We start from the raw sequence: 56,493 nt of genomic DNA, 5'->3' as shown, positions 1-56,493 counted from the left end.
TCCCACGCGACCATATCAACGCCGCGCTCACCGAGCAGTGACCACAAGGCCATTTCCACCGCACCCGTGTCGGATGCAGGCACGATGCCAATGCGGTAATCAGCCGGAACGCCGAGAATTTCGCGGGTAAGGTCGATGGCTTCTTTCAGCTTGGTCTTGCCGATTTTCGCACGGTGCGAACGGCCAAGCGGCGCATCGGCAAGCGCTTGAAGCGACCAGCCGGGGCGTTTAGCACAGGGACCTGAAGAAAAATTAGGGTTAGCCGGGCGAACTGCCGGCTTCGCAATCGTCGTCATTTTGTTTCCTATCCTCTCAGATAGCACGCGCCTCGTTGGGGAGGCGTGGCCCGCTGATGAAAATATCGGAAAGCAAAAATTTCACAAGGCGGCGCGAAAGATTATTTGTCGCAGCAAAAAGGCCCGGAAATCCGGGCCTTTGAATTCAATGATCTGCGTTTTCAGCCGCCAAACATGTAACGAAGACCCACACGGACATCGTGGATGTTCATGCCCTTGTCGTAGCCGTCGCCAACGCCATAGTTTCCGTTGAACATCTTGCCGCCGTTGATATGGCGGAAACGATAACCAGCATCAAGCTTGAGATTGTGTGTCAGATCAACTGACGCACCAGCCATAAGCGCGTAGGTGAAGCGCCAGTCAGCATCACCTTCGAGAACACCACCATTGGTGGTGTCGACGAGGTCGTTCCACTTGACGCGAGTGCCACCGATACCGGCGCCAACGTAAGGCGTAACGCCGCCGAAATTGCCGAGATCGACATAGGCGTTAGCCAGAAGCGACAAAGCAGACATCTTGCTTTCATCGCGATCGCTCGTGAATTTAGCGCGCGTCATATAGTCGAGCGTCAGGTCGGTGCGGAAATAATCAGTGACCTGATAACCAACACCACCGCCCAGCAAGAATGAGCCCTTCAGCTTGCCGCCATGAATTTCGGGGTCGCCTTCACCACAGGTGTTGCAACCACCGCCACCCGGCAAGCTGTAGGTTGCGCCACGGAATTTCGCTGCAGAATAACCGATATCGCCTCGCAAATACCAACCACCAACGGCTGGCGGAGCGACAACGACTTCCGGCACTGGCTCGATATAATCTGCAGCGAAAGCCGCAGGAGCCATTGCCGTCAGGGCAGCCGATACAGCAAGGCTTGCGCAAAAGGTTTTAATAAGACTGTTCATTCATCTGCCCCATCAATCTGTCACGCCACAACCGCGTCGGAACCGAGTTTTCAAAGGCAGAATATTCAGGAAAAGTTAAATACAACTTAACCTTGTTTTTTAACTACGTTTATTAACAGTTGCTAAACTACAACCTCTGCTGCACCGGACAAAAAAATAGCGCGGACAAGCCGCGCCATTTCTATTGAGATCGGTGTTTTATCAGGCCGCAGCACTTTCCGAAGAAATCACGTTGATGATGTCATTGACGACCTTCTCAACGAGTGCGCGGTCATCGCCTTCCGCCATGACCCGGATGAGCGGTTCTGTTCCGGATGGACGAATAACCAGACGTCCCTGCGAACCCAGACGATCAGTCGCTTCGTTGATAGCGCTCTTGACCTTCTTGTTCTCAAGCGGCTTTCCGCCAGCAGTACGAACATTCTTGAGGAGCTGCGGCACTGGCTCGAACTTGCGACACAATTCGCTTAGCGGCTTGTTCTCTTCCTGGGCAACAGCAAGAATCTGTAGCGCAGACACCAGACCGTCGCCAGTCGTTGCAAAATCCGACAAAACAATATGACCGGACTGTTCGCCACCTACATTGAAGCCATGCTCGCGCATATGTTCAACCACGTAGCGGTCGCCAACCTTGGTACGGGCCAGCGTCATATTGTGATCATGCAGGAAGCGCTCAAGGCCGAGATTGGACATGATCGTCGCGACAATACCGCCGCCCTGCAGACGGTCCGATTTAGCCCATGATTCGGCAATAACTGCCAGAAGCTGATCGCCATCGATCACGGTGCCGTTTTCATCGACAAGCAGAACGCGGTCCGCATCGCCATCCAGTGCAATACCGACATCGGCGCGCACTTCATGCACCTTCTTCATAAGGCCAATCGGATGGGTCGAGCCGCAATCCTCATTGATATTGATGCCGTTCGGCTCATCATTGATGGTGATGACTTCCGCGCCGAGTTCCCAAAGCGCTGCAGGTGCAACCTTGTAACCCGCACCATTGGCGCAATCGACCACAACGCGCAAACCATTAAGCGATATATTGCGTGGCAACGTACGCTTGGCAAATTCGATATAGCGATAGATATCACCGTCGACGCGCTTGGCCTTGCCCACTTCACCGTGGGTTGCAAGATGCGCGGACAGATCGCTGTCGATCAGGCTTTCAATCTTAAGCTCGATCTCATCGGACAGCTTGAAACCATCAGGGCCAAACAGCTTGATGCCATTATCATAGAAAGGATTATGCGAAGCCGAGATCATCACGCCGATATCCGCACGCAAGGAACGGCAGAGCATGGCGACCGCAGGCGTTGGAATTGGACCGAGCAGAAACACATCCATACCGGCGGCAGTGAAACCTGCAACCAGTGCGTTTTCCAGCATATAGCCGGAACGGCGCGTATCCTTGCCGATCACGACGCGCGAGGCCTGGCCTTTGCGGCGGAAAATATGCCCGACAGCCATACCAACTTTCATGGCAATATCAGGCGTCATCGGAAAGCTGTTGGCCTTTCCGCGAATGCCGTCGGTTCCAAAATATTTACGTGTCATATTCTTAGCCTTGCGTTGCGCCATAGAGCTGTCTCGAACCAATCAAATACAGTCGCTGTTAATCCGTGAGACGGCAATGGCATCCGGGATCGTTAGCCCGGTAATCGATTGTCTGCGTTATTACCGCAAAACCACCTGTCATTGCAATTTCGCCTTTCGGAGAAACAAACTACTTTAAAGCGTGAAACTCCAAATCTTTCCTATGATGCGCCGAAATCATTAACCGAGCCTTTCTCATCTGGTCTGCCAAAAAAGCAGAAAAGCCGGGCAGACTGCCCGGCTTTTCGTAAGTTTTGCAGATGGTTATTGCGGCTGCGGGTTTGGTTCGATGCCAGGTTCACCACCTGGTTCCTCACCCTTACGCTTGCGCGGGCTACCGGCTTTCGGCACGCCCGAACCGCGTGACGGCGTATCATTGCCCTGATCGCGCGATGGCTTGTTGCCAGCAATCAGTTCCTTGATTTCATCACCGCTCAGCGTTTCGTATTCGAGCAGACCTTCGGCCAGAGCAATCCAGTCCTCACGCTTTTCAGTCAGGATGCGGGTTGCTTCGGCATAGGCTTCATCAACCAGACGACGCACTTCACCATCAATGATCTGCGCGGTTGCTTCCGAGATATTCTGCGTGCGCGAAACCGAATGGCCCAGGAACACTTCTTCCTGATTGTCGCCATAGGCAACGCGACCGAGCTTGTCGGAATAACCCCACTGCGTGACCATCGAGCGCGCAAGCTTGGTTGCCTGCTGAATATCAGAGGATGCGCCCGACGTGATGTTTTCCTTGCCGAATTTCAGCTCTTCCGCAACGCGGCCACCCATCAGGATCGCAAGGCGCGATACCATCCAGGTATAGGTTGCCGAATAACGGTCGCCTTCAGGAAGCTGCATCACCATACCCAGCGCACGACCGCGCGGAATGATTGTCGCCTTATGAACAGGATCGGTGCTCGGTACGTTGATCGCAACGATGGCGTGACCTGCCTCATGATAAGCCGTATTGGCCTTTTCCTGCGGCGTCATGGCGGAACGGCGTTCCGCACCCATCATGATCTTGTCCTTGGCGTCTTCGAATTCCTGCATGGTCACGAGACGCTTGTTGCGACGCGCAGCCATAAGAGCAGATTCATTAACGAGGTTTGCAAGATCGGCACCGGAGAAGCCCGGCGTACCGCGTGCGACAACCTTGAGATCAACATTGGGTGCAAGCGGCACATTGCGCACATGCACTTTGAGGATCTGCTCACGACCAACAATATCCGGGTTCGGAACCACGACCTGACGGTCGAAACGGCCCGGACGCAAGAGCGCTGGATCAAGAACGTCAGGACGGTTGGTTGCAGCAATCAGAATGATTGATTCGTTTGCTTCAAAGCCATCCATCTCGACGAGGAGCTGGTTGAGGGTCTGTTCGCGTTCGTCGTTACCGCCGCCAAGACCGGCACCACGATGACGACCGACAGCATCGATTTCGTCGATGAAGATAATGCAAGGCGCATTCTTCTTGGCTTGTTCGAACATGTCGCGGACGCGGCTTGCACCAACACCGACAAACATTTCAACGAAGTCAGAACCAGAGATCGTGAAGAACGGAACATTGGCTTCGCCTGCAACAGAGCGCGCGAGCAAAGTCTTACCGGTTCCGGGAGGGCCTACGAGCAGAACGCCGCGTGGGATCTTACCGCCCAGACGCTGGAACTTCTGCGGATCACGCAGGAATTCGACGATTTCTTCGAGATCCTGCTTGGCTTCTTCAACGCCTGCAACGTCCTGGAACGTCACACGACCATGCGCTTCGGTCAGAAGCTTGGCCTTCGACTTGCCAAAGCCCATCGCACCGCGCGAGCCACCCTGCATCTGACGCATGAAGAAAATCCACACGCCGAGAATAAGGATCATCGGCAACCATGAAAGCAGAATGCCAAGGAGCGAGCTGGAGCCGTCGCTTTCAGGACGAGCGGTGATTGCAACGCCCTTCTCTTCAAGACGAGAAACCAGTCCGGTATCACCCGGCGAATAGGTCTGGAAGGTCGATCCATTATCGGCAAACGTACCGCTGATCCGTTCACCAGTGATGGTGACCGCTTTCACGCGTCCGTTTGAAACGTCATCGATAAATTGGGAGTAAGAAACTTCACGGGAATTCGTGCGCTGGCCAGGACTCTGGAACAGGTTGAACAGCGCTATCAAAAGTAGAGCAATGATCGCCCAGAGGGCGAAGTTGCGATAGTTCGGATTCATATCGGGTCCAATCGATACCACGGCCACCCGAGAAAAGGGCGGTACGATGTTTCGGCTTAACATAGGATCGAAGGAAGGCCTTGCCAAGGCGCGAGAGCCCCCTCACCTTCGATTCTTGTCAATCTGGTTTATAAAAATTAGGACATTCACGGCCAAACCGCTTTTCAACGGCATTTGCCAGCCCAAAATCATAGCCCGGAAGCACATGATCGAAGATTGCGAAGTGTTTCTCGACAGTGATTCCTGCAGGCAGCTGCTGCCCGTTAACTGCTGGAAGTTGCAATAGTTTGCCGTTTTCATAGATAGCAGGCAAAACCAGCAAAGCGTCTCTTTGAACGGAATCGACGTCGAGTTCCGACAGCTCTATGAAATCTGCCAGCTCTTGGCGATCCGGGCTCCGTATCTCCAGCGTGCGGTTGCCCTCATTTGTGAAACGAAACCGCCCGTCCCAGATAATCCTCTGACCCGTCTCAATCGGCATAATCGGCAGGTTGCGCCTCTCACGACGAAACCGGTGCGGCAATCCTTTTCGCCCGAGTTCAACAAGCGCTCCAAAAACCGTCATACGATCAGTTTTTTCATTCCCGGACAAAACTCTCTCTATGCGTGATCGCTCGGCATCGCCGGGGAGAAAACGTCGTCCGCCTGCAATAGATGCAAGCAGGCCTGAAAACAGACGTCGAACATTTTCTGGCAATGCTGCATAAATTTCCGTGTCGACCGAGATCGTGCCGAGAGGGCTCATCTTCACACAGTCTGGATCAGCCAGCGCTGACATCAGCGCCGCGTTGTCGCGTTTACGTGCAGCACCTGCCAAAGCGATCTGTGCGAGGATCGTTTCCGGATCTGCTTCTGCAGCGGAAGTGAGCCTTACACGCGGACGCTCATAGCTGGTATTGACGTTGCTTGGATCATCGATCCAGCTGATACCCTTCTTCGTCAGTTCATCACGCAACGTCATGCGCGACTGATCAAGCAAGGGGCGGATCAACTCAACAGAACTCTCCAGCCATGAACGGGAAGCCATGGCGGCAAGTCCACGCGCTTCCGAATGAGAGCTTCGCTCCTGACGCATCAGAAATGTCTCTATCTGATCGTCGCGCGTATGACCTGTCGCGATAAAATCAGCGCCCACTTCTTGTGCGGCCTGAACCAGCAAGCGGTAGCGCGCCGATCGCGCTGCTGCCGCAATGCCGGTCTTGGGTTTGGCTTCTTCCCAGGCAAAAACACGATGGGCAATGCCGTGGGCATGGCACAGTTTGCCGACATTTTCTGCTTCATCGGCGGATTCAGCGCGCAGGCGATGGTCGATGGTAACAGCTGTCAGTGGCGGCGGATTTTCCAATGTCGCCAGATGATCTTTGAGGAGGAAAAGGAGCGCAAGAGAATCGCTGCCACCTGAAACAGCAGCAACAATTCCTTTTGCACGCTCAAGTCCGAAGGGTTCAAAAATTTTGATCGGGGAAAGCCCCACTCATAGTCTCCAAAATCAGCATTTAATGCGCGTGCGCTCGTCCGTGACCCGCTTCAAAACTGCCGGCGCTGCATTCGGATAGCGGTCCGGAATCTGCTTGAACGTCGCGCATGCAACATCGTGATTATCCATTTTCTCAAGCGTCATGCCGAGCTTGAACATATTCTCCGGCGCGCGTTTTGAATCCGGATAATCGCGCTGCGTATCGATGAATACCGTCGCAGCTTCCGGGAAACGTGATTGACCGTAAAGCGATTCACCCAGCCAATAACGCGCCTCAGCTGTCGTGGGGTCCGCAGGGTAGCGTTTGATATGCTCACGGAAACCAGTCTCGGCGGCCTTGTAATCGCCCGACATCAGATACTGATAGGCAGCCTGATAGAGCGAGTTCGGATTATCGTCGGTCGGCAGAGAAGCGACAGCCTGTCCTGCAGGAAGTGCTGCGCCATGTTCAATCGGGCGCGGCTGAGCATTGATCGTTTCGCCGATTACATTGCCATTGTTATCGAAACGAATGGAGCCGAGAGACTGTGGAGGCTCCCCACGCTGCGGGCCGCCCTGAGGAGCTGCGCCAGAACCAATAGCAGTGGAATCGGCGCCCGATGGATTGTTCGCCGCCGTTTGAGAAGAAGAACCAAAATTACCATCTGGCGAAGCACCGCCTGAAACCCCGTTATCGGGGTTTCCAGCCGGAGCTGCATCAGCCAGCGATGTACCGTTGTTGCCATCTGTCGGCGCACCAACGGCATCCGCACGACCACCATTTTCCAGCGCCTGGAAACGGCGTTCATTTTCTTCCTGCATCTTCTGCATCTGGTCCTGCAATTCGAGAACCTGGAAGTTCATGGCTTCAGCGCGAGCGCCAAGCGTATCGGCAATAGCTGTGGGATTTGGCATACCCTGTGCACAAAGATCGCTGCCCGGCGGCGGCGTAACGGGAGCATCCTGACCGGCGCTTGCCTGTGCAGGTGCCGAACCGCCCTTTTTCTTTTCAAGCTCTTCAAAGCGGAACTGGTTGTCGTCCTGCGTCTTCTGCAGCTGTTCGTTGGTGAACGAAATCTGAGCATCCACATCCTCTACCTTACCGGTGAGATTGCGGATCACTTCCTGCTGCAAGCCGGGACTTTGCTGATAGCCACCCTGACCGCCAGCACCATTATCGCGCATCGCGTCGTCAAGAATAGCCGTTGAGCCGATGCTCACATGATTCTGTGCGCCGCCTCGGCCCTTTTCGAGTGCCTGAAAGCGGGTTTCATTGTCGCGCTGAATTTTAAGCATCTTGTCGCGCAACTGCAGAATGCGTGCATAAGACTGCGCATTCTGGTGCGCAAGATTACATACCTGCTGCGCGAACTGGTCACCGCCGGGATTACCCGCCTGCGCCAGCTGGATTTGCCCCTGCTGCGAAGAAACAGATGCCGCCAGACCCGGAGCACTTGCCAAAAGCGGCAACATGGCAAAAGCCAGTGTCACTTTCCTCATTGGTTTCCTCATTCCCTTTTGCCCCTATCGCTCATTTCCGAAAAATGATGGTGCCCTGAAATTATGGCCGCGATAAATATCGTCATGTTCCCGATGTTCAGGTATCGCGCCTGAATATTATCTGAACACCCGATTTCTCACGGCTCTTCTCAGCTTTTAGAGAAAATCCATAAAAAGCAAAGATGCTTTCCCTATGACACAGGCGACTTCGGCCAAAATTTGTCGAAGCGGCTAATATGCGCCTGCCAAAACGAAAAAAGCGGCCAAAAGGCCGCCTTTTCCGTATGAGTGTTGCGATATCGCATATCCAGTGAAGGTGCGAACGCAATCAAACGAGATGAGGTGTTCGACACCTCATTCTGTTTATTAGCTGCCAGCACCGTTAAGAACGGTAACGGCACGACGGTTCTGAGACCAGCACGAGTCGCTATCGCAAACAGCGATTGGACGTTCATTACCGTAGGAAACGGTACGCATACGGCTGGTTGGAACGCCACGAGCTGCAAGGAAGTCACGGGTTGCAGCTGCACGACGCTGGCCGAGTGCCAGGTTGTATTCGCGTGTACCGCGTTCGTCGGCATGGCCTTCAACAGTGATCGAGTACTGTGGGTAGCGCTGCAGCCACTGAGCCTGCTTCGACAAGGTCTGCTGTGCATCGGCACGGATCAGCGAAGAATCGAGATCGAACAGAATGCGGTCGCCAACATTCACAGTGAAATCCTGCGACGAGCCGGGCGTAGCAGCGCCACCAGCAAGGCCAAGATCACCGGCATTGTTTGGAAGGTTCTTCTTGGACGCACAACCAGCAACGGCGAGCGTCATGAAAAGGGCAATAGCGATAGGGCTACGTGCAATCGACTGGAAACGGCGCATGGGCCGGAGCTCCTTAAGATTTGATGTTCCTGCGTAACCAACCAATAATCATATTTAGGTTAAGGCAGGCTCAAGAAGTATGGTTAACGATTTCTTTCGGCCAAATGCAAACCGGTTTTTCCGGCAGCAATTCTGTTTCTAGCCCTTGATGGCTAAATGCGGCAGAAACACGGCCCAAAGGCTAAGATTGTGGCAATTTGAGCATAATCAGCCAATCTAGAGCTCTGTTCGCTCCTAATTCGCCTGTAGCTCTGTATTGGTCGTGCAAAATAAAAGGCGCGAAACAGAAGTTTCGCGCCTTGTTAAATATCAATGCAGCTTACCGCACTATTCGAGCAGTGGCGACCAGGCCGGATCGGAACCGAAGTTCGGCGTCTGGATCTGGCGCTCGTTACGACCCGTCAGATCAATCGTGAACAGCTTTGGTCCACCAGCGCCTGCAGCTTTACGGAAGAACATCAGGACGCGACCGTTTGGAGCCCAGGTCGGACCTTCATTGTGGAAGCCAGAAGTCAGCAGACGTTCACCTGTACCATCGGTCTTCATGACACCGATCGAGAACTGGCCCTGCGACTGCTTGGTGAAGGCGATCAGATCACCGCGTGGCGACCAGACAGGGGTCGAGTAGCTGCCATCACCCGCCGAGATACGGCGTGGATTGGAGCCATCGGCGCCCATGACATAAAGCTGCGGACGGCCACCACGGTCGGACGAGAAGACGATCTGCGAACCATCAGGCGAATAAGACGCACTCGTGTCGATTGCCTGACTGCTGGTGAGACGGGTTGTCGAGCGATTACGCAGGTCCATCGTGTAGACGTTCGCACTGCCATCGTCCTGCAGCAGGCTCATTACAACTTTCTGACCATCTGGCGAGAAGCGTGGCGCAATCGACATGCCGGGGAAGTTGCCGACAAGTTCGCGCTGACCGGTTTCAAGCTGCAGCAGATAAACGCGCGGCTGACCACCAGCGAACGACATATAAGTGACTTCCTGGCGGTTCGGCGAGAAGCGTGGCGTCAGAGCAATGTCACGGCCATCGGAAAGATAGCGCACATTCGCGCCGTCCTGATCCATGATCGCAAGGCGCTTGACGCGCTTCTGTGCCGGGCCGGATTCATCGACAAACACGATACGTGTATCGAAATAGCCCTTTTCACCGGTCAGGCGCTCATAAATCGCATCGGCGATGATGTGCGCAACACGACGCCAGTTATCCGGCGTGGTGAAAAACTGCTGGCCGATCATCTGCTGACCGCCAAACGTATCCCACAGGCGGAACTCAGCCTTCAAACGGCCATCTGGCTGCTTGGTAATGCGGCCCGTCACCAGTGCCTGCGCGTTGATAACTTTCCAGTCTTCAAAACGCGGCGATGCATCGGGATTGGAAATCTTTTCGATGAACGCGCCTTTGTTGATTGGCGCAAAAAGGCCAGAGCGCTCAAGATCCGCAGCAATGACAGAAGTGATGTTCGGTCCAAGCTGATCTGCCGACAGGAAATCGGTGATAGCAATTGGCAGTGGCTCGACCACACCCTTGTTGATGTTGATTTCCACCACCGCGCGAGCAGGCATGGTGGAAACAAGACTTGCAGCGATCACACAGGCGAAAGCCGACAAGGCTGCGCGGATCTTTGTTTTCATGATGCCTATTTTCATATCTTCTGGGACCTCTTTTGTCCTTGGCATTCAACTTGTTTGCGACCGGAAATCCGGTCAGAACATTTCGCTCGGGTCGAAGTTGACGATCACTTCCGACCATGAATCATATTTGTCTGCTGGCAGATTGTATGGTGCGCAACGAGCCACAGCGCGCTTGGCGCTTTCAGCTGCCGCACGGCCCACACCGTCACCACCGCCACCAGATGTTACCTCAGGAGAACCCTGGATAGAGCCGTCCTGATTAAGACGCATCTTCACCGTCACGACCAGACCTGGAGCGTCTGCCACACCGGCAGGCACATTCCAGCACTTGGAAATCGCACCACGAAGGGCATCCATTTCATTCTGGCTCAGCTTCGAGCCACCTGTATTCTTCTTGCCGCCCAACGATGCCTGATCGGTGGAACGCTTTGCGCCGCCGCCCGATGCCTTCTGCTTGTTGAGGAGTGCTGCCACTTCATCAGCAATGGCGTCATTCTTCGACTGCGAGGTCTGCGAGGCGGACTGCGTAGGCTTCTTTTCTTCCGTCGGCTTGCGATCAGGCGTCTTTGCCGTCTGCGCCTGCGGAGGTTTAGGCTTTGCCTGTGGTGCCGGAACATTATCCGGCAATTTGGGAGCCGTCTGATCAGGTGCTTCCGCCTGCTTCTCGATTGCTTCCGCAACCGGGTCCGGCTTCACTTCCTGCTTTTCTTCAGGCTTGGTCTGAACTTCGGTCGCAGGCACCGGTGTCGGCTGTTCCTGCGGCTTGGGTTCAGGTTTTGGATCTGGCTTCGGTTCCGGCTTTTTCACCGGCTCCGGCTGTGCTTTTGGTTCCTCAGCCGCTTCAATGGGCTTCGCCTTGTTATCAGGCTTTGGAGGCGTCTGAAGATCGACGTCGTTGTCGCCGACGTTTTGAGCATCGGGAACGACATTCGGCTTTTTCGTCGGAACAGGTGCCGACTTTTCCTTCATCGGCGCAGTCTTATCGCCCTGCTGGATCTGGGTGATCGATTCGATCGGCACGATGTCGACCGGAAACGACTCCGAATCCTGCACGTCGAAAGCCTTCGGCGAGGAGAAGGAGAAAAGCCCCAACGCGATAACGACGGTATGGAGGGCTACAGAAGATGTCAGGCCAGCCTTCATGATGGCGTCAGCTATCCTGCTCCTGGAGTGTCACAAGGCCGATATTCTTGAAACCGGCGGCGGAAATGCGAGCCATGACCTTCATGACGGTGCCGTAATCGGCAGCCTTGTCACCGCGCACGAAAATGCGCTCTTCGTAACCGGTCTTGGCAATCGCCTGAAGTTTGGCAACAACTTCATCAAGCGGAATTTCAGTTTCCTGCAGATAGATCTTGCCGTCATTGCTGACCGATACAGTGATCGGCTGCGTGTCGGCATTCATGGCTTTCGCCTGCGTATCCGGCAGATCGATAGGCACGCCAACCGTCAGAAGCGGAGCAGAGACCATGAAGATGATAAGCAGCACCAGCATCACGTCCACGAATGGCGTAACGTTGATTTCGCTCATCAATGCCTTCTTGCGGCCACGCCTGCGGCGTCCGCCCGATTGCATTCCCTGATTTCCAACTGACATGCCCATTTCAATATTCCCGAAGGCTCGATTTAGCTTTGATGCCGGAACGCTCTATTTTGTTTTCACGCTTGTCGTTATCGGAAAACCGGTTCCCACTTTTCCGCGACATGCATTAGCTGCGCGGCGTCAGCTTCTCATCAATTTGGCGCGACAGTATGGCAGAGAACTCATCCGCAAAGCCTTCGAGCTTGCCATTGACCTTACCCGCGTCACTCGACAGCTTGTTGTAGGCAATAACTGCAGGGATAGCGGCCAGAAGACCGATAGCAGTTGCAAGCAGCGCTTCCGCGATACCCGGCGCCACGACGGCGAGATTGGTGTTTTTGGATGCCGCAATTGCCTGGAACGAGGTCATAATACCGACAACCGTACCGAACAGACCGATAAAGGGTGCCGCTGAACCAATCGTTGCAAGGAAGCCGAGCCGCGATTCCAGCTTTTCGCTTTCACGCGCGAGTGCCACATCCATCGCCTTGTCGATACGCATCTGAAGTGCAATCGGAGACCGCGCACCCTTCTCAAATGACTTTTTCCACTCACGCATGGCAGCCATGAAGATGGAGGCCATACCCGTTGTGCGACGATCATTGAGATTGCGGTAGAGCTCTTCCAGCGATTGACCGGACCAGAAAGCCTGCTCGAAGCGATCAATTGCGCGGCGTGCGCGACCGTAAGCGACAATCTTGTCTACGATGATCGCCCAGGTCCAAACCGATGCAACGATCAGACCAAGCATAACAAGCTTAACGACCCAGCCTGCCTGCATGAACAGGCCCCAGAGGGTAATATCGGCGGCAGGGGCCGCAAGCGCAACATTTTCCATCGATCTACCGTCCTCGAATCCAAACGCCCGGCGTCATAACCGGGCGGCATCGCAAATTCTTCTAGAAACGTCCGTTTCCGAACGCCCCAACCTGCGCAGCTTTATCTAACGAGCTTTTTGCACACCCTGACGGATATGCTGACGCTCTGCGCCACAACCGCCATATCGGATTTCAACTTTAAATCCTCACAGCGCTTGTTACGGTTAATTTTGGTGAAAGGAAGGCGCTGCACTTCAACCCAGCCTCTCAACCGATTCCGTCAGCATGATTAATGGAATATTATGGTTAAGGATGCGTTATCATTTAAAGAGAAGCGCCATGTACCCGTTAATTATTGCGGGCGTTTCTGAAACTATTAGAGCGCCATGCATCCTCTTGGGCACACAAAGGTCGCTTTAACACTCTATCTTTACAGAATAATTTTACCTTAAACTGATCCAAGTTTAAGGAGTTACGCTGTAGTCAGCTTTCGTGAAAGCTTCACGCCATTCATCGGGAATACGGCGGGGATGACCTTCCTTGGTGATCATCACCGCCTCGACCTTGGCTTCTGACAGCAATCGTCCATCACAGGTGATCTTCTGCGCCATAATGACCCGTGCCCCGCGAATTTCGCTGACACGGGTTTCGATCAGGATGAGGTCGTCCATCTTTGCAGGCGATTTATAGTCGATCTCCATGCGGCGAACGACCCAGACCATTTCCTCACCAAGCGAACCTTCAGCAAGCTCGATATGGTGAACATCCTGAAGACGCAGGAAATCGGTGCGGCCGCGCTCGTAAAATTCGAGATAGCGACCGTGATAAACGAAGCCCGAGAAATCCGTATCGGCATAATAGATGCGGGCATAGAGATGATGGGTCCCGTCTTTCAGTTCGCCCGCAACCTGTGCATGATCCATAACTATTCGTCTTCCATGAAAAGGCCGAACTGCGACTGTTGTGTCACCTCAGCAGGCGCGGCCAGTCCCATATGTTGCCAGGCAAGTGCCGTCAAAACACGTCCTCGTGGGGTACGCTGCAAAAAGCCTTGCTGGATCATATAGGGTTCGATGATGTCTTCGATTGCGTCTCGCGGTTCAGACAATCCCGCTGCAATTGTTTCGATACCGACCGGACCACCGCCAAAATTGCGTGCGATCATATCGAGATAACGCCGGTCTAGCTGATCAAACCCGCGATTATCGACTTCGAGGCGCGACAACGCCTCATCGGCGATCTTGCGATCGATCACATCGGCACCTGCGACCAGCGCGAAATCGCGCACCCGGCGCAACAAACGGCCTGCAATACGTGGTGTGCCGCGAGAACGACGTGCGACTTCCAGCGCACCATCTGGCGAAATGCCCATCTGCATGATGCGCGCACCACGGCGCACGATATATTCAAGCTCTTCGACCGTATAGAAATTGAGCCTGACCGGAATACCGAAACGATCCCGCAAGGGCGTGGTCAGCAGCCCAAGACGGGTGGTCGCTGCAACCAGCGTAAATTTCGCAAGATCAATCTTCACCGAACGCGCCGCCGGACCTTCACCAATGATGAGATCGAGCTGAAAATCTTCCATCGCCGGATAGAGAATTTCTTCGACGGCCGGGCTCAAGCGATGAATTTCATCGATGAACAGAACATCGCGATCTTCGAGATTGGTCAGAAGTGCTGCGAGATCACCAGCCTTGGCAATCACCGGACCAGAGGTCGAGCGGAAATTAACGCCGAGCTCTTTGGCCATGATCTGCGCAAGCGTGGTTTTTCCCAGTCCCGGAGGCCCGACAAACAGCACATGGTCCAGTGCTTCGCCGCGCACTTTGGCGGCTTCAATAAAGACTTTTAGATTAGCGCGCGCAGCCGCCTGCCCCACAAAATCATTAAGCGTTTGCGGGCGTAGGGTGCTATCGGCATCTTCAGCGCTGATATCAGCATCAATAAGAGGGTTGCGGTCGCTCATGCCAGTCCTCTCGCATGAACATTAACCTGAGACAAGTATCTCACCGCGACAGCTCCTTCAAACCAAGGCGAATGAGCTTGGCCGAATCTGCATCTTCTCCGGCTTCTCTAAGTGCTGCGGCCACCGCATTGGCCGCCTGATCGCGTGAATAGCCCAGATTGGATAGCGCTGAAACCGCATCACTCACTGGTGCAGAAGCCGCACCCGCGCCGATTTCCTGCTTAAGCCCGATCGTGCCGCTGGCTTCCCCCGCAAAGGCCGGTGCCTTGTTCTTCAACTCGGTAACTATACGTTCGGCCACCTTCTTGCCAACGCCCGGCGCACGCGACACCATATTGATATCGCGCAAAGCAATCGCATTGGCGAGTTCCGGCACCGTCAATGTACCCAGAACTGCAAGCGCGACCTTGGCACCAACGCCCTGCACATTCTGCAACAGGCGGAACCATTCGCGCTCAAGCTGCGATGCGAAACCATAAAGGCGGATCATGTCCTCGCGCACATAGGTCTCGATAAACAGAACAGCCGCTTCCCCTGCCCCGCCCAGATTACCAAGCGTACGTGCCGAACAAAAAGCAACATAGCCAACGCCATGCACGTCGATGACGGCATGATCCTCAGCGATTTCATCGATCACGCCCTTGAGCTTGCCGATCATTTGATACCTATCCTGCTAAAAGCGCATCCCGAAAAATGTGTAACGGTTTTCGGAACAAGATACGCGTTAACTTAGAAGCGCCTGCAATCTGCGTGCGCTGACAATGCTCTGACGGTGATGTGCATGGCAGATGGCAATGGCGAGCGCGTCGGCAGCATCGCTCGTATCGAACGTTGCGCGCGGCATCAGAACCTTCACCATCATATGAATTTGCTGCTTTTCACCATGGCCCACGCCAATCACCGCCTTCTTGACGGCGTTGGGCGCATATTCCGCAACAGGAAGCCCGGCCTGAGCAGGCGCCAGAAGTGCAATACCGCGCGCCTGACCGAGCTTGAGCGTAGCAGTTGCATCCTTGTTGACGAATGTATGTTCGACGGCGGCTTCATGCGGCATGAATTCATGCAGGACCTTTGCGAGCCCCTCATGCAGCTGGCAAAGCCGTGAAGCGAGATCCATCTCGGCATTCGACGTCACCGTGCCGGAGCCGATAAAATGCAGGGAATTTCCAAGCGATTCGACAATGCCCCAGCCGGTACGGCGGAGCCCCGGATCAATACCAATGATGCGAATCGTTTCTTTCATAAGTGAACCCTATCCTCAGACAGGTTCACTTGACAGCATAAATGTGAACAAAAGAGAAACATGCGCGCCGGGAAGCGCACATCAAAGAAATATCAGGAAGCGCCGAAAGCGGTTTTGAGCAGCACAATCTGATCCGACACCGGATTGCCGCGCGGTGTGGTCTGCAGCGAAACGACTTCGCCATAGACATTGCGATCCATGCGGCGCACGCGGGCCTGAAGGCGGATCGAACGCTCTATAAGTTCAACGAAGGCAAAAGGAAGTTCATTCCAGCCTGCCGCTACATCGCCTGCCGATGGCGTATCAAGACGAACCTTGGCCTTTTCGGATTCAACCTGCTGACGGGACATTTCGCCATTGCGGGCAGCGCGCTGCAGCAGAAGCCATGAAGCAACCTGCATCAGGCGGGTGGTCAGGCGCATCGATTCGGCAGCATAAAGGGTTGCGGCAACTCGCGAGAGAGTGCGCGCTTCTTCACGGCCTTCACCATCGAGGTAGCTGGCCGCTTCCTCAACCATATCCATGCCTTCACTGTAAATCGGCTTAAAGGAATCCGAGAAAACCATGCGCTCAGCGAGGCTGATCATATTGCCCGGCATCTGTCCCTGTTCGCTAATCACTGCTCTGCCACCTTACATGAACGCATCAGCGTCCATTTTGTTGCTCGCATACCTCAAATGCATGCGAATGAATTTCTTGAACCGCTGTTCGATCATGGGGAGAGCGAAGACGGAACAGCCGCTTTTAATGAGTCCACGACAAACTGCACCTTCATGCACTGTCGCGCAAGAATATGTTTAATGAAGAGTTAATATTTTTGGGAGGATTTTCAATGATGGTAAACGACTAAAGCCAGTCGCGGAAAGACCGGAGCTGGCTTTCCGATAACGATATGCGCGAAAACAAAGAGATAAGCGTGCAGCGGGCGCAATCAAACGCATGACGCTCTGAAAACTCTGCCCGCAAGAAGAGCATAAAAAAAGAGCCGCAAAGGCGGCTCTCAGGAGTTTAACAGGGAGGCGTCAAACAGAGTGGCTAAACCACTCGGTAAGAATCCAGCCGAACTGGATGTAAACCATTTAACGCCGTTAAGATTAATGAAGCGTTAATTTTGGGCTCAAGCTGTGGAAGTTTCCGCGCCCTGTCAGCAAGCCCCAAAAAAGCCGCCCGAAGGCGGCTTTTAAAAATCACTCGATCATACCCGTTGCAAAGCAGGTTTCGGGTTTGAAGTGGTCGGAACCTTGGTGCCTTCAGCCGTTGCAGGCTTTGCCGCTGGCTTCTTGCCCCAACCGATCGTTGGCAGCCACTCAAGATAATAAGCCAGTGCGAATTGCATCACCACACCCGTTGCAATCAACAGCGTATCATATGGCAGACCACCCGGATTAACGAGCTTCATCACCTGCGCGACCATTGCCAGCAACGTACCCGCAATGAAGACCGGGAGCGAATGCTTACCCAGAATGGCAAGCGGATTATCAGAAGACGTGCGCGCAATACTGTTCAACGTCGGCACAACCGCGATCAGATACGCCATCGCCAGCACATGCAGTAGACGCGGAGCCGAAAGGAAGGTCTTGTCAAAGCCCGTCAGGACCGCAGGCATTCCCATCGAGGCATCAATGCCCCAGAGCGGAATACGAACCCATGCCAGCGACAGAACCAGATAACCGACAGCAGCTGCAATCAGCGCAGGATGTGCCGGGATTTTATCACCGCGACGCACATACATGACACCGGCAATACCGATCGCAAACAGGAACTGCCAGGACAGTGGGTTCAGGAACCAGACGCCGCCAGTCGGGTAGTTGATCGGTGCAACACCATAAAGACCCGACAGAAGCCAGACTGTACCCGACACAGCAACCATCAGCGAAAGGCTGATGCGTGCAAGCAGCAGCAGCAATGGCGTCATCAGAAGCATGACGGCATACATCGACAAAATATTGTTGTAGCCGAGCTGATGTCCAAGCGTGACGAGACCAAGCAGAGCCTCAACCGGCTGCTTGACCAGCGGGCCGATATTGATCTGCGTGAGCAGCTCACGATGCTTGAGGAAAATGGCGGCAGCGGCAAAAATACCGATCGTCGCAAGCGTCGTCATGATGTGCGCAGTATAAAGTACACAGGCGCGACGCCACATTTTCAAGGTCAGCACGAGACGATTACCCGGCGCAAACTTACCGCCATAGGCCAAAGCCACCGCCATGCCTGAAATCAGAACAAAAGCTTCAGCGGAATCAGAGAAGCCGAGATTCTTGTGCGTGAAGTGCTCGAAAATCGTTCCGGGTACATGATTGATGAAAATCGTAAGCAGTGCCAGCGCGCGGAACACGTCGATACGTGTGTCGCGAACCTTTGGCACTATTTTCGCCGTTTCACTCGTCATTTCACCTGCCTGCCGTTTGTTTTTCCGTCTGCAATAGCGCAGCACTCATTGCCGCCTATATAGCTGGTAATTCGGGCGGAACCCGGTTGGTTCCAATCAACTTTCGTTCCAGTGGATAACATAATGCCAGAACACGACCTTCCGGCCCTTCAACAAAGGCGTGCTAATGCAAAAGGACTGTTCAACGAAGTCCTCTTACTTTATGCCCGAATTCCATCAACATCTTTCGCTAGGTTTGGTTTATGAACACGCCCAATACTTCACAGGAAAATGAACGCTGCCGCCTGTTGCTGGTTGCACCACCGCTTGCCGATGGTGATGCGCTGGCAAAGCTTTTGTCTGCAGCGCTTTCAGGTGGCGATGTTGCAAGCGTGATTCTCGACGGTGGCGATCTGGATGAAGCTGCTTTTCAGGCATCAGCCCAGAAAGCCGTTTCCGTCATTCAGGAAAATGGTGCGGCGGCTATCATTCTCAATGATACCCGCATTGCAGGTCGCGTCGGTGCCGACGGCATACATATCGAAGGCAAAGCCAGTGAACTTGCTGAAGCCATCGAAAAGCACACGCCAAAATTTATCGTTGGCACGGGCAATCTTCGTGATCGTCACGGCGCGATGGAGATCGGCGAACTGCAGCCTGATTATGTTTTCTTTGGCAAAATTGGCGCAGACAATAAGCCCGATGCTCATCCTCGCAATCTTGCGCTGGCTGAATGGTGGGCTGAAATGGTCGAAATTCCAAGTATTGCACAGGCCGGCAATACGATTGAAAGTGTCGTTGAAGCAGCACAAACCGGCGCTGATTTTGTGGCCCTCGGCCGCGCAGTCTTCGAGGCCGAAGATCCTGCAAAGGCTGTCGCTGAAGCCAACAGGCTTCTCGATGAAAATGCACCCCGCTTTGAAAATTAAATCCGCCAAGGTTTTGTACGCCCCCATGAAGAGCAGAATTCTTCTCGCTACGGCTTTGATCTTTGTTGCATCTGCCCCCGCTGCAATGGCTGCGGGTGAACCGACAGGCGCACAAACAAACCATGACAGCAAGGGCGACAAGCCTGCGGAAAAGCCCAAAATGCTGCCGCAACCGGCATCAACCAGAACGCTTCCGGCGATCGATCCAAGCCGGTTTGGCGATAGGCCTGCGGATGAGGCTTTCGGTGCGTATCAGCGTGGGCTTTACCTGACTGCATTCAACCTCGCCAAACCGCAGGCTGAAAAAGGCGACCCGGCATCACAAACGCTGATCGCAGAGATCTATGCGCGTGGTCTCGGTGTACCTGCCGATCAGAAGCAAGCCGCTGAATGGTATGCGAAAGCAGCTGCGCAAGGCGTTAATGAAGCGCAGTTCCGTTATGCGGCCTTGCTTCTTCAGGGCAAATACATTGCGAAGAATACAGCCAAGGCCACAGAGCTGATGCAGAAGGCTGCCGAAGGCGGCAATGCCATGGCGCAGTTCAATTATGGGCAAATGCTGCTCATGAAAACACCGGGTAAAGCTGGTCTTGATCAGGCATTCCCGTGGTTTGAAAAAGCGGCTGATGCCAAGCTTGCCGATGGCGAATATGCGATCAGCCAGATTTACGCCAACGGCACCGACAAGATTGCACGCGACGAACCAAAAGCGCGTGAATATCTGCTGCGCGCCGCGCGCAAAGGCTATGATACAGCGCAATTCGATCTTGGCCGCTGGCTGATCGAAGGGCGTGGTGGCGACCGCAATTACGAGCAGGGCTTTGGCTGGATGCAGATTGCTGCGCAACGCGGAATGGTGATGGCGCAGGCATGGCTTGCCCGCCTTTATCGCGATGGCATTGGCACGGATGGCGATCTTGTTAAGTCAGCGGCCTGGTACATCATTGCCCAGAGAGCCGGTTTCCGCTCGCCGGACTTGAATGACATGATGGATGGTCTTGCAGACGACCAGCTCAAACAAGCAATCCAGACAGCAAACGACCTGCGGGTTCGATAATAATAGCCTTCATCAAAGCCTATTAATGCAAGAGCACGCACCTATAGCATAAAGTGTTAGAGCGGCCTTTGTGCGCCTTCTTGGACGCACAGCGCTCTAAATGTGCTGCTGTTTATTTGCGGCTTTGGCTGGTGCCTTATACCAAAACTCCTTGAGTATGATTCATGGCGTTTTGGTTAAGCCCGAGTGGCGATTGAACTTTTTTCAAGGCGTGATGCGTTAGTATCTTGAGCCGCCTTGGTATTACTGGGTTTCGTAAGCCTTTTTGCTCGCATCATAAACATAGGTCGTCGCATCATCAGCGCCGAGCTCACGCGTCTCGCCCGGAGCAGAGATCGTCGTACCCGTAAAATTTACCACCAGCTTGGGCATATCCGACTTTTCATCCGGAGCAAAAGCCACCTCGCCCTGGCTCGACACACAGGGCATCACTTCGCCGTCGGAGCAGGCAGCGCCATTATCTTCACCCGCCAACAGATAGCCGACATGGGTCCATGATTTGTTGAAGGCGAATATGTCAAAGCCATTGTAGGACGAACCGTTATCGAAACCGGCAATAGGAACGGCCAACACAATTTTCCCTGACGGCGTGCGATATTCTGCAACCTTGCGGTTCGTATCGACTTCGTCGGGTTTCTCGTAAGAGCCCATCGAACCGATATCACGCGCAGCATGGGCAAGCGTCCATGATCCATCCACCAGCACAAAGGTTGCTTCCGAGAGACTGACCTGAGCCTCCGGGCCGGCCTCTCCGCCCTCAGCCCCCTCTTTTTGCACGGGCGTTTCCCATGCAAAGCCGGTGAAATATTGCTTTCCTTCCAGCTCAAACTGATGACCCAGCCAATAGGTCGCCGTTACTCCTTTTCCAACATCGTAGGAATCAGAGCCGTTACCATCTACCTTGTAGATTGCTTGCAGAACTGCCCCCGCATCAGGTGCGGCGGCGGCGGCATCATGCTGGTGAGCATTAACAGCTGGAGATGCGGCTGAAGCGATGGTTGGAACACAAACAGCTGCGATAGTCGAGAGCAGCAGGCCTGCTGCGGCTGAGTGGAAAAACTTTTGACGGATGCCGGGGATTGCCTTCGCTGCGGTTTTCATAACTCTCTCCAGAAATTCTTGAGCATTATCGAACCGGAAGAAAACACGGAGCGATAAGATTGCGCCTCGGGTATAAAGTCGTGAACATACTCGAATGAGAGGTCTCACACAGAAAATCCTAGAGCGTCCTGCGCCCTTTTCGGCGCACAAAGATCGCTCTAACACTCTATACGTTCAGCATAATTCTACCTTAAACGAATTCAAGCTTGAGGAATTGTGCTGTAGTCGGACATAGGGCAGATTTTTGTGTCAGACCACAAGAAATTGCGATTAAGCTGAGCTGGCTCTGCAAAGCTGTTTCCGATGTTCCGCATCTTCAGACAGAAAAATTTATGCCTGAGATGATGCCTTACACGCCAAATTTCGCATTCAATGATACCGAGAATGAGCTCTCAGGCTTGCACAAAGCGCGATTTTATGGTCTTGGAAACCCGATTATCGTGGTTCGAGTTAAAAGATGGACGCAATCCCCCAATTTAACGTGGGCGATTGCCTTTCTGTCGTGATGCGCCGGGCCGCAACAGTTTTCACTTTTTATTCCCGGATTAAGCTCATGAAGATCAATGGTAACGAAATCCGCCCAGGCAATGTCATCGAGCATGATGGCGGTCTGTGGGCTGCGGTTAAGACCAATGCGGTCAAGCCAGGTAAAGGCGGCGCCTACAATCAGGTCGAACTGAAGAACCTCATCACCGGCACCAAGCTCAACGAACGTTTCCGCGCTGCAGAAACCGTTGAACGCGTTCGTCTGGAGCAGAAGGACTTCTCGTTCCTCTATGAACAGGGTGAAGCTCTGGTATTCATGGATACAGAATCCTACGAACAGCTCGAACTGCTCAAGGATTTCGTTGGCGACCGCGCAGCTTTCCTTCAGGACGGCATGATGGTCACGGTCGAACTTTACGAAGAAAAGCCAATCGGCATCCGTCTTCCAGAGCAGGTTACGCTTGCAATCGTTGAAGCTGACCCGGTCGTCAAGGGCCAGACGGCTGCTTCTTCCTACAAGCCAGCGATCCTCGAAAACGGCATCCGCATCCTCGTTCCACCATTCATTGAATCGGGCGAACGCGTGATCGTTGACACCAGCGAACTGACCTACATCAGCCGCGCATAATCTACTTATCCAAAATTCAGCGGCGCCTGCTTGTCTGGCGCCGCAGTCCGGCCTCTCCATGAGACCGTGACAGTTCTTTCTCAGATTGCTCAGTTTTGAGTGCCATTCGATCTGATCCGATCAGATCGGCGCTCTCAGGTTTATAAACGCGCATCTTTTCCGAAAACCGGCTCACAGGTTTCGGGATGCGCTTCTAAAAAGGATGATCAGATGGCGCGTTCAGCCCTTCTCAATGTAATGGTTCAGGCCGCTATGAAGGCCGGACGTGGCCTTGCGCGCGATTTCGGCGAAGTGCAGAACCTTCAGGTCTCTCTCAAAGGTCCAGGCGATTACGTCAGCCAGGCCGACCGCAAAGCGGAAAAAGTCATCTACACCGAACTGAGCCGCGCCCGCCCGGATTTTGGCTTCCTGATGGAAGAATCGGGTGAGGTTGAATCCAAGGACGGACAGCATCGCTGGCTGATCGATCCACTGGATGGCACCACCAACTTCCTCCATGGTATTCCAGTTTTTGCAGTCTCCATCGCTCTTGAGCGTCAGGGACAGATCGTTGCTGGCGTTATCTACAATCCGGCAATGGACGAACTTTATACCGCTGAACGTGGCGGTGGCGCATTCCTCAATGATCGCCGTCTGCGCGTTGCAGCCCGTAACAAACTCGTCGATTGCGTTATCGGCACCGGGATCCCGCATCTGGGTCGCCCCGGCCACGGCCATTACCTCGTTGAACTGCGCAACGTCATGGGTGAAACCGCCGGCATTCGCCGTATGGGTGCGGTTGCTCTCGATCTCGCTTATGTTGCTGCTGGTCGTCTCGACGGCTTCTGGGAAGACGGTATGCACCCTTGGGATCTCGGCGCAGGCATGTTGATGATCCGCGAAGCCGGTGGCTTTGTATCCGACAAAAAGGGCGGCCAGGACATTTTCGGCACCAAGACCATCGTTGCTGGCAATGAAATCATTCAGAAGGCATTGCTCAAGACGGTCAACAAGCCGATTTAAGAAGCTTCGTAACGCTGTTGATCCGGTTTTATTTGCATCTGGATCAACTTTTGAAGAATCGACGAGAAGGCCGATCCAGTAATGGACCGGCCTTCTCTATTTAATTTAAAGCTTTAGTATCAATAAAGCGATTACCACTGACCGAGAAATTTACCTACAGCCTCAAGTATATTTCCAAGAATATTCCACCAATGCATGGCAGTCCCCTCAAATAAAGTTGAATTTACAATTTAAAATTATCAAATTTCTGAAATATAAAAATAACAATATTTAAAATAATTCATATTAACAATTATAAACAATAAAATCAGCCGATCCTAAAATAGGATATGGCAGCGCGAACAAATAATACCGCTCATTTACGAGTTTATGCTCTGTCGCAGTTCAGGCAATAATCTTCATAAAGCTGTGCAATTTTCTCGTTTCAGGTGATTCCGCTTCGCTAACGAATGAAGTAGGATTCTGTCCGAACACCCGACCATGGAGCAGGACGCATGAGCGATTTGAGACTTTCACGGGAACGCCTTGACGATGCACGGGACTATGATCCTTACCGCCTGAGCAGCCCGAGAATTGTCATTCTCTCCATGGTAATCTTTCTCATCATCGTCGCATTTCTGGCGGCAGTCCTGATGCGGCAGATCCATACATTCTTCGTCACCAATCCGGGTCTTAACGGCCTGATCTTCGGCGTGCTGCTCGTCGGCATCCTGCTTGCCTTCGGGCAGGTGCTGCGGCTGCTTCCGGAAATCCGCTGGGTCAATTCGTTCCGCGATGGCGAACGCGACGGCACCACCCGCCCGCCCGTGCTCCTTGCACCCATGCGAGCCTTGATCGGTCGCAGACAGTCGATGGCACTAACAACCACATCGACCCGATCCATACTCGATTCGATTGCCACGCGCCTTGATGAAAGCCGCGATATTTCGCGCTATCTCATCGGCCTTCTGGTCTTTCTCGGCCTGCTTGGCACCTTCTGGGGCTTGCTTGAAACGGTTGGCTCCATCGGACAGACCATCCAGTCGCTCGATCCAAGCTCGGGCAGCACAACAGATGTGCTCGATTCGCTCAAAGCAGGGCTTCAGGCACCACTTTCGGGCATGGGCACGGCTTTCTCCTCCTCGCTGTTTGGTCTTTCGGGATCGCTGATTCTCGGCTTCCTCGATCTTCAGGCTGGCCGCGCGCAAAACCGCTTCTATACCGAGCTTGAAAACTGGCTTTCCTCGGTCACAGACCTCGGCTCCGATCTCAGCACCGACGAAAGTCTCAATGGCGTCCGCAACCTCGCTGAGCGCGTACAAAACCTGCAAGGCGGTGACGCATCGAGCCAGCGCACATCAGCTGCTCTCGCCAACCTCGCCGAAGGCATTCAGGGGCTGGTTAAGAGTATGCGCAGCGAACAGCAGATGATGCGCGACTGGGTCGAGAAACAGGCAGATGAGCAGAAAGCCATCCGCGAAACGCTCGACCGTCTGAACAAGGCGATTGGCGCAAAATCCTCTGGCGAACGTCCGAACGACCGCACACGGCCGGAGTAAGCACCATGGCTCTAGCCCGCAACCGCCGCCCGCAGCGTCATGTCGATTACTGGCCCGGCTTCGTCGATGCACTGACGACACTGCTGCTCGCCATTATGTTTCTGCTCACAGTCTTCGTGCTGGGGCAGTTTCTGCTGAGCCGCGATGTCGACACCAAAGACAGCGCTCTGGCACGTCTCAACAGCCAGATACAGGAACTCACACAGCTTCTATCGCTTGAGAAAAGCAATTCGCAGGACATGCAGGACACGATTGCCAATCTGCAAGCCTCGTTGTCAGGAGCGGAGAGCGAACGCTCGCGCTTGCAAGCCCTTCTCAATGAAGGCAGCGGCGCGGGTGCTGCCGCCGAAAAACGCGCAGGTGAACTGAGCCAGAGCCTTGATGCCGAAAAGCAGGTCAGTGCGCAGGCGCTCTCGCAGGTCGAATTGCTGAACCAGCAGATTTCAGCGCTGCGCCGCCAGATTGCAGCTCTTGAAGATGCGCTCAATGCCTCCGAATCGCGTGATCGCGAATCGAATGCCAAGATCGCTGACCTCGGTCGTCGTCTTAATGTGGCGCTCGCACAGCGGGTGCAGGAACTCAACCGCTACCGTTCCGACTTCTTTGGCCGCCTGCGTGCGATCCTGTCCGACAAGGAAAATATCCGCATTGTCGGCGACCGTTTCGTGTTCCAGTCGGAAGTTCTTTTCCCAACGGGCTCTTCCGATCTCAATCCTGCCGGTCAGGAAGAGATGAAGAAACTCGCTGATGCGGTCATCACGCTCAATCAGGAAATTCCGGATGACATCAACTGGGTTCTGCGGGTAGATGGACATACCGACAATGTGCCGCTGGCAGGCACGGGTCGCTTCCGCGACAACTGGGAGCTTTCATCAGCACGCGCAACGGCAGTGGTCAAATATCTGATCGCCAATGGCGTACCAGCCAACCGTTTGGTTGCAGCAGGTTTTGGCGAGTATCAGCCGCTCGATAGTTCCGATGCACCCGATGCCCGCGCAAGAAATCGCCGCATCGAGCTGAAGCTGACAGAGAGATAAACTAAAATTATAGCATTTCCGAGCCAAAAGTGCGAAGCGGTTTTGCGTCAGATAATGCGTAAAAACAAGCAGTTACAGCGGTTCCAACGATTCTTTCTTAACTGGAACCGCTGTAAGGGGCCCATGAGCCCCCATTTTTATTTACCGAAAACGCCTGCGCCCGCTTCAAATTGCAGCTTGGCGAGGCGGGCATAAATGCCGCCCTTCTCAACCAGCGTCTGATGCGTACCCTCTTCAACAATCTGGCCCTTGTCGAGAACCAGAATGCGGTCGGCTTTCAGAACCGTTGCCAAGCGATGCGCCACAACGAGCGTTGTGCGATTATCCATCAGGCTATCAAGCGCCTTTTGCACCAGCATTTCACTTTCTGCATCAAGCGCCGAGGTGGCTTCATCCAGCAGCAGAACGGGTGCCGCACGCAGGATCGCACGCGCAATGGCAATGCGCTGGCGCTGACCGCCTGAAAGCGTAACGCCGCGTTCGCCGACTTCGGTGTTATAGCCCTTGTCCAGCGCCATAATGAAGTCATGCGCGAGTGCTGCCCTTGCTGCAGCCTCGATTTCAGCATCGCTTGCACCGGGTTTACCGAAGCCGATGTTCTCGCGAATGCTGGTGGCAAAGATCGCAACATCCTGCGGCACTACGGCAATGCGTTCACGCACCTTGGCAGGGTCGGCTTCAGGCAAGGCCACACCATCCATCAGCACACGACCGGATTGCGGATCGTAATAGCGCATCACCAGCGAGAAAATCGTGGTTTTGCCGGCACCGGACGGGCCGACAATCGCAACCGTCTCACCGGGCTTTACAGTGAAGCTGACACCATTCAGCGACGGTGCGTCCGGGCGCGTTGGATAGGAGAAATGCACCTGATCGAAGCTGATCTCGCCACGCGGCGGTTGTGGCAAGACAATGGGATTTACCGGGGCGGAAATGCCAGGATTTTCATCGAGAATTTCTGCAAGCCGTTCGGTGGCACCCGCGGCCTGCGCAAGTTCACCACCCACTTCAGAAAGCGCGCCAAAAGCGCTGGCTGCAAAGACTGCATAAAGAACGAACTGGCCCAGCGTTCCTGCCGTCATTGTGCCAGAAAGCACATCACGCGAGCCGAACCAGAGCACGGCAACCACGCTGGAGAAGATCAGGAAAATCGCAAAGCCTGTCAGAATGGCGCGTGCTTTGATGGAGGAACGTGCCGCCTGATAGGCCTTCTCGACGGCATTGGCAAAACGCCCCACCACCATATTTTCGTTGGTGAAGGCCTGCAGCGTGCGCATCGCCCCGATCTGCTCACTGGCATAGGCATTGGCATGTGCCAGCATATCCTGCGTCATGCGTGAGCGACGACGCACAGAACGACCAAAAGCGATCAACGGAATCACGATCAGCGGAATAGCCGCAATCACAAGTGCGGAAAGCTTGGGGCTGGTGACAACCATCATGATGAGCGCGCCAATACCCAGAATCACATTGCGCAGCGCTACAGAGGCCGTAGCCCCTACAACCGACTTGATCTGCGTGGTATCGACCGAAAGACGCGAGACGATCTCGCCCGACTGCGACCGATCAAAGAATTCCGGCGACAGGCTGGTCACATGGGAAAAGACAGCATTGCGCAGATCTGCCACCACGCGCTCGCCCAGCGATATGACGAAGAAATAGCGCAGGCCCGATGCGAGCGCCAGAACCAGCGCCAGCGCCACCAGCATACCGAAATAGTTATTGACGAAGACCGCATTGGCGCCGGTGAAGCCATGATCGATCATACGGCGTACGGCAACCGGGACAGCAAGAGTCGTCACAGCAGCAAGAACCAGCGAGAACAGCGCTCCAATAACCAGAGGCTTGTAGCGCGAGAGGAAAGGAAGCATCCGCCTCAGTGGCTTCAATGAACGGCGCTTACGCCCTTCCTTAGCACCCTCCCCAGCCCCCTCTTGGGCATTCAATTCTGGATTCATGCGAATTTGACTGTCTCTGCTGGCCATTCTTGAGATTGCGCCCTTGTTATTAGCGTGCGCCTGATGTATAGGCTCGCCAACCCTTTTGGAAGCCGTTGCCGTCGGTAACGGGTCTTCATATCTGCCATTGGGCGAAAGTGCCGCAGTTTTAAACAAGAAACTGGGATTTTCACCCCAGACTTTCAGGATTGAGAAGATGAAAGCCAGCATCCATCCCGACTACCACACCATCAAGGTCGTGATGACCGATGGCACTGAATACATGACCCGCTCGACCTGGGGCAAGGAAGGCGATACGATGAACCTCGATATCGATCCTACCACGCACCCAGCTTGGACCGGTGGTTCGCAGACCCTGCTCGATCGCGGCGGTCGCGTAACGAAGTTCAAGAACCGTTTCGGCAATCTCGGTATCTAATACTGACATTGATGAACTTACGAAAAACCTCGCTTCGGCGGGGTTTTTTGTTGCCTGCCTCTCTGCGCAAAAGGGCGCTATAATCGCGCTCTGCAGCTTGCTTCCCAAAAATGGAAACCAATTTTGGGCAACGACATGCGTAAAAAACAGATAGAGCGGCTCCAACGATTCGGTCTTAACTGGAACCGCTCTAAATGCGAAATGCTCTAATACCAAAACTCCATGAGTATGACTCATGGAGTTTTGGTTAAGCCCGAGTGGCGATTGAACTTTTTCAAGGCGTGATGCGTCAGCATCTTCACGCCTTGGTATAACGGCTGGAGGTCGGCACAATGGAGCGAGCAATGTCTGGCATATTGATCGCCGGGAGTTCGCATGTCGGGAAATCCACATTCGCCGCGCGACTGACAAAAGCCCTCGGGTGGAGCCTGATTTCAACGGATAGTCTTGCCCGGCACCCCGGGCGCCCCTGGCCTACCGTCCGCCCCGCCGTCGCCGAGTTTTATTCAAGCCTTTCACCTGAAACCATTCATTGGTTTCTAAAGGTGCATCATGAAAACATATGGCCTCTCATTCGAGAGAAAATCGAGGGGCACATCCATGATGGGCGACAATTCATCTGCGAAGGATCAGCCTTGCGTCCAGAATATCTGACGACATTGAACACCGCTTCAACCGAATGCGTCTGCCTTTATGCCGACGATGATTTTTTGCTCAGCAGAATGCGCAACGAGGCAGGTTACGATCACGTTGATACCAGCCTTCGGTACATCATCGATAAGTTTATCGAGCGCTCTCTCCGGGACAATTCAGAACTGAAGGCATCTGCGCTAAGCAATCACATAAGACTGGTGAATGCGGCAGATATGGTTGAAGTGAACCAGCCCTACGAGCAGTTACTGCAACAGGCATCCAATAATTCCGAGAAATAAAAAACTCCCGGACAAGCCGGGAGTTTTCGTATTCGGTACTGAAGCCTGAACTTAGGCGCTCAGCTTTTCCATCACTTCGTCGCTGACTTCGAAGTTCGAATAGACGTTCTGAACGTCATCATCGTCTTCAAGAACGTTGAGAAGCTTGAGCACGGAGCGTGCCTTTTCTTCATCGAGTTCCGTGTTGGTCTGTGGCTTCCAGATCGTCTTGATCGATTCGGCTTCACCGAGCGCTGTTTCCAGCGCCTTCGATACTTCACCAATGTCTTCAAAGGCGCAGAGGATCACATGCTCTTCTTCGCCCGACTGAACGTCGTCGGCACCGGCTTCAATAGCCGCTTCCATGACCTTGTCGGCATCGCCAACAGAAATCTTGTAAACGATTTCGCCAACGCGATCGAACATGAAGGCTGCAGAACCGGTTTCACCCAGAGCGCCACCCGACTTGGTGAAAGCTGCACGCACATTGGATGCGGTACGGTTGCGGTTGTCGGTCAGCGCTTCAACGATGACCATCACGCCGCCCGGGCCGCGGCCCTCGTAGCGCACTTCATCGTAGTTTTCACCGTCGTTGCCTGCCGCCTTCTTGATGGCGCGCTCGATGTTATCTTTCGGCATCGACTGCGCCTTGGCGTTCTGGATGGCCAGACGCAGGCGCGGGTTCATCAAGGGGTCAGGCAGACCCTGCTTTGCAGCCACGGTGATTTCTCGACCAAGCTTGGAAAACATTTTCGACCGCACGGCATCCTGACGGCCTTTGCGGTGCATGATATTCTTAAACTGTGAATGGCCAGCCATGGCACCCCTGTTCTGTTCATATGATGCGCACGGAGAAAGCGTCACATAAGAATGGGTCTGGCCGCAGACAGGTCGGCCACCGCGCTTTCCGTGCTGAATGGCCGCGTTATAAGGAATTGAGCCGCATTCGTCCAGCAAAAGCGCGATCACGCAATCACTTGTCGATAAAGTTGACAGGCCTCGACGCGGACCACCAAACAATATTATCTATAAAACCATGAATCAGCGCTCAAATGACACTCCCGGCGAAACCATTGCCGCCCGCATCAGCCGAATTCTCGCCGACCGTATTATTGCGGGCGAGATCGAGCCGGGCATCAAACTCCGTCAGGATCATATCGCCGAAGAGTTCGAAACAAGCCATGTGCCCGTGCGCGAAGCCTTTCGCCGCTTGGAAGCGCAAGGGCTTGTGGTTTCCGAACCCCGTCGCGGTGTGCGCGTTGCGTCCTTCGATATCAGCGAAATCCGCGAAGTGGCGGAAATGCGCGCAGCACTTGAAGTGCTGGCCCTGCGTCATGCAGCGCCCCATATCAGCCGCGCCACGCTGGACGCTGCCGAACAGGCAACCCTCGAAGGCGACAAGTCACGCGATGTGCGAAGCTGGGAAGACGCCAATCGTCGCTTTCATCGATTGATTCTGGAGCCATGCAACATGCCGCGCCTGCTGGCGGCTATTGATGATCTTCATGCAGCAAGCGCGCGCTTTCTGTTTGCCACTTGGCGTTCGGAATGGGAAACCCGCACTGATCACGATCACCGCGCGATTCTGACCGCACTCCGTCAGGACGACATTGAGACGGCAACCACCATCCTTGCACGCCATGTGCAGTGGATCGGCCATCGCCCCGTCAAAACTGCATCAGGCAAGACCCGCGATTCTTTCGCCATCGTCGGCTAAGCAGTCACCCAGACCTTCCAGTTCTTAAGATGACCATGCGAGCTGCCGCACATGCAGCTCGCGCGCCTGCGGCTGCTTTGATTTTAAAGCATTTCCAGCAAAAGTGGGAACCTCCTCCGCAGGGAAATCAGTTCGCCGGACTGATTTCTTTTCCTGCTGCGATGCGTCGGATAATGCGTACAAACAAATAGTTACAGCGGTTCCAACGATTCAGCCTTAACTGGAACCGCTGTAAGCCTCTCCCAATTTTTATATATTTTATCTATTTCTCACTTGCCAAACACCATCAATCCGACGATTTTAAATAGATCGAATCGTAATTTTATCTATAATTTGAGGAAGCCATGGCTTACATCACCCAGAAGCGTGTATCTTTCAGCCCACTTGATCTCGAATCCCGCTCACCAGCCCTACGCATTGCAGCGGTAGCCTTCGGTACGCTGGTACTGGCAATCTCATCGCAGATTGCAGTCCCTATGATACCGGTTCCGATCACACTTCAGACACTCGTTGTGCCGCTGATCGGCGCACTCTATGGTTGGCGACTTGGCTTCATCACCGTGCTTGCCTGGCTGGGCGAAGCCATGATTGGCCTGCCGGTTCTCGCTGGCGGCGCAGGTGGTATCCAGCATTTTGCCGGTCCAACCGCTGGATATCTCGTCTCGTTTCCGATTATCGCAGCACTCACCGGCTATCTCGCGGAACGCGGCTGGAACGGTAAAAACCTGGTGCTTGCTTTTGTATCGTTCGGCGTAGCCAACCTGCTTTGCCTCGCCCTTGGTGCAATTTGGCTTTCAGCGCTGATCGGCGTTGAAAAAGCAGTAACCTTCGGTGTGACGCCATTCCTCATCGGCGCTCTGATCAAGTCGGCACTCGGCGCTGCAATTCTCAAAGCAGCAGCGCGATAAACGATTGATGACAGTTCGCCTGCGCGGTCATCATCTTCTTTGTATGCTGACCTATATCGGCAAGGGCTACAGCCCGGCTTTCGTGGAAAATTACGACGCGATTGCCGGGCATTTGTCGAATGGTGAAGACATCGAGATCGTCGATGGTCCAGACGACATCTGCCAGCCGCTGCTCTGTGAAAGTGATCGCCACTGTTTTAATGCAAGCGTAGCTGTTCGGGACAGATTGGCTATGGAAGCCATATCGAGGCTATTTGACCTGGTGATCTCGGCTGGATCACGATTGTCGCTCGATGCCATGCAGCTTGGCCGGATGCGGGCCGCTTTTGCCGATGGCAGCATCCGCAAAGCGTGCAAATCTTGCGAATGGTCAGAGCTTTGTACCCGCATCGCCGTCAAAGACGATTATGCGGGCGTTCAGATAAATTTATAAAGGCCTATCGCCAGAATGCAGGGATAGTTTCTTCCAGTCGTGCGCCAATGCGCAAAGGAGCAGCCTTTTCAGCAAGGCCGGTACGATCAGAAATCTCGATCCCCACGCCACAAATGGTTGCCGGACCACTGGCAGCCTCAAAGCGACCCTTTGGCACTTTCGACAGGAAGCGGTTCAAAGGCTCTTCCTTGTCCATGCCAAGCGAAGAATCATAGTCGCCGCACATGCCGGCGTCCGACATATAGGCTGTGCCATTGCGCAAAATCTGGCAATCGGCGGTCGGCACATGCGTATGCGTTCCCACGACAGCACTGGCGCGACCATCGACAAAATGGCCAAAGCACTGCTTTTCGCTGGTAGCTTCCGCATGGAAATCGAAGAACACGGCATCTGCCTGCTCGCCAAGCGGGCAAGCTTCGAGAATTTTCTCGGCCGCAATGAACGGGTCATCCAGATCCGGGTGCATGAACACGCGACCCATCACATTGGATACCAGCACGCGGGCACCATTCTTGGCGATGTAAAGCCCCTCGCCCTTGCCTGCCGTTCCTTTCGGAAAATTTGCAGGACGCAGGAAACGGTCTTCGCGCTTGGAGAAATCCAGCGCCTCGCGTTGATCCCATACGTGATTGCCGGTTGTCACCACATCCGCGCCCGCGCGGATTGTGTCGTGAAAAATCTCTTCGGTAATACCAAAGCCGCCAGCGGCGTTCTCGCCGTTGACGATCACGAAATCCAGCTTCAAATCAGAAATCAGCCCCGGCAGCTTTTCATAAACCGCCGTGCGCCCCGACCGGCCCACCATGTCACCAAGAAAAAGTAATCTCATAAATGCGTCTTTATCAGCCCTGATCGAATAAGTGCAAGCCGGTCTCGGTCAGTATCTGGTGAAGAGCAATGTCGTGCGGCTCATTGGGCACATGTGGCACTTCCTGACAATCAAATGCCATGCCGATCAACAGCGGCTCCAGACCTCGCCCGGCAAAGCGCGCCAGCGCCCGATCATAATGACCGGCACCATAACCCAGACGATGACCGCGCTTGTCGAAACCGGCAAGCGGCATAAACAGGATGGCAGGATCAACCAGCGGTGCGGTCTTGTCCGGCCCCATCGTGCCGAACCCCGTCTGAACCAGCTCCGCATCCGGTAGAAATTCACGAAATGCGATTGTTTCCTTATCGAGAACCACCGGCAGGCATAGACGCGCACCCTTGTCGCGCATCGCTGACAAAAGCGGACGTGGATCAATCTCCGAGCGGATCGGCCAATAGCCTGCGACCATCGTTTCCTTTGGAATCAATATCGCGGTTTCAGCCTTTTTTGCTGCAGCCAGTGACGCCTCGAACCGAAAGCGCGGATCAAGTGCATCGCGACGCGAAAGCACCTCTCGCCTCAATGCCTGCTTGTCATCGCCTCGCGGCTGTCCATTGTCATTCATCAAACGCCTCCACCAATTGCTGCTAGTGGACCCGGAATGGCGGCATCCGTCAAGAAGCAGCTGCAATCCGTTGCGAACGATCACGAATGACTTTCAGCACAACGCCATGGAAATCATTCAGGAAAACCTTGCCCCACAGATCGCAGTAGAAATTGATCGGCGTTGCAATCCGGTAGCGTGTGGTGAGCGTGAGACGTGTATGACCATTTGGCTGCGCTTCGAGGTGATAATCACCATTCGTGAGCTTCAGGTAAGAGCTATCCACATTGATATGGGCTTCGACAGCCGCGGGGATGGAATCGGTGCCAAACCGAAAATCCCAGGCCAGCAGCCGGTTTTCTTCCCAGCGTGTCACAATCTCCTGAAATTTGACGCCGCGTGTCCATTCAAGCTGGCGCACAGCGCCGACACCCTCGCCCTCAAGGCGTGCATCGACGGGCTGTGGCACACCGACAATCCCGTGACTGAATGTCCATGACAGTTCATCCGGACGAACATGGCGGATTTCTGTGGTCTGCTGCCAGACGACTTCAGGCGAGGCTGCAATATCAATGACGGTCGTAACCGCTCCTTCATGCGGCTCATATTGCAGCAGCGGTTCAAACGGATAAAACATCAATGGCAGTGCGATCACCAGCATTGTGGAGCGTGGCGTGCGGAAGCGGCGGATCAGCGAAAGCGTCAGCCAGGAGCCCACTGCGGAGAAAACGCCGAAAAACGGCGCAGCCATGATCACGCAGATGCCGCCCTCTCGGAACAAAGCCATGCTCACAACAATGAGACCGCCGATAATCATCCAGCTCATTCTCACATGGCGCCAGAGCCCCTTTTCGGCGCGCGGGTCGCTTAGGCTCGAAGCAAGGCTCGATATCGCCATCGGCAAAAGCATAAGCCCCGCGATAAACGGCATCCATTCCCGTGCCGAGTTCACCCAGATAAGGACATAGAGCGTAAGCCCGTAAGCCACAGCCACTGGAACTGCGACACGTAAACGTTCGGAAAAGCCAGGAGAATTTGGGGGAGAGGATGTCATTTAAAACGCACATATCTTTGAAGGATAAGGCGTTTTAGAACATTTTTATCTTAAATAACAAATAGCTTTGCTTACTTTATAGCAAGAGCTTGAAAAGTGGCGACCACGACGACCGATGGTAGTGTTTGATCCCGGGAACCTACAACGTAGGTGGGCGCCATATGCGAAAGCCCACAGGCCTTCACAGGGACAGCTCCCTTAGAGATCAATAAGGCCCCGGGGATGCTGTTACACCTGTCGGGAAGCGCAGTACGCCGAGAACCTATATAGGCGCAGTCAGACCTTAGCGCCAGAGGCGTCAGCCCGAGATACAGAAATCTTTTCGTAGATCAGACAGCGCCCGGACGGGGAGCGATACGCTTTGCAATCTGCTCAATGCGTTCGGCCAAATCAGAAAGCACACCAGTAAGGGCAGCGTCATTCTGATCGGCACTGGTCAGCGCTTCGTCGCGAGAGCGGCGCAGGGTCTCGATCTCGTTTTCATGGCCCTTGATGCGCTTTTGCGTTTCCGCAAGCTCGTCCATCACCATGATACCGGCCATCACTGTGAGGCGCAGATCGCCTATTTCGCCGAAAGATGATTTGAGATGGGTGACATATTGGTCAAAGCGATCGGCAAGCCCGGAAAGATGTTCTTCCTGCCCTTCGTCGCAAGCCATGCGATATGCTTTGCCATCAATGGTAACGGTTACAGTCGCCATAGATCCCTTCTCCTATCGATCCAGCACGGCGCGAATGGTTTCCATCGCCGTCACCAGACGTCGCGAAACTTCGCGGTTTGCGGCTTCAAGCCGCTCGGCACGGGCTTCTGACTGGTCGAGTTCCTGGGCTAGACGGCTGCGGTCAGCATTCATGCGCTGTACCTCTTCCTCGGCTTCGGCGAAATCGCCTTCCTTGTCCAGCCGCAGGTCCACCGCTTGTTCAAGCGTACTGAGTGCCTTTTCCAGCCGTTCGAGGACCTGCCTGAGGGTCGTTTCGGGTGCCATCCATATCCTTTCCAATGCCAGATCACAGACATCGAATCGCGCCTGCCGGACGGGCATCTTTGAAAAGACTGTAATAATCGACCGCCCGATAAGCAACAAATGACGAGCCAGACTGGCCGTTCATGCACCGTTATCAGCGCAAAAAAGGCTTTTCAGTGATTGTCAGCCCACAAATTGCCCGCATTACCCAATCAATCGCAGACTGTTTATTGCCGATAAGCCATCGTTTTGTTGACTCCTCGGTAGCAGGTGCTATGTGTCCCAAAGCCTTCTGTCGCGCGAGCATCTACAGAATTTAATCGGTTTAAATTGATTAAATCGTTTAGTATAAGGAGCTCGTGCTTCAGTCCCGAGGCATCGCCGCAACCCCGTTAAAACCACTCTGGAAAGACGGCTGAGACAATGACGAATTCCGACAAGCAAAACCAGCTGGCCAACGCCATCCGCTTTCTCTCGATCGATGCGGTCGAGAAGGCTAATTCAGGCCACCCAGGCCTGCCTATGGGCGCAGCCGACATAGCAACGACTCTTTACACCCGTTTCCTGTCGCACGACCCGCAGAATCCGCATTGGCCGGATCGCGACCGTTTCGTGCTTTCTGCAGGTCACGGCTCGATGCTTCTTTATTCGCTGCTCTTCCTCTCGGGCTACGAAGACATCACCCTTGATGAAATCAAGAATTTCCGCCAGCTCGGCGCACGCACCGCAGGTCATCCTGAATACGGTCATGCCGCTGGCATCGAAACCACGACCGGTCCGCTCGGACAGGGCATTGCCAATGCTGTTGGCATGGCGCTTTCCGAACGCGTTCTGAATGCACAGTTCGGCGACAGTCTCGTTGACCACTACACCTATGCGATCGTTGGTGACGGCTGCCTCATGGAAGGCATCAGCCAGGAAGCCCTGTCGCTGGCAGGTCACCTGAAGCTCAATAAGCTGATCGTTCTTTGGGATGACAACAACATCTCCATCGACGGCCCGATCTCGCTGTCCGACAACACCGATCAGCCTGCACGTTTCGCCGCTTCCGGCTGGAACACGCTTGCTGTTGACGGTCATGATCAGGACGCGATTGCCAAGGCAATTGAACTTGCCAAGGTTTCGGACAAGCCAACCTTCATCGCCTGCAAGACCACCATTGGTTTTGGTTCGCCAAACCGCGCTGGCACCAACAAAGTCCACGGCTCGCCACTCGGTGCAGAAGAAATCGCTGCAACGCGCAAGGCACTCGGCTGGACTTCTGAACCTTTCGTCGTTCCTGCTGAAGTTCTCGACGCATGGCGCGTTGCTGGCCTCAATGCTGCGAAGAAGCGTCTGGAATGGGAAAAGCGTCTTGCTGCGGCTAACGCAGAAACCCGCGCTGAATTCGAACGTCGTATGCGTGGCGACCTGCCTGCAAACTTCGATGACGCGATCAACGAATACAAGAAGAAGCTTTCCGCAGAAAAGCCAAAGGTTGCGACCCGCAAGTCGTCCGAAATGGCTCTGGAAGTGATCAACGGCGTTGTGCCTGAAACGCTCGGCGGCTCTGCCGACCTGACCGGTTCCAACAACACCAAGACCAGCCAGACCAAGGCTGTTACGCCGGAAAACTACGGTGGTCGTTACATCCACTACGGTATCCGTGAACACGGCATGGCTGCTGCCATGAACGGCATCACGCTGCACGGCGGTCTGATCCCTTACTCGGGCACTTTCATGTGCTTCTCGGATTATTGCCGTCCGGCCATGCGTCTGTCGTCACTGATGGGCATCCGTGTTGTTTACGTCATGACCCATGATTCGATTGGTCTTGGCGAAGACGGCCCAACCCACCAGCCGGTTGAGCATCTTGCAGCTCTGCGCGCCATTCCAAACCACAATGTCTTCCGTCCGGCAGACGCTGTGGAAGTTGCAGAATGCTGGCAGATTGCACTGCATTCGAAGGGCACTCCTTCGACGCTCGCTCTGACCCGTCAGAACCTGCCAGTTGTGCGTACCGAACATCGCGAAGAAAACCTCTCCGCATTCGGCGCTTACGAACTCGCTGCAGCAAATGGCGATGCAAAGGTTTCGATCTTCGCAACCGGTTCGGAAGTGGAAATCGCGCTCAAGGCTCGTGACCTTCTCGAAGCCAAGGGCATTGCCACCCGCGTTGTTTCCGTTCCTTGCTTTGAACTCTTCGAAGAGCAGAGCGATGCTTACAAGCAGGCAACGCTCGGCGATGCACCGGTCAAGGTTGCAATCGAAGCAGCTCTTGCACTCGGCTGGGAACGCTTCATCGGCGAAAACGGCATCTTTATCGGCATGAAGGGCTTCGGTGCTTCGGGCGAGATCAACGATCTCTACAAGCATTTCGGCATTACTGCTGAACATGCTGCTGAAGCTGCGGAAAAGAAACTCAACGCCGCCGCATAATAATCAAACGCCGGCGTTAAACACGCCGGCGTTTACCTTTCCAGTCGTGGGCGTTCCCAAACGCCTTCAACTGTTTTATCAAGCCACTGCATATGCAGAACCCTTTCGGGAGATTTAGAGAAAATGGCAGTTCGCGTCGCAATTAACGGTTTTGGCCGCATCGGCCGTAATGTCCTCCGCGCTATCGTCGAGTCGGGCCGCACCGACATTCAGGTCGTTGCGATCAACGATCTGGGCCCAGTGGAAACAAACGCGCATCTTCTGCGCTATGACAGCGTTCATGGTCGTTTTCCAAAGGAAGTGAAAGTCGCTGGCGACACCATCGACGTCGGCTACGGACCGATCAAGGTTCACGCTGTTCGCAACCCGGCTGAACTGCCGTGGAAGGAAGAAGGCGTCGATATCGCTCTGGAATGCACCGGCATCTTCACCGCGCGCGACAAGGCAGCTCTTCATCTTGAAGCTGGCGCAAAGCGCGTTATCGTGTCGGCTCCTGCCGATGGCGCCGACCTTACCGTTGTCTATGGCGTCAACCACGACAAGCTGACGAAGGACCATCAGGTCATTTCCAACGCTTCTTGCACCACCAACTGCCTTGCGCCAGTGGCTCAGGTTCTCAACGATGCAATCGGCATCGAAAAGGGCTTCATGACCACGATCCACTCCTACACGGGCGACCAGCCGACGCTGGACACCATGCATAAGGATCTCTACCGCGCACGCGCAGCAGCTCTTTCCATGATCCCGACTTCGACGGGTGCTGCAAAGGCTGTTGGTCTGGTTCTGCCAGAACTCAAGGGCAAGCTCGACGGCGTTGCAATCCGCGTTCCAACCCCGAACGTATCGGTTGTTGACCTGACCTTCGTTGCCAAGCGTTCGACCACTGTTGAAGAAATCAACAATGCGATCCGCGAAGCTGCCAATGGCCGCCTCAAGGGCATCCTCGGCTACACCGATGAGCCGCTCGTTTCGCACGACTTCAATCACGATTCGCATTCGTCGATCTTCCACACCGACCAGACCAAGGTCATGGACGGCACCATGGTGCGCATCCTGTCGTGGTACGACAATGAATGGGGCTTCTCGAGCCGCATGAGCGACACTGCAGTCGCTTTCGGCAAGCTGATCTAAGCAGCTTCAATGTTTCGCTCCCTTCTCCCCACCGTTGCGCGCTGGCGTTCGCTGGAAGGAGAAGGGCTCGAACATCTCAATATCACGCCCGCCGGTAACACTTTCAACGCCACTGGCGTTATCATCGGCGAGCGTGGCGATGTTCCCTACGGTGTACGTTATAGCATCGATTGCGCAAGCGACTGGCGCGTATTCCATTTCCTCATCGAAACGACATCCGGCTTAATGCTCGAACTCAAATCCGATGGAAATGGGCACTGGACGACCATGGCCGGAGACGCATTACCTGAGTTTGATGGTTGCATGGACATTGATCTGGCAGGGACACCCTTCACCAATAGCCTGCCGATCCGCCGTCTGGGTCTGACGCCCGAAAGCGGCACGGTACAGCTCGACATGCTTTATGTACCGTTCAATAGTTTCCGCCCGCTGCGAGACAGCCAACGATATACTTGTCTTAAGGAAGGCAAGCTTTACCGTTACACTGCAGCTGATCGCACGTTCACCGCTGAATTGCCTGTCGATGAAGACGGGCTTGTCACTGATTACCCAACCCTGTTCCAGCGCCTGCCTGTCTGAAAGACGAAAACCTGCAGGCCGCCGGAAAAAGCCCCGGGAGAAATATCATGAGTTTCCGTACCCTCGATGATGCCGACGTCAAATCCAAGCGCGTTCTGGTTCGTGTTGATCTCAACGTGCCGATGGCAAACGGCGAAGTAACCGACCTCACCCGTATCGAACGTATTGTTCCAACCATTGCGGAACTGTCGAAAAAGGGTGCCAAGGTCATCCTGCTCGCCCATTTCGGTCGTCCAAAAGGCGTTGCGTCCGATGAAAACTCTCTGAAGCATGTCGTAAAGCCGCTTTCAAAAGTGCTCGGGCACGGTGTGCACTTCGCAGAAGACAGCATTGGTGACAAGGCGAAGGCGGCAGTTGATGCGCTGAAAGACGGCGACGTTCTGCTTCTCGAAAACACCCGCTTCCACAAGGGCGAAGAAAAGAACGATCCGGAATTCGTGGCAGCACTCGCAGCCAATGGCGACATCTATGTCAATGACGCCTTCTCGGCGGCGCACCGCGCGCACGCTTCGACCGAAGGTCTGGCGCATGTGCTGCCAGCCTATGCAGGCCGCGCCATGCAGGCGGAACTTGAAGCACTTGAAAAGGGCCTCGGACAGCCAGCCCGTCCCGTTGTAGCAATCGTTGGCGGCGCCAAGGTTTCGACCAAGCTCGACCTCCTGTCGAACCTGATTGAAAAGGTCGATGCACTGGTGATCGGCGGCGGCATGGCCAACACTTTCCTCGCAGCCCAGGGCCACGATGTCGGCAAGTCGCTTTGCGAGCATGATCTTGCCCATACCGCACGCGAAATAATGGCCAAGGCTGAAAAGACCAAATGCGCCATCATCCTGCCGGTTGATGCGGTCGTGGGCTGGCACTTTGCTGCCGATACACCAAACCAGACCTATGGTGTGGAATCGGTGCCAAGCGACGGCATGATTCTCGACGCAGGCGCGCTTTCGACTGACCTGATTGCATCGGCCATCGATGATGCCGCAACACTCGTCTGGAACGGCCCGCTCGGCGCATTTGAGCTGCGTCCGTTCGATACAGCAACCGTCAAGACCGCCAAGCATGTTGCCGCCCGCACCAAGGCTGGCAAGCTGGTATCGGTCGGTGGCGGCGGCGACACCGTTGCAGCGCTTAACCATGCAGGTGTTGCAGACGACTTCACCTATATCTCGACCGCTGGCGGCGCTTTCCTTGAATGGATGGAAGGCAAACCACTTCCCGGCGTTGATGTGCTGAAGAAGTAAGAAAACAAAAAAGCCCGGGGTTTCCTCCGGGCTTTTGCTTTATGATTTCGGTGTCAGCTTTAGAAGACGCCCGGGATTGTCATCCTCGATCACCCAGATCGCACCATCTGGCCCGACGGCTACGTCACGGATACGATTTTCCATCGCAAAACGGTCGGCTTCATTCGGCTGACCATCGCTGTTGATCGTCACACGGATCAGCGCCATCGACGAAAGGCCGGCGATCAGCGCAGAACCATTCCAGTCGGCAAACATCTTGCCCTTGTAGAATGCCAGGCCGCCCGGCGAGATCACCGGCGTCCAGAACAGCATAGGTGCTTCAAACTCAGGTCGCGTGCTGTGGCGCGGGATCGGACGGCCACTATAATTGTCGCCATTGGAAACAACCGGCCAGCCGTAATTGAGACCCGGCTTGATGAGATTGAACTCATCACCGCCGCGCGGTCCCATTTCATGCTCCCACAGCTTGCCGTCCGGCGCGAATGCCAGACCATAGGGATTGCGATGCCCCGTCGTCCAGGTCAGCGCTTTGATGCCACCTTCCTCAGCCTTGGGATTGTCCTTTGGGGTCGAACCATCGAGGTTCATACGCAGGATCTTGCCCATCGGCGCATTGTCATCCTGTGCAGTTGCGGGCGACATGCGATCGCCAACCGACAGGAACAAATGCTTTTTATCAGGCGCAAACGCGATCTTGCCACCGGGCTGCCCGCCCTTGGCAGGTGTCGCCTGCTGCCAGATTGCCTTGAGATCCTTAAGCTCGGCCTTGCCCTTGCCTTCAGACAGCGTTGCACGCGCCAATATGAGCGCGCCGCCACCATTTTCCGGCATGACATAGGTGAAATAGATCGCCTCGCTCTTGGCAAAATCAGGCGCAGGAACAACATCCAGTAGACCGTTCTGGCCGCTGAACAAAACCTCCGGCACGCCTGAAACTTCCGTCTTCTCACCCTTTTCTGTTACGACAAAAATCTTGCCGCCCTTCTCGGTGAGGATCAGTTTGCCGCCCGGCAGAAATGCAATCGCCCATGGTGTGTCAAATTCCGCCACTGCTGCCACATTGAAAGGCAATTCAGTGGTGGCTTCCCTGCTTCCTGCATTGATGCTCTCCGCAAAGGCGGTCTGAGCCGGAAGGGCGATCATCGATGCAGCCAGAATGAACGGCAGGCTTAGTAGGGCACTTCGCATCTCTCCTCCTTATAATTGATATCCTTTAGATGGGATTCTCAGGCGTCATGTCAAAACCAAATGAGGTTGAAATCGCATATTCGTCTGTCGAATCTGGAATATTCATTCTGCACGCCAATTAGAGCAGAGTTCTGACAGCCGGTAAGAAAACTTGTCCCGGCTAAATCGTTTGAAAAAATTTCAATCGTTTCAACCACTTGTGCTGCCATTTTGTTGGCCTAACTCTTCTGCTATCGAAAATGAATATGTGTCTTGAGAGCGGCTGAGGCTCTTTGCCCAGCTTCCCAATATTGCCCCCTTGCGGGGCCTTAAGGAGCTAACACATGACCGAACGTCTTGAAGATATTGCAATTGCACTCGTCGCAAGCGGCAAAGGAATTCTGGCTGCGGACGAAAGCTCCGGCACCATTGCAAAGCGTTTTGAAAGCATCGGCCTCGCCTCGACCGAGGATTCACGCCGCGATTATCGCGAAATGCTGTTCCGCTCTGACGAAGCGATGAAGAACTACATTTCCGGCGTCATTCTTTACGATGAAACCATCCGCCAGAAAGCCAAGGACGGCACACCGCTTGTCGATCTTATTCGCAAGGCAGGTGCGGTGCCGGGCATCAAGGTGGATGCCGGTGCCAAGCCGCTTGCAGGTTTTGAGGGTGAAACAATCACCGAAGGTCTCGACGGTCTGCGTGAGCGCCTCAACGAGTATTATGGTTTCGGTGCCCGCTTTGCGAAATGGCGCGCCGTAATCTCGATTTCTGATGGGCTTCCAACATGGGGAGCGGTCAAGCAAAACGCGCAGGCCCTCGCCCGCTACGCAGCACTCTGCCAGGAAGCAGGCATTGTGCCGATCGTTGAGCCGGAAGTGCTGATGGATGGCAAGCCGGGCGATCATTCCATCGACCGTTGCTACGAAGTCACCGAATGGGTGCTCAAGACCGTCTTCGCCGAACTTTACGACGCACGCGTCAGGCTTGAAGGCATGATCCTGAAACCGAACATGGTTATCGACGGTAAGAAGGCGCGCAAAGCCTCTGTCGAAGAAGTGGCCGAAAAGACTGTTCACTGCTTCCGCAACACGGTCCCTGCCGCGGTGCCGGGCATTGCCTTCCTTTCCGGAGGTCAGACCGGCGAAGAAGCAACCGCACATTTGTCGGCAATGAATGCCAGCTTCGATATGCCGTGGAAGATGACCTTTTCCTATGGCCGCGCGCTGCAGGCAGCTTCTCTGGAAGCCTGGGGCGGCAAGGATGAGAATGTTGCCGCTGGCCAGCGTGCCTTTGCGCATCGCGCCAAGATGAACGGCCTTGCTGCAACTGGCGGCTGGAAGAAAGACCTCGAACAAGCAGCCTGAACGATACTGAATGATAAAAGGCCCGGTTTAGCGCATGAACCGACCGGGCTTTTTAGTTCTCAGTAAAATGAAACCCGACCGCCATCGCCATGGCAAAGATCGCAAACGCCGCGATCTTCCAAAAATCGCCACGCTTCTTCAAACCCGGCCAGCCAAGTGGCTTGATGATGTGCAAGCCCATCAGGGCCATAAGCAGCACAGGCAGGACTTTGAACACAAAACACCTCTCACGCACCCTTTTGGCCCAGCAATCAGCATCCTGCAAGCCTCATCAATTTATGCTGTGGTTGTGATACACTTATTCATCTTAAGTTTCATGGACGAAGCTTTGATCTTGGGCGTAGACTTAACCCCGGAGGAGATGAAAAGCGCGTGGAGGAGACCAGGCTAATCAGCCCTGTCTTGCGCTTTCATCCAGCGTGTTCGAGCATTTCCAGCAAAAGTGGGGACCGGTTTTGCGTCTGGAAATGCTTAAAAACAAATAGATAGAGCGGTTTCAGTGACTCAGCATTGGCTAAAACCGCTCTATCACGATGCTCTAACGGATCATCTGATCCGATTAAGCGCGTGCTTCTGGGAGGAACAGCATGACATCAAAATATGCCGAAACCTATGCCGCATGGCAGCAAGACCCCGAAGGCTTCTGGGCTGAAGCAGCCGGGGCCATTGACTGGTTCAAGCCATGGGATCAGGTTCTCGCAAGCGATGAAGGGGTTTATGGTCGCTGGTTTAAAGGTGCTGAATGCAACACCTGTCACAATGCACTCGACCGCCATGTTGCCAAAGGGCGCGGCGATCAGGTTGCGCTCATTTACGAAAGCCCGGTCACAGGCTCTGTACGCAAATTCACCTATCGCGAATTGCTTGAAGAGGTGGAAGCCCTCTCGGCAGTCATGCTCGACAATGGTGTAAGCAAAGGCGACCGCGTTCTTATCTATATGCCCATGGTGCCGGAAGCTGCTGTCGCCATGCTTGCCTCAGCCCGTATTGGCGCGGTGCATTCGGTGGTCTTCGGTGGCTTTGCCGCCAATGAACTTGCAACGCGTATAGATGATGCAAAGCCGGTGATGATCATTGCCGGTTCATGCGGCATCGAACCAACCCGCGTTGTGCCCTATCAGGCCATGCTCGACAAGGCGATTGCCACCGCCCGCCACACGGTCAGGCACTGCATTATCCTGCAACGCGAGCAGCATCCGCATAAGCCGGTTGAAGGCCGCGATATCGACTATCGTACCGCTGTGGATGCCGCGCGCGGCCGTCATGTTCCTTGCACGCCCGTCGCAGCCATCGACCCGCTTTATGTGCTTTACACATCGGGTACTACCGGTGAACCCAAAGGTGTCGTGCGCGACAATGGCGGGCATATGGTGGCCCTTGCATGGTCGCTGAAGCATGTGTTCGGCATTGAACCGGGACAGGTGTTTTGGGCGGCATCCGATGTCGGCTGGGTAGTCGGCCATTCCTATATTGTCTATGCACCGCTCATTGCCGGTGCCACCAGCATCCTCTTTGAAGGCAAACCCGTCGGTACGCCCGATGCAGGCAGCTATTGGCGCATCATCGCCGAGCATGGTGTGGAGGTGATGTTCACAGCCCCCACTGCCCTGCGTGCCATCAAGAAAGAAGATGCCGACGGTAATTTCGTGCGCCGATACGATCTTTCAAAATTCCGCGCGCTTTATCTGGCGGGCGAACGTGCCGATCCCGACACGATCCACTGGGCAGAAAATCTGCTCGGTTGTCCGGTGATCGATCATTGGTGGCAAACCGAAAGCGGCTGGCCGATGGTCGCCAATCCGCTTGGCCTTGGACTGCTTGAAACCAAATACGGCTCGCCTGCCGTCTGTCTGCCCGGCTATGACATCCGCGTGCTCGACGATGCGGGCCATGAAGTCGAACGTGGACAACTTGGAAATATCCTCATCAAGCTGCCATTGCCGCCCGGTTGTCTGCCAACTCTGTGGAACGCCGATGAGCGATTTCGCAATGCCTATCTCAACGAATTTCCCGGCTATTATAAAACCGCCGATGCGGGCTACATGGATGAAGACGGCTATCTCTACATCATGAGCCGAACCGACGACATCATCAATGTCGCAGGACATCGTCTGTCGACAGGTGCCATGGAGGAAGTGCTTTCCAGCCATCCGGACGTTGCAGAATGTGCGGTGCTTGGCATCTCCGATTCCGTCAAAGGACAGGTGCCTTGCGGCTTCCTTGTGCTGAAATCCAACATCGACCGTGATGAGCACGAGGTTGAAAAGGAATGCGTGAGCATGATTCGCGACGCCATCGGACCGATTGCCGCCTTCCGCCTCGCCCTGACCGTCAAACGTCTGCCAAAAACCCGTTCCGGAAAGATACTGCGCTCAACAATCCAGAAAATCGCTGATGGTGAGGACTGGAAAATGCCCGCCACCATCGATGATCCGGTGATTCTCGATGAAATCAGCACAGTTTTGCGCGAGCGTCATATCGGCCTGGCCTTTGCCTGACCTTTTATTATCGCGCATCTAGAACGCTTGACCGGCGAAAGTCGCCGGTCCACTCTCCGTCAAAAATCGGAGAATGATCAATGCAGTTAGAAGGCAAGGTGGCAATCGTCACGGGTGCTGCCCGCGGTATTGGCTATGCCATTGCCAAGCGCTTCCTGATGGATGGCGCAAGTGTCGTTTTGTCGGATGTCGATGGCGCAGGTGCCACAAAAGCAGTCAGGGATCTGGAGCAATATGGCCGGGTTCTCGCCATTGCCTGCGATGTGGGCGACAAACTCGATATTCATAATCTGCTGACCTATGCCACGACCAATCTTGGTGAGATCGACATCCTCGTCAACAATGCAGGCATCGTGCATCAGGCAGAGTTTCTCGACCTGAAAGAAGATGACTTCGACCGCGTGATGCGCGTCAACCTCAAGGGCGCTTTTCTCTGCGGTCAAGCTGTCGCAAAACGCATGGTTGCGCGCGTGGAAGCGGGTGGCGAGGCTGGCAGCATCATCAATATGTCGTCGATCAACGCGATATTCGGTCTGCCCAATCAGCTTGCCTATTCCGTGTCAAAGGGCGGCATGAACCAACTGACACGCACGATGGCGGTAGCACTCGCCAAATGGGGCATTCGCGTCAATGCAATCGGCCCTGGCTCAATCGACACTGACATGCTGTCTGCCGTGAACAACGATGCCGAGGCACGCAAAAAGATACTCGCGCGCACGCCATTGGGTAGAATCGGACAAGCATCTGAAATTGCAGCAATAGCCTCATTTCTCGCATCGCGTGATTCAAGCTATGTGACAGGCCAGACGATCTATGCCGATGGTGGACGCTTACCACTGAGCTATACCGCAGAACCGCCTTTCAAGGCCTGATGAAATAGTTGCCGTTTGCGTATATCAGGAAGATAATAATTAACATTGCTCCTGACAGACAGCTGTCAGGAGGCCTGTGTCATAGTGCATTCTTACAGATGAGGGATTCACCATGGCACTCGCAATCGCACCACTGCTCGCAATTCTGAAAGAATATAAGCGCAGACAGGACGAACGTCGGCGCTTCGTGCGCACGCAACGCGCATTCGACAACCTCCCAAGTGACCTGCGCAAGGATATGGGCTGGCCGGACCGTTATCTCGAACAGCGCCGTAACGCTGCCGATGAGAGGAAATAACACCATGGCGGAAACCAAAATGGTCGGCTTCGTCTTCGTAGAGGGCTTTGCTGATTGGGAATTTGGGTTTTTATCGGCATCGGCACGCGAATGGTTCGGCGTAAACACCGTCTCACTTGCTCCTGCAGGTGCGGAAGTCCGTTCGCTCAGCGGCTTTCGGCTGACGCCGGATCGCAGCACGGACCCCGAAGAAAACACTGACCTTGATGCTATTGCCGTCATCGGCTCCGATCTATGGGCGACGCCGCAGGCTCCCGATCTGACTGCGCTCTTGCGCGCCATCGCACAAAAATGCGGTGTGGTTGGTGGCATTTGCGGCGCAACACTTGCACTGGCTCGCGCAGGCCTCTTCAATGGGGTCAATCACACCAGCAACGGCCGCGAATGGATCGCAGAACGCGCACCGCAATATGCGGGTGCCAGCCGCTATCAGGACGTGCCCGATGCTGTCGCGGATAAGCGCATCGTTTCGGCGCCGGGTACAGCGCCCGGCACCTTCGCTGCCGCTTTTTTGGAAACGCTGTTTCCAACCGAGCGGGAGCGTATTGGCGAAATGCGTGCGCTTTTCGCACGCGAATATACTTGAGATCACCATGCGTCGAGCAGACCGCCTTTTTCAAATCGTTCAGCATCTTCGCGGCGGCAGGCTTGTCACCGCACGGCAACTTGCCGAGCGGCTGGAAGTTTCAGAACGCACGATCTATCGCGACATTGCAGATCTGCAATCGACAGGCGTTCCTATCGATGGTGAAGCCGGCGTCGGCTATATTCTGCGGCAGGGGTTTGAACTACCGCCACTGATGTTTACGCGTGATGAAATCGTGGCACTTGTTGCAGGCGCCCGCTTGATCCGTGCATGGGGCGGCGTTTCGATGGCGCGCGGTGCAGAAGAAGCCCTGGTCAAGATCGAAGCCGTTCTGCCCAAAGAAGAACGCGCGCGCATCACCGGCACGCAAATCCATGCACCGTCTGCATCAATCAGCGTAAGCGAACGCCGTATCATCGATGCCGTCGAGCGCGCAGTTGATGAAGGCACGGTTCTCAACATCCGTTATCGCGATCTGGAAGCCCGTGAGAGCGAGCGGGATATCCGTCCGCTTGGTCTGTGGTTCTGGGGCAAGGTCTGGACTGTGATCGGCTGGTGTGAATTGCGCAATGCTTTCCGCACGTTTCGTACCGACCGCATCATCGCTGCTGACAAATCAGGCCGCACGTTCCGCTCAGAGCGCGGCAAAACACTGGCGGATTTTTACCGGTTGATGGAGATGAGCGAGTACAACGCATTCAAGGACTAGAGCGCCGCGCGCCCTTTTGGGCGCACAAAGGTCGCTCTAACACTTTATGTTTACAGCATAATTTTACCTTAAACTGATTCAAGTTTAAGGAATTATGCTGTAGAGCGCCGGGCGTCGTGCCAGACGCTCAAACGTCACGCTTACCTTCCCAAGCAACAAAAAACCCGCCAGAACGGCGGGTTTTTTGTTCAGTCGAAGAAATCTTATTCTTCGTCTTCGTCGGTGTTCGAGCCCTTCAGCGAGGAGAGCTTTGCGAAAACCTTGTCCGCATCCAGCTCTTCTTCTTCAGGCTTCTCATCACGGTAATCGAAGTTTTCAGTCGCCGATGCTGGCAGCAATGTGCTGTCAGATTCAACAACTGGACGGTTGCGCGCTGCGCGCTCGACTTCGAGATCCAGATCAATCTGCGAGCAAAGGCCGAGCGTGACAGGGTCCATTGCCGTCAGGCTTGCCGAGTTCCAGTGAGTGCGATTGCGAATCTGCTCAATGGTCGACTTGGTCGTACCGATCAGACGCGAAACCTGCGCATCCTTGAGTTCAGGATGATTGCGAACCAGCCAGAGAATCGCATTCGGACGATCCTGACGCTTGGACAGCGGCGTATACCGCGGGCCCTTGCGCTTGGCTTCTGGAACGCGAACCTTTGGCTCGGAAAGCTTCAGGCGATGATACTGGTCCTTTTCGCCCTTCGCGATTTCTTCGCGCGAAAGCTGACCGGTGATAACCGGGTCAAGTCCCTTGATACCCTGCGAGGCCTCACCGTCCGCAATAGCCTTTACTTCGAGCGGATGCAGCTTGCAGAGAGCCGCGATCTGGTCAAAGGACAGAGCCGTATTATCAACGAGCCAGACTGCCGTTGCCTTCGGCATAAGAAGCTGGGTGGCCATTAGATATAATCCTCTTGTTCGTCCGCTCCGGTAGGGCGGGCCGTGGGAAAAACCACAAATTCCGGGAAATCACGGTCTATATATATTTTTTTTGTGCGCAGAGCAAGAAACTGCTGCCATGACATCCCAGGTTCTCTCGCAAATCTATTAGGTCAAGCGACATCAAGCACGATTTTGCCAATGTGCTGGCTGCCTTCCATACGATCATGCGCCCGCCACGCATCTTTAAGCGGGAAGATCATATCCATCACAGGGGCAACCTGACGCTGTGCCAGAAGCGGCCAGACTTTCGCTTCCAATTCGCGCGCGATGCCTGCCTTGAACTCAACCGAACGTGATCGCAATGTCGAGCCGGTATGGGTCAGGCGCTTGGTCATCAGGATTGCGAAGTTAGCCGTCGCCTTTGCCCCGTTCAGGAAGGCGATCTGCACGATGCGACCATCTTCGGCTGCCGCCTTGTAATTACGGTCAACGTAATCGCCACCAACCATATCGAGGATCACATCCGCTCCCTTGCCGCCGGTCATCTCTTTGACGACTGCGACAAAATCTTCGTCGCGATAATTAATCGCGCGATCAGCGCCAAGCTTTAAACAGGCATCGCACTTCGCTTGGGAGCCAGCCGTTACAATAACGCTTGCTCCAAAGGCTTTGCCAAGCTGAATAGCCGTCGTGCCAATCCCTGACGAGCCGCCATGGATCAGCAGGGTTTCACCTTCTTTAAGGCCACCGCGTTCAAATACATTATGCCAGACCGTGAAGAAGGTCTCGGGGATGGCTGCGGCCTCAATATATCCATAGCCCGACGGCAGAGGCAGCGCAGTAGTTTCATTCACAGTTGCATATTCTGCATAGCCGCCACCGGCAAGCAGCGCCACGACCTGATCGCCGATGCGATAGCGTTTCACACCCTCGCCGATCGCAACGATGTCACCGGCAATTTCAAGCCCCGGTATGTCCGACGCGCCGGGTGGCGGCGCATAACTGCCCTGACGCTGCAACACATCTGGCCGGTTCACACCTGCCGCCCGAACCCGCACCAGCACCTCGCCTGCCTTCGGCTCGGGCACCGAGCGCTGTACGGAACGCAATACATTGGCGTCGCCCGGCTCGGAAATTTCGATTGCGGTCATCTGGGAAGGCAATTCAGCCATCATGATCAAAGCTCCTGTTCAAATCTCTCGTCGCAGAAATACCGCACACACAACTGCACAAATACATCCTGCTCATTTTCAGAGAATTCATCATCGATTTCTGGAAATATATATGCGAAGATTCAAGGTGTTATAGCATTTCCAGCAAAAGTGCGAAGCGGTTTTGCGTCGGATAATGCGTAAAAACAAACAGTTACAGCGGTTCCAACGATTCTTTCTTAACTGAAACCGCTGTAAATCTTTTCTGTCTTTATAAGCACGCCATAGACTCCGGAGGAAGGCCATGAGCGGTTTTGATGAAGAGGTCAAAAAGCCACGTGAAAGCGTCGTTCTCAGCGAGGATGAGCTGTCTCTGCTGTCGGTGATCGAAATCGACCAGCGTATCGCTTTGCTACAATCCGAAATCGAACGTCTGAAAGCAGAAAGGCTCCGAAAGGGCGACAGCCGCGCGGCTGCAGAAGCTCTTTTCCGCTGAGGCGGCACGTTTTCGCCTCAGTATCAGCGATAAATCAAAGCCACTTCAATACGGCTTCATGAAATTCCGGGAACGTAATATTGCGTATTTACATTCAGGTTCTGGCGCTGCTTTGCGGCACAGCCTTTCTCTTGATGGCCTCTGGCCTGCATGGCCTGCTGCTGCCCCTGCGCGGCGGACTTGAAGGCTTCTCCGTTGCTTCACTTGGTATGCTGGGCACGACATGGGCGGGCGGTTTTGTCGCTGGCTGCATTTTCGCCCCGCGCCTGGTGCGACGTGTCGGCCATGTCCGCGCTTTTGGCTGTTTTGCAGCTTCCGCCGCCATCATCGCTCTTTTGTCAGGCATCTATATCGATGCAATCTCATGGATCATTCTGCGAACCTTCACCGGCTTCTCGATGGCAGGCGCTTTCATGGTGATCGAAAGCTGGCTGAACGAGCGCGCCACCAATGAGTCCCGCGGCAAGATTTTCGGCCTCTATATGATGGTCAACTATGGTGCCACCATGAGCGGCCAGATGATGGTGGCAAATGGCGATATCAGGAGTGATCATCTGTTCATGATCACCGGCATTCTTTTCTGCCTGGCACTGATCCCCACCGCCATGTCGACAGCGGTAAGCCCAAAACCGCTGACCGAAGTACAGCTTGATCTCAAGGCGCTCTACCGCAATTCACCTGCCGCCTTCGTCGGCTGCATCCTGATCGGCATAGCGAATGGTGCCTGGGGTACACTTGGCGCTGTTTTCGGCGCAAAATCGGGCATTTCAACCACCGAAATCGCGCTTATGGTCAGCGTAACCATCGCAGCTGGTGCCTTGATGCAAATCCCGGTCGGGCGAATTTCCGACCTGATAGACCGGCGTTATGTTCTGGCCGGTGTAGCTTCTCTCGCAGCCTTTGTCGGTCTTATGGCCTTCATTATCGGCCCGTCCAATGGCAAGGTCATCATCATTATGACCGGCTGCTATGGCGCACTGGCCTATGCGCTTTACCCGGTTGCCGTCGCCCACGCAAACGACCATGCCTCGGCGGAAAGCTTTGTGAAAGTATCGAGCGGCTTGCTGCTGCTTTATGGCTTCGGCACGATGCTGGGGCCGCTGCTTGCAGCCGCTGCCATGGATATCTTCTGGCCATCGGGGCTGTTTGCCATCACAGCGCTCTCGCATATTTCCATCACAGCCTATGCGCTGTTCCGCTCACGCAAGAGGGCATCCGTGCCAAAGGCTGAAAAGGAACAGTTCAAGAGTATGCCGTCTGTGAAAAGTGCAACTCCTGAAGCCATGAACCTTGATCCAAGGGCTGAAGCGGAGGGCTGAGCACCCGCTTCAGATAGACAACAAAAAAGCAGCGAATATTCGCTGCTTTCTTCGGTGTCTTTTAAAGCATTTTCGGCAAAATTGCGAAGCGGTTTTGCGTGGGATAATGCGATAAAAACAGGAAATGCTCTATGGTGAGCACCTTTGCAAAATCATTTGATTTTAAAAGCTGATGTGCGGCGGCTGTTGCACAGCCGCCAATATCAGTAACAGTACCATCCTGTTGATCATCACCAACGGCGATTGAAATACCGTTTAAAACTCCTGTGTTTAATGTCGTGTCACCTGAGTTTTAAGTTTCTCGATCTGCTCCTTGAGAACGAGTTTCTTGCGCTTGAGAGAAGTAACATGCAGGTCATCAATTGCCGGTGACGCTAAAGCCTCGGAGATTTCCTCTTCCAAAGCGCCGTGCTTCTGTTCAAGCGTGGCAAGATGGGACTCGATAGCCATCATCAATTCTCCTTTGAATGATTACCCAAAGGACAGAGCCATGTAGCAGTTTTGCCAACAGAATGGCTCCATCCGCTCTCACCTGCGCAAACGCCCGGTACACCTCCTGTTATCCGGGCCAATTACGCAGTCCCGGCTGCCATTCAACAGTTTGTCAGTCGAAACTTCCGGCAACCGTTGTTCATGACAGAACAATGACACTGTGGCATGAGTTTGGTGGAAAGTCGAATTTGTTTTGGTAGCATTTTCCAATCACGAAAAATGTGATAAAGGCTTCGCTCGAAACGGGTCTGCCCCAATCTGGTGCGGCCCGTAATATCATTCTGGAACAATACGGGGCAAACCGCATGTCCGATCAGGAACAGGCCGAAATCAGATTGGCCGTAGCACGTCTGAAACAGGAACACGCGGATTTCGATGCAGCCATAAACGCCATGATGCAGGTGGGCTGCGATCAGCTGCGCATTCAGCGCATGAAAAAGAAAAAACTCGCTATCAAGGATAAGCTGCAGGAAATGGAAGATCAGGTCATCCCTGACATCATCGCCTGAGCATCTGACAAAAGACGTTTTACAGCCGGGGTTCGCCCGGCTTTGTTTTTCAATATACCAACCACCGAACGATTGAAGCGGAGCAGGAAGGATCAATGAGCGTGAGTGCAGACGTCGCCATCATCATGGGCAGCCAGTCCGATTGGGAAACCATGCGTCATGCAGCAGACACACTGGAGGCTCTCGGCATTTCCTTTGACGCCCGCATCGTCTCTGCGCATCGCACACCAGACCGCCTCGTCGCTTTCGCCAAAGGTGCAAAGGCCGAGGGCTTCAAGGTCGTGATCGCCGGTGCTGGCGGCGCGGCTCACCTTCCCGGCATGGCTGCAGCCATGACCCCTCTTCCGGTCTTTGGTGTGCCCGTGCAGTCAAAAGCACTTTCCGGACAGGACTCGCTCCTTTCGATTGTGCAAATGCCAGCAGGCATTCCGGTCGGCACGCTCGCTATCGGTCGCGCCGGTGCCGTCAATGCTGCTCTGCTTGCAGCAGCCGTTCTCGCACTTTACGACGATGCACTTGCTGCCCGTCTTGACGAATGGCGCACAGCGCAAACCGAAAGCGTCGCTGAACGCCCATCGGACGAGGTCTGATATGGCAAATTCCGCACTGAAGGCTGGATCAACGATCGGCATTATCGGCGGCGGCCAGTTGGGTCGTATGCTGGCCATGGCAGCCGCACGCCTTGGCTATGAGACGATCATTCTGGAGCCACAGGCAGATTGCCCGGCGGCTCAGGTGGCAAATCGCCAGATCATTGCAGCCTATGATGATCCCACTGCTCTTGCTGAGCTTGCAGCGGCCTCCGACGTTATCACCTATGAATTCGAGAACGTGCCGGTATCGGCCGCAGACAAGCTTGCAGAATCGGCGCTCGTTTTCCCACCACCGGCAGCGCTTGAAATCTCGCAGGATCGCTTCACCGAGAAGCAGTTCCTCAATGAAAGCGGTATTGAGACTGCGCCCTGGCGCCTTGTCGATGATGAGGAAACGCTCATTGCAGGGCTCGGTGCTTTGGGAGAACGCGGCATTCTGAAAACCCGCCGTCTCGGCTATGATGGCAAAGGGCAGGTTCGCCTGACGTCGCTTGATGAGAATGAAGCGCATGCAGCACTTGAGACAATCAAGCACGCACCGGCAATTCTCGAAGGCTTTGTCGCATTCGAGCGCGAAGTCTCGGTCATTGCAGCCCGTGATCGCGACGGCAATGTAGCAATCTTCGATATTGCGGAAAACGTTCATAAGGACGGCATTCTCGCAACCTCAACGGTTCCAGCCGCCATCTCGGCTCAGACAGCAGAAGCTGCGAGCAAGGCCGCTGAGAAGCTCCTGCATGCGCTTGATTATGTCGGTGTGCTTGGTCTCGAATTCTTCGTCCTCGCAGATGGCACACTGCTTGCCAATGAATTTGCACCACGCGTTCACAATTCCGGCCACTGGACGGAAGCCGCTTGCGCGATCTCGCAGTTCGAGCAGCACATTCGCGCCGTTGCAAGCCTCCCGCTGGGTGACACCGTGCGCCATTCGGATTGTGTGATGGAGAATCTGATTGGCGATGACGTCGAAAAGGTGCCAGCGATTCTCGCAGAATCGAATGCTGTGCTGCATCTCTACGGTAAGAAAGAAGCGCGCCCAGGCCGCAAGATGGGTCACGTAACCCGTATAAAGCCCCGTGCAAACTAAACTTCACGGAGGAATCTGTCAGATTCTTCCGTGAACAGTCCCTGAGGCCAAGATTTTCCGAACCTGACTTCGTGAATCTGCGGCGCAGGAGTTGACATTTGGCTGGAATATTGTGTATTTCGGCCAACCCTTCGGGCAGGAATACTGCCTGTAACCAATTGGCGCCTTGGGCGCCTGTTTTTATGAAGCCCCGAGACATGTCATGTCGATGGGCCAACCAAGACCGGTGATTGACATGAAGATCAAGAATTCGCTCAAGGCGCTCAAGGCCCGTCATCGTGACTGCCAGCTCGTTCGCCGCAAGGGCCGCGTTTACATCATCAATAAGACTGCTCCGCGCTTCAAGGCACGTCAGGGCTAATCTTATTTCTGATTTTGCATTTGACGTTCCGCTGCGTATAATGAAAATTATGCGCATGCGGAACGTTTTTGCTTATCTGAACAATTCTTCGCTTCTGATTACGCTTGGCCTTTCGGCCCTGATCAGTGCGTCTTCGGCCTATGCCGAAACAAAGCCGTCCCTGACAGCACCGATTACCCCGGTGCAGGTTGGCACTGACAGCGACCAGAAGCCCGCTCCCAAAGAACAAAATCAAGCCGAACAAACGCCGGAAGAGCGCCTCGACAAGCTTTTTGCCGATCTCAAACGCACCTCTGACGAAACCAAGGCACGTCGGCTCACCGTCCAGATTAATCAGATCTGGTCGCAGTCAGGCAGCGCGACGATTGATCTTCTCATTCAGTGGGCAAGCGCTGCCATGCTGGAAAAGCGCTACACATCGGCGCTCGATTTCCTGAATGAAGCCATTGCGCTCAATCCGGACTATGCAGAAGCATGGAACCGTCGCGCCACCGTCTATTTCCTGCGTAACGACTATGCGCACGCCATGTACGACATCAATCGTACTCTGGAGCTTGAACCGCGCCACTACGGTGCCCTGACAGGCATGGCGGAGATACTGCGCGCGCGTGGGCTGAAGGAACAGGCTTTGAAAGCCTATGAGCAGGCACTGCAGATCAATCCTATGATGCGAGATGCTCAGAAGAGCTTGCTCGATCTCACGGAAGAGCTGAGCGACACCCGCACCTGATTCTCTCACAGAGATACAAA

58 protein-coding genes and 1 other RNA gene (1 of these 59 running past the window's edge) are annotated in these 56,493 nt (G+C 54.5%); 28 read left to right on the top strand and 31 right to left on the bottom strand.

Annotated features, from left to right (window positions below; all coding sequences use genetic code 11):
* From ABWV94_RS18810 to ABWV94_RS18730, 17 genes are all read right to left on the bottom strand, one after another.
* Window positions 1-296, bottom strand: the 5' end (the start) of a protein-coding gene (locus tag ABWV94_RS18810; RefSeq protein WP_007876560.1) for a phosphoserine transaminase. The gene continues 880 nt to the left of window position 1, outside the view; only the first 296 of its 1,176 coding nucleotides appear in the window; the start codon lies at window positions 294-296; its stop codon lies beyond the left edge, outside the window.
* Window positions 297-457: 161 nt separating this feature from the next.
* Window positions 458-1,195 (bottom strand): outer membrane protein, encoded by a 738-nt coding sequence (locus ABWV94_RS18805; RefSeq protein WP_007876562.1) that lies wholly within the window; start codon window positions 1,193-1,195, stop codon window positions 458-460.
* Between the two features lie 201 nt (window positions 1,196-1,396).
* Entirely contained in the window at window positions 1,397-2,749 is a 1,353-nt protein-coding gene (gene glmM, locus ABWV94_RS18800) for a phosphoglucosamine mutase (RefSeq protein WP_353414914.1), read from the bottom strand.
* A gap of 303 nt (window positions 2,750-3,052) precedes the next feature.
* Window positions 3,053-4,987, bottom strand: a complete 1,935-nt coding sequence (gene ftsH / locus ABWV94_RS18795) for an ATP-dependent zinc metalloprotease FtsH (protein WP_007876567.1) — start codon at window positions 4,985-4,987, stop codon at window positions 3,053-3,055.
* A gap of 118 nt (window positions 4,988-5,105) precedes the next feature.
* Window positions 5,106-6,461: a tRNA lysidine(34) synthetase TilS gene (tilS, locus tag ABWV94_RS18790; protein ID WP_113497782.1), complete on the bottom strand. Its 1,356-nt coding sequence runs from the start codon at window positions 6,459-6,461 to the stop codon at window positions 5,106-5,108.
* Window positions 6,462-6,476: 15 nt separating this feature from the next.
* Entirely contained in the window at window positions 6,477-7,955 is a 1,479-nt protein-coding gene (ybgF, locus tag ABWV94_RS18785) for a tol-pal system protein YbgF (protein ID WP_113497780.1), read from the bottom strand.
* A 354-nt stretch (window positions 7,956-8,309) separates the two neighbouring features.
* Entirely contained in the window at window positions 8,310-8,816 is a 507-nt protein-coding gene (gene pal, locus ABWV94_RS18780) for a peptidoglycan-associated lipoprotein Pal (RefSeq protein ID WP_007876572.1), read from the bottom strand.
* Window positions 8,817-9,143: 327 nt separating this feature from the next.
* The gene (tolB, locus tag ABWV94_RS18775) at window positions 9,144-10,475 is read right to left on the bottom strand and encodes a Tol-Pal system beta propeller repeat protein TolB (protein WP_007876573.1); all 1,332 of its coding nucleotides are present in this window, start codon (window positions 10,473-10,475) and stop codon (window positions 9,144-9,146) included.
* A gap of 57 nt (window positions 10,476-10,532) precedes the next feature.
* Entirely contained in the window at window positions 10,533-11,603 is a 1,071-nt protein-coding gene (gene tolA / locus ABWV94_RS18770) for a cell envelope integrity protein TolA (RefSeq protein WP_064321043.1), read from the bottom strand.
* A gap of 7 nt (window positions 11,604-11,610) precedes the next feature.
* The gene (gene tolR, locus ABWV94_RS18765; protein ID WP_007876576.1) at window positions 11,611-12,063 is read right to left on the bottom strand and encodes a protein TolR; all 453 of its coding nucleotides are present in this window, start codon (window positions 12,061-12,063) and stop codon (window positions 11,611-11,613) included.
* Window positions 12,064-12,169: 106 nt separating this feature from the next.
* Window positions 12,170-12,880, bottom strand: a complete 711-nt coding sequence (tolQ, locus tag ABWV94_RS18760) for a protein TolQ (RefSeq protein WP_064321044.1) — start codon at window positions 12,878-12,880, stop codon at window positions 12,170-12,172.
* Between the two features lie 444 nt (window positions 12,881-13,324).
* A complete protein-coding gene (locus ABWV94_RS18755) occupies window positions 13,325-13,783 on the bottom strand; it encodes a YbgC/FadM family acyl-CoA thioesterase (RefSeq protein ID WP_007876581.1) in 459 nt (152 codons plus the stop codon).
* 2 nt (window positions 13,784-13,785) lie between these two features.
* On the bottom strand, window positions 13,786-14,829 hold the full coding sequence (gene ruvB, locus ABWV94_RS18750) for a Holliday junction branch migration DNA helicase RuvB (RefSeq protein ID WP_007876583.1): 1,044 nt from the start codon (window positions 14,827-14,829) through the stop codon (window positions 13,786-13,788).
* A 40-nt stretch (window positions 14,830-14,869) separates the two neighbouring features.
* A complete protein-coding gene (gene ruvA / locus ABWV94_RS18745) occupies window positions 14,870-15,487 on the bottom strand; it encodes a Holliday junction branch migration protein RuvA (RefSeq protein ID WP_064321046.1) in 618 nt (205 codons plus the stop codon).
* A 66-nt stretch (window positions 15,488-15,553) separates the two neighbouring features.
* The gene (gene ruvC / locus ABWV94_RS18740) at window positions 15,554-16,072 is read right to left on the bottom strand and encodes a crossover junction endodeoxyribonuclease RuvC (RefSeq protein WP_007876587.1); all 519 of its coding nucleotides are present in this window, start codon (window positions 16,070-16,072) and stop codon (window positions 15,554-15,556) included.
* 92 nt (window positions 16,073-16,164) lie between these two features.
* Window positions 16,165-16,671 (bottom strand): protease adaptor protein RcdA, encoded by a 507-nt coding sequence (gene rcdA, locus ABWV94_RS18735; protein WP_007876590.1) that lies wholly within the window; start codon window positions 16,669-16,671, stop codon window positions 16,165-16,167.
* A 596-nt stretch (window positions 16,672-17,267) separates the two neighbouring features.
* On the bottom strand, window positions 17,268-18,461 hold the full coding sequence (locus tag ABWV94_RS18730; protein ID WP_113497778.1) for an OpgC family protein: 1,194 nt from the start codon (window positions 18,459-18,461) through the stop codon (window positions 17,268-17,270).
* Window positions 18,462-18,703: 242 nt separating this feature from the next.
* Between ABWV94_RS18730 and ABWV94_RS18725 the strand changes: the two genes are divergently transcribed.
* The gene (locus tag ABWV94_RS18725; protein ID WP_064321049.1) at window positions 18,704-19,369 is read left to right on the top strand and encodes a thiamine phosphate synthase; all 666 of its coding nucleotides are present in this window, start codon (window positions 18,704-18,706) and stop codon (window positions 19,367-19,369) included.
* Window positions 19,370-19,394: 25 nt separating this feature from the next.
* Window positions 19,395-20,426, top strand: coding sequence for a tetratricopeptide repeat protein (locus ABWV94_RS18720; RefSeq protein ID WP_113497776.1), 1,032 nt, complete (start codon window positions 19,395-19,397; stop codon window positions 20,424-20,426).
* A 243-nt stretch (window positions 20,427-20,669) separates the two neighbouring features.
* On the opposite strand, the gene ABWV94_RS18715 is transcribed toward ABWV94_RS18720, so the two are convergent.
* Window positions 20,670-21,527 carry a hypothetical protein gene (locus ABWV94_RS18715; RefSeq protein WP_353414909.1) on the bottom strand — a complete coding sequence of 286 codons (858 nt, stop codon included), beginning with the start codon at window positions 21,525-21,527 and terminating at the stop codon, window positions 20,670-20,672.
* Window positions 21,528-22,080: 553 nt separating this feature from the next.
* On the opposite strand from ABWV94_RS18715, the gene efp reads away from it, so the two are divergent.
* The 4 genes from efp (at window position 22,081) to ABWV94_RS18695 (ending at window position 26,218) form a co-directional block, all read left to right on the top strand.
* The gene (gene efp / locus ABWV94_RS18710) at window positions 22,081-22,641 is read left to right on the top strand and encodes an elongation factor P (RefSeq protein WP_007876600.1); all 561 of its coding nucleotides are present in this window, start codon (window positions 22,081-22,083) and stop codon (window positions 22,639-22,641) included.
* 210 nt (window positions 22,642-22,851) lie between these two features.
* Complete coding sequence (locus ABWV94_RS18705; protein ID WP_079212611.1) at window positions 22,852-23,643, top strand: inositol monophosphatase family protein; 792 nt, start codon at window positions 22,852-22,854, stop codon at window positions 23,641-23,643.
* A 494-nt stretch (window positions 23,644-24,137) separates the two neighbouring features.
* Window positions 24,138-25,181, top strand: a complete 1,044-nt coding sequence (locus ABWV94_RS18700; RefSeq protein ID WP_064321050.1) for a MotA/TolQ/ExbB proton channel family protein — start codon at window positions 24,138-24,140, stop codon at window positions 25,179-25,181.
* 5 nt (window positions 25,182-25,186) lie between these two features.
* Window positions 25,187-26,218, top strand: coding sequence for a peptidoglycan -binding protein (locus ABWV94_RS18695; RefSeq protein WP_007876613.1), 1,032 nt, complete (start codon window positions 25,187-25,189; stop codon window positions 26,216-26,218).
* A 137-nt stretch (window positions 26,219-26,355) separates the two neighbouring features.
* Here ABWV94_RS18695 and ABWV94_RS18690 read toward each other — a convergent pair whose 3' ends face one another.
* Window positions 26,356-28,176, bottom strand: coding sequence for an ABC transporter transmembrane domain-containing protein (locus ABWV94_RS18690; RefSeq protein ID WP_353414906.1), 1,821 nt, complete (start codon window positions 28,174-28,176; stop codon window positions 26,356-26,358).
* Window positions 28,177-28,372: 196 nt separating this feature from the next.
* Here ABWV94_RS18690 and rpmE point away from each other — a divergent pair, with 196 nt between their 5' ends.
* Window positions 28,373-28,594 (top strand): 50S ribosomal protein L31, encoded by a 222-nt coding sequence (rpmE, locus tag ABWV94_RS18685; protein WP_007876617.1) that lies wholly within the window; start codon window positions 28,373-28,375, stop codon window positions 28,592-28,594.
* 344 nt (window positions 28,595-28,938) lie between these two features.
* Window positions 28,939-29,526, top strand: a complete 588-nt coding sequence (locus tag ABWV94_RS18680; RefSeq protein WP_353414904.1) for a hypothetical protein — start codon at window positions 28,939-28,941, stop codon at window positions 29,524-29,526.
* A 51-nt stretch (window positions 29,527-29,577) separates the two neighbouring features.
* Here the strand turns inward: ABWV94_RS18680 and ABWV94_RS18675 are convergent, their stop codons facing one another.
* Window positions 29,578-30,324: a YebC/PmpR family DNA-binding transcriptional regulator gene (locus ABWV94_RS18675; protein ID WP_039860161.1), complete on the bottom strand. Its 747-nt coding sequence runs from the start codon at window positions 30,322-30,324 to the stop codon at window positions 29,578-29,580.
* Window positions 30,325-30,541: 217 nt separating this feature from the next.
* Here ABWV94_RS18675 and ABWV94_RS18670 point away from each other — a divergent pair, with 217 nt between their 5' ends.
* From ABWV94_RS18670 to ABWV94_RS18660, 3 genes are all read left to right on the top strand, one after another.
* Window positions 30,542-31,222: a GntR family transcriptional regulator gene (locus ABWV94_RS18670; RefSeq protein WP_079212269.1), complete on the top strand. Its 681-nt coding sequence runs from the start codon at window positions 30,542-30,544 to the stop codon at window positions 31,220-31,222.
* A gap of 344 nt (window positions 31,223-31,566) precedes the next feature.
* Window positions 31,567-32,130 (top strand): biotin transporter BioY, encoded by a 564-nt coding sequence (locus ABWV94_RS18665; RefSeq protein WP_079212270.1) that lies wholly within the window; start codon window positions 31,567-31,569, stop codon window positions 32,128-32,130.
* 7 nt (window positions 32,131-32,137) lie between these two features.
* Window positions 32,138-32,563, top strand: a complete 426-nt coding sequence (locus ABWV94_RS18660; RefSeq protein WP_353414902.1) for a DUF1284 domain-containing protein — start codon at window positions 32,138-32,140, stop codon at window positions 32,561-32,563.
* A gap of 4 nt (window positions 32,564-32,567) precedes the next feature.
* Here the strand turns inward: ABWV94_RS18660 and ABWV94_RS18655 are convergent, their stop codons facing one another.
* From ABWV94_RS18655 to ABWV94_RS18630, 6 genes are all read right to left on the bottom strand, one after another.
* Window positions 32,568-33,392 (bottom strand): TIGR00282 family metallophosphoesterase, encoded by an 825-nt coding sequence (locus ABWV94_RS18655; protein ID WP_007876638.1) that lies wholly within the window; start codon window positions 33,390-33,392, stop codon window positions 32,568-32,570.
* Window positions 33,393-33,405: 13 nt separating this feature from the next.
* Entirely contained in the window at window positions 33,406-34,002 is a 597-nt protein-coding gene (locus tag ABWV94_RS18650) for a 5-formyltetrahydrofolate cyclo-ligase (RefSeq protein WP_079212272.1), read from the bottom strand.
* 49 nt (window positions 34,003-34,051) lie between these two features.
* Window positions 34,052-35,035: an SRPBCC family protein gene (locus tag ABWV94_RS18645; protein ID WP_113497826.1), complete on the bottom strand. Its 984-nt coding sequence runs from the start codon at window positions 35,033-35,035 to the stop codon at window positions 34,052-34,054.
* 97 nt (window positions 35,036-35,132) lie between these two features.
* Window positions 35,133-35,291, bottom strand: a non-coding RNA gene (ssrS, locus tag ABWV94_RS18640) — 6S RNA.
* 73 nt (window positions 35,292-35,364) lie between these two features.
* A complete protein-coding gene (locus ABWV94_RS18635) occupies window positions 35,365-35,736 on the bottom strand; it encodes a cell division protein ZapA (RefSeq protein ID WP_007876643.1) in 372 nt (123 codons plus the stop codon).
* A 12-nt stretch (window positions 35,737-35,748) separates the two neighbouring features.
* Window positions 35,749-36,021, bottom strand: coding sequence for a DUF4164 domain-containing protein (locus ABWV94_RS18630; RefSeq protein WP_007876644.1), 273 nt, complete (start codon window positions 36,019-36,021; stop codon window positions 35,749-35,751).
* 402 nt (window positions 36,022-36,423) lie between these two features.
* Between ABWV94_RS18630 and tkt the strand changes: the two genes are divergently transcribed.
* From tkt to ABWV94_RS18610, 4 genes are all read left to right on the top strand, one after another.
* On the top strand, window positions 36,424-38,418 hold the full coding sequence (gene tkt / locus ABWV94_RS18625; RefSeq protein ID WP_312472186.1) for a transketolase: 1,995 nt from the start codon (window positions 36,424-36,426) through the stop codon (window positions 38,416-38,418).
* Between the two features lie 123 nt (window positions 38,419-38,541).
* The gene (gene gap, locus ABWV94_RS18620) at window positions 38,542-39,549 is read left to right on the top strand and encodes a type I glyceraldehyde-3-phosphate dehydrogenase (protein WP_007876646.1); all 1,008 of its coding nucleotides are present in this window, start codon (window positions 38,542-38,544) and stop codon (window positions 39,547-39,549) included.
* A 9-nt stretch (window positions 39,550-39,558) separates the two neighbouring features.
* Complete coding sequence (locus tag ABWV94_RS18615; protein WP_007876647.1) at window positions 39,559-40,128, top strand: putative glycolipid-binding domain-containing protein; 570 nt, start codon at window positions 39,559-39,561, stop codon at window positions 40,126-40,128.
* A 47-nt stretch (window positions 40,129-40,175) separates the two neighbouring features.
* Complete coding sequence (locus ABWV94_RS18610) at window positions 40,176-41,366, top strand: phosphoglycerate kinase (protein ID WP_007876648.1); 1,191 nt, start codon at window positions 40,176-40,178, stop codon at window positions 41,364-41,366.
* Between the two features lie 39 nt (window positions 41,367-41,405).
* On the opposite strand, the gene ABWV94_RS18605 is transcribed toward ABWV94_RS18610, so the two are convergent.
* Window positions 41,406-42,554 carry a PQQ-dependent sugar dehydrogenase gene (locus ABWV94_RS18605; RefSeq protein WP_113497827.1) on the bottom strand — a complete coding sequence of 383 codons (1,149 nt, stop codon included), beginning with the start codon at window positions 42,552-42,554 and terminating at the stop codon, window positions 41,406-41,408.
* Between the two features lie 323 nt (window positions 42,555-42,877).
* Here ABWV94_RS18605 and ABWV94_RS18600 point away from each other — a divergent pair, with 323 nt between their 5' ends.
* Window positions 42,878-43,903, top strand: coding sequence for a class I fructose-bisphosphate aldolase (locus ABWV94_RS18600; protein ID WP_113497828.1), 1,026 nt, complete (start codon window positions 42,878-42,880; stop codon window positions 43,901-43,903).
* 52 nt (window positions 43,904-43,955) lie between these two features.
* Here ABWV94_RS18600 and ABWV94_RS18595 read toward each other — a convergent pair whose 3' ends face one another.
* Window positions 43,956-44,120: a hypothetical protein gene (locus tag ABWV94_RS18595; protein WP_007876654.1), complete on the bottom strand. Its 165-nt coding sequence runs from the start codon at window positions 44,118-44,120 to the stop codon at window positions 43,956-43,958.
* Between the two features lie 370 nt (window positions 44,121-44,490).
* On the opposite strand from ABWV94_RS18595, the gene ABWV94_RS18590 reads away from it, so the two are divergent.
* The 5 genes from ABWV94_RS18590 to ABWV94_RS18570 all read left to right on the top strand — a co-directional run bounded on the left by ABWV94_RS18590 (window position 44,491) and on the right by ABWV94_RS18570 (window position 48,866).
* Entirely contained in the window at window positions 44,491-46,401 is a 1,911-nt protein-coding gene (locus tag ABWV94_RS18590) for a propionyl-CoA synthetase (RefSeq protein WP_353414898.1), read from the top strand.
* 80 nt (window positions 46,402-46,481) lie between these two features.
* A complete protein-coding gene (locus ABWV94_RS18585; protein WP_112804473.1) occupies window positions 46,482-47,273 on the top strand; it encodes an SDR family NAD(P)-dependent oxidoreductase in 792 nt (263 codons plus the stop codon).
* A gap of 112 nt (window positions 47,274-47,385) precedes the next feature.
* A complete protein-coding gene (locus ABWV94_RS18580) occupies window positions 47,386-47,571 on the top strand; it encodes a hypothetical protein (protein WP_007876675.1) in 186 nt (61 codons plus the stop codon).
* A gap of 4 nt (window positions 47,572-47,575) precedes the next feature.
* On the top strand, window positions 47,576-48,157 hold the full coding sequence (locus ABWV94_RS18575; RefSeq protein WP_113497831.1) for a DJ-1/PfpI family protein: 582 nt from the start codon (window positions 47,576-47,578) through the stop codon (window positions 48,155-48,157).
* A 7-nt stretch (window positions 48,158-48,164) separates the two neighbouring features.
* Complete coding sequence (locus ABWV94_RS18570) at window positions 48,165-48,866, top strand: helix-turn-helix transcriptional regulator (protein WP_007876678.1); 702 nt, start codon at window positions 48,165-48,167, stop codon at window positions 48,864-48,866.
* A 203-nt stretch (window positions 48,867-49,069) separates the two neighbouring features.
* Here ABWV94_RS18570 and ABWV94_RS18565 read toward each other — a convergent pair whose 3' ends face one another.
* A complete protein-coding gene (locus ABWV94_RS18565; RefSeq protein WP_007876680.1) occupies window positions 49,070-49,753 on the bottom strand; it encodes a DUF1013 domain-containing protein in 684 nt (227 codons plus the stop codon).
* Between the two features lie 152 nt (window positions 49,754-49,905).
* Complete coding sequence (locus ABWV94_RS18560) at window positions 49,906-50,910, bottom strand: NAD(P)H-quinone oxidoreductase (protein WP_113497832.1); 1,005 nt, start codon at window positions 50,908-50,910, stop codon at window positions 49,906-49,908.
* Window positions 50,911-51,190: 280 nt separating this feature from the next.
* Between ABWV94_RS18560 and ABWV94_RS18555 the strand changes: the two genes are divergently transcribed.
* Together ABWV94_RS18555 and ABWV94_RS18550 are read left to right on the top strand one after the other, a co-directional pair.
* Window positions 51,191-51,382: a DUF1192 domain-containing protein gene (locus tag ABWV94_RS18555; RefSeq protein ID WP_007876684.1), complete on the top strand. Its 192-nt coding sequence runs from the start codon at window positions 51,191-51,193 to the stop codon at window positions 51,380-51,382.
* A gap of 80 nt (window positions 51,383-51,462) precedes the next feature.
* Window positions 51,463-52,701 carry an MFS transporter gene (locus ABWV94_RS18550; protein ID WP_007876686.1) on the top strand — a complete coding sequence of 413 codons (1,239 nt, stop codon included), beginning with the start codon at window positions 51,463-51,465 and terminating at the stop codon, window positions 52,699-52,701.
* Window positions 52,702-52,971: 270 nt separating this feature from the next.
* On the opposite strand, the gene ABWV94_RS18545 is transcribed toward ABWV94_RS18550, so the two are convergent.
* A complete protein-coding gene (locus tag ABWV94_RS18545; RefSeq protein ID WP_171380027.1) occupies window positions 52,972-53,154 on the bottom strand; it encodes a YdcH family protein in 183 nt (60 codons plus the stop codon).
* A 344-nt stretch (window positions 53,155-53,498) separates the two neighbouring features.
* On the opposite strand from ABWV94_RS18545, the gene ABWV94_RS18540 reads away from it, so the two are divergent.
* From ABWV94_RS18540 to ABWV94_RS18520, 5 genes are all read left to right on the top strand, one after another.
* Window positions 53,499-53,702, top strand: a complete 204-nt coding sequence (locus ABWV94_RS18540) for a YdcH family protein (RefSeq protein ID WP_007876691.1) — start codon at window positions 53,499-53,501, stop codon at window positions 53,700-53,702.
* A 101-nt stretch (window positions 53,703-53,803) separates the two neighbouring features.
* Window positions 53,804-54,292, top strand: a complete 489-nt coding sequence (gene purE / locus ABWV94_RS18535; RefSeq protein ID WP_007876693.1) for a 5-(carboxyamino)imidazole ribonucleotide mutase — start codon at window positions 53,804-53,806, stop codon at window positions 54,290-54,292.
* Between the two features lies 1 nt (window position 54,293).
* On the top strand, window positions 54,294-55,382 hold the full coding sequence (locus tag ABWV94_RS18530; protein WP_079212282.1) for a 5-(carboxyamino)imidazole ribonucleotide synthase: 1,089 nt from the start codon (window positions 54,294-54,296) through the stop codon (window positions 55,380-55,382).
* Window positions 55,383-55,617: 235 nt separating this feature from the next.
* On the top strand, window positions 55,618-55,743 hold the full coding sequence (gene ykgO / locus ABWV94_RS18525; protein ID WP_002967908.1) for a type B 50S ribosomal protein L36: 126 nt from the start codon (window positions 55,618-55,620) through the stop codon (window positions 55,741-55,743).
* A 37-nt stretch (window positions 55,744-55,780) separates the two neighbouring features.
* Entirely contained in the window at window positions 55,781-56,473 is a 693-nt protein-coding gene (locus tag ABWV94_RS18520; protein ID WP_039860185.1) for a tetratricopeptide repeat protein, read from the top strand.
* Window positions 56,474-56,493 lie beyond the last annotated feature (20 nt).

Origin of the sequence: Brucella sp. NBRC 12953, from assembly GCF_040369775.1 — a bacterium.
GTDB classification, from domain to species: domain Bacteria; phylum Pseudomonadota; class Alphaproteobacteria; order Rhizobiales; family Rhizobiaceae; genus Brucella; species Brucella pseudogrignonensis.
Note: the sequence above shows the minus strand (reverse complement) of the source record. Positions and strands in the feature narration are given on the sequence as shown.

Bases quoted from the DNA above. Each gene is read 5' to 3' on its own strand.
- ABWV94_RS18805 (WP_007876562.1), bottom strand. From the start codon at position 1,195: ATGAACAGTCTTATTAAAACCTTTTGCGCAAGCCTTGCTGTATCGGCT.
- glmM (WP_353414914.1), bottom strand. From the start codon at position 2,749: ATGACACGTAAATATTTTGGAACCGACGGCATTCGCGGAAAGGCCAAC.
- ftsH (WP_007876567.1), bottom strand. From the start codon at position 4,987: ATGAATCCGAACTATCGCAACTTCGCCCTCTGGGCGATCATTGCTCTA.
- ybgF (WP_113497780.1), bottom strand. From the start codon at position 7,955: ATGAGGAAACCAATGAGGAAAGTGACACTGGCTTTTGCCATGTTGCCG.
- pal (WP_007876572.1), bottom strand. From the start codon at position 8,816: ATGCGCCGTTTCCAGTCGATTGCACGTAGCCCTATCGCTATTGCCCTT.
- tolB (WP_007876573.1), bottom strand. From the start codon at position 10,475: ATGAAAATAGGCATCATGAAAACAAAGATCCGCGCAGCCTTGTCGGCT.
- tolA (WP_064321043.1), bottom strand. From the start codon at position 11,603: ATGAAGGCTGGCCTGACATCTTCTGTAGCCCTCCATACCGTCGTTATC.
- tolR (WP_007876576.1), bottom strand. From the start codon at position 12,063: ATGGGCATGTCAGTTGGAAATCAGGGAATGCAATCGGGCGGACGCCGC.
- tolQ (WP_064321044.1), bottom strand. From the start codon at position 12,880: ATGGAAAATGTTGCGCTTGCGGCCCCTGCCGCCGATATTACCCTCTGG.
- ABWV94_RS18755 (WP_007876581.1), bottom strand. From the start codon at position 13,783: ATGGATCATGCACAGGTTGCGGGCGAACTGAAAGACGGGACCCATCAT.
- ruvB (WP_007876583.1), bottom strand. From the start codon at position 14,829: ATGAGCGACCGCAACCCTCTTATTGATGCTGATATCAGCGCTGAAGAT.
- ruvA (WP_064321046.1), bottom strand. From the start codon at position 15,487: ATGATCGGCAAGCTCAAGGGCGTGATCGATGAAATCGCTGAGGATCAT.
- ruvC (WP_007876587.1), bottom strand. From the start codon at position 16,072: ATGAAAGAAACGATTCGCATCATTGGTATTGATCCGGGGCTCCGCCGT.
- rcdA (WP_007876590.1), bottom strand. From the start codon at position 16,671: ATGCCGGGCAATATGATCAGCCTCGCTGAGCGCATGGTTTTCTCGGAT.
- ABWV94_RS18730 (WP_113497778.1), bottom strand. From the start codon at position 18,461: ATGACGAGTGAAACGGCGAAAATAGTGCCAAAGGTTCGCGACACACGT.
- ABWV94_RS18725 (WP_064321049.1), top strand. From the start codon at position 18,704: ATGAACACGCCCAATACTTCACAGGAAAATGAACGCTGCCGCCTGTTG.
- ABWV94_RS18720 (WP_113497776.1), top strand. From the start codon at position 19,395: ATGAAGAGCAGAATTCTTCTCGCTACGGCTTTGATCTTTGTTGCATCT.
- ABWV94_RS18715 (WP_353414909.1), bottom strand. From the start codon at position 21,527: ATGAAAACCGCAGCGAAGGCAATCCCCGGCATCCGTCAAAAGTTTTTC.
- efp (WP_007876600.1), top strand. From the start codon at position 22,081: ATGAAGATCAATGGTAACGAAATCCGCCCAGGCAATGTCATCGAGCAT.
- ABWV94_RS18705 (WP_079212611.1), top strand. From the start codon at position 22,852: ATGGCGCGTTCAGCCCTTCTCAATGTAATGGTTCAGGCCGCTATGAAG.
- ABWV94_RS18700 (WP_064321050.1), top strand. From the start codon at position 24,138: ATGAGCGATTTGAGACTTTCACGGGAACGCCTTGACGATGCACGGGAC.
- ABWV94_RS18695 (WP_007876613.1), top strand. From the start codon at position 25,187: ATGGCTCTAGCCCGCAACCGCCGCCCGCAGCGTCATGTCGATTACTGG.
- ABWV94_RS18690 (WP_353414906.1), bottom strand. From the start codon at position 28,176: ATGAATCCAGAATTGAATGCCCAAGAGGGGGCTGGGGAGGGTGCTAAG.
- rpmE (WP_007876617.1), top strand. From the start codon at position 28,373: ATGAAAGCCAGCATCCATCCCGACTACCACACCATCAAGGTCGTGATG.
- ABWV94_RS18680 (WP_353414904.1), top strand. From the start codon at position 28,939: ATGTCTGGCATATTGATCGCCGGGAGTTCGCATGTCGGGAAATCCACA.
- ABWV94_RS18675 (WP_039860161.1), bottom strand. From the start codon at position 30,324: ATGGCTGGCCATTCACAGTTTAAGAATATCATGCACCGCAAAGGCCGT.
- ABWV94_RS18670 (WP_079212269.1), top strand. From the start codon at position 30,542: ATGAATCAGCGCTCAAATGACACTCCCGGCGAAACCATTGCCGCCCGC.
- ABWV94_RS18665 (WP_079212270.1), top strand. From the start codon at position 31,567: ATGGCTTACATCACCCAGAAGCGTGTATCTTTCAGCCCACTTGATCTC.
- ABWV94_RS18660 (WP_353414902.1), top strand. From the start codon at position 32,138: ATGACAGTTCGCCTGCGCGGTCATCATCTTCTTTGTATGCTGACCTAT.
- ABWV94_RS18655 (WP_007876638.1), bottom strand. From the start codon at position 33,392: ATGAGATTACTTTTTCTTGGTGACATGGTGGGCCGGTCGGGGCGCACG.
- ABWV94_RS18650 (WP_079212272.1), bottom strand. From the start codon at position 34,002: ATGAATGACAATGGACAGCCGCGAGGCGATGACAAGCAGGCATTGAGG.
- ABWV94_RS18645 (WP_113497826.1), bottom strand. From the start codon at position 35,035: ATGACATCCTCTCCCCCAAATTCTCCTGGCTTTTCCGAACGTTTACGT.
- ABWV94_RS18635 (WP_007876643.1), bottom strand. From the start codon at position 35,736: ATGGCGACTGTAACCGTTACCATTGATGGCAAAGCATATCGCATGGCT.
- ABWV94_RS18630 (WP_007876644.1), bottom strand. From the start codon at position 36,021: ATGGCACCCGAAACGACCCTCAGGCAGGTCCTCGAACGGCTGGAAAAG.
- tkt (WP_312472186.1), top strand. From the start codon at position 36,424: ATGACGAATTCCGACAAGCAAAACCAGCTGGCCAACGCCATCCGCTTT.
- gap (WP_007876646.1), top strand. From the start codon at position 38,542: ATGGCAGTTCGCGTCGCAATTAACGGTTTTGGCCGCATCGGCCGTAAT.
- ABWV94_RS18615 (WP_007876647.1), top strand. From the start codon at position 39,559: ATGTTTCGCTCCCTTCTCCCCACCGTTGCGCGCTGGCGTTCGCTGGAA.
- ABWV94_RS18610 (WP_007876648.1), top strand. From the start codon at position 40,176: ATGAGTTTCCGTACCCTCGATGATGCCGACGTCAAATCCAAGCGCGTT.
- ABWV94_RS18605 (WP_113497827.1), bottom strand. From the start codon at position 42,554: ATGCGAAGTGCCCTACTAAGCCTGCCGTTCATTCTGGCTGCATCGATG.
- ABWV94_RS18600 (WP_113497828.1), top strand. From the start codon at position 42,878: ATGACCGAACGTCTTGAAGATATTGCAATTGCACTCGTCGCAAGCGGC.
- ABWV94_RS18590 (WP_353414898.1), top strand. From the start codon at position 44,491: ATGACATCAAAATATGCCGAAACCTATGCCGCATGGCAGCAAGACCCC.
- ABWV94_RS18585 (WP_112804473.1), top strand. From the start codon at position 46,482: ATGCAGTTAGAAGGCAAGGTGGCAATCGTCACGGGTGCTGCCCGCGGT.
- ABWV94_RS18580 (WP_007876675.1), top strand. From the start codon at position 47,386: ATGGCACTCGCAATCGCACCACTGCTCGCAATTCTGAAAGAATATAAG.
- ABWV94_RS18575 (WP_113497831.1), top strand. From the start codon at position 47,576: ATGGCGGAAACCAAAATGGTCGGCTTCGTCTTCGTAGAGGGCTTTGCT.
- ABWV94_RS18570 (WP_007876678.1), top strand. From the start codon at position 48,165: ATGCGTCGAGCAGACCGCCTTTTTCAAATCGTTCAGCATCTTCGCGGC.
- ABWV94_RS18565 (WP_007876680.1), bottom strand. From the start codon at position 49,753: ATGGCCACCCAGCTTCTTATGCCGAAGGCAACGGCAGTCTGGCTCGTT.
- ABWV94_RS18560 (WP_113497832.1), bottom strand. From the start codon at position 50,910: ATGATGGCTGAATTGCCTTCCCAGATGACCGCAATCGAAATTTCCGAG.
- ABWV94_RS18555 (WP_007876684.1), top strand. From the start codon at position 51,191: ATGAGCGGTTTTGATGAAGAGGTCAAAAAGCCACGTGAAAGCGTCGTT.
- ABWV94_RS18545 (WP_171380027.1), bottom strand. From the start codon at position 53,154: ATGATGGCTATCGAGTCCCATCTTGCCACGCTTGAACAGAAGCACGGC.
- ABWV94_RS18540 (WP_007876691.1), top strand. From the start codon at position 53,499: ATGTCCGATCAGGAACAGGCCGAAATCAGATTGGCCGTAGCACGTCTG.
- ABWV94_RS18530 (WP_079212282.1), top strand. From the start codon at position 54,294: ATGGCAAATTCCGCACTGAAGGCTGGATCAACGATCGGCATTATCGGC.
- ykgO (WP_002967908.1), top strand. From the start codon at position 55,618: ATGAAGATCAAGAATTCGCTCAAGGCGCTCAAGGCCCGTCATCGTGAC.